The sequence below is a fragment of the Parabacteroides distasonis genome, from assembly GCF_004793765.1.
Lineage (GTDB): Bacteria > Bacteroidota > Bacteroidia > Bacteroidales > Tannerellaceae > Parabacteroides > Parabacteroides distasonis_A.
The window spans coordinates 1-57,671 of the sequence record NZ_SRYM01000018.1; the positions used below are offsets into that span (position 1 = coordinate 1).

Annotated in this window: 51 protein-coding genes, 2 tRNA genes and 1 pseudogene (1 of these 54 running past the window's edge); 31 read left to right on the forward strand and 23 right to left on the reverse strand. The window is 44.2% G+C overall.

Annotated features, from left to right (window positions below; translation table 11 throughout):
- On the forward strand, nucleotides 1–286 hold a 286-nt coding region (locus E5342_RS19980; RefSeq protein ID WP_135959177.1), incomplete at its 5' end, for a transposase.
- Nucleotides 287–374: 88 nt separating this feature from the next.
- Complete coding sequence (locus E5342_RS19985; RefSeq protein ID WP_282593906.1) at nucleotides 375–455, forward strand: hypothetical protein; 81 nt, start codon at nucleotides 375–377, stop codon at nucleotides 453–455.
- Nucleotides 456–887: 432 nt separating this feature from the next.
- Here the strand turns inward: E5342_RS19985 and cobC are convergent, their stop codons facing one another.
- From cobC to cbiB, 6 genes are read right to left on the reverse strand one after another with little or no spacing between them, the layout of a single operon-like run.
- Nucleotides 888–1,421 carry an alpha-ribazole phosphatase gene (gene cobC / locus E5342_RS08225; RefSeq protein ID WP_135959178.1) on the reverse strand — a complete coding sequence of 178 codons (534 nt, stop codon included), beginning with the start codon at nucleotides 1,419–1,421 and terminating at the stop codon, nucleotides 888–890.
- Nucleotides 1,422–1,423: 2 nt separating this feature from the next.
- On the reverse strand, nucleotides 1,424–2,173 hold the full coding sequence (locus E5342_RS08230) for an adenosylcobinamide-GDP ribazoletransferase (RefSeq protein ID WP_121736890.1): 750 nt from the start codon (nucleotides 2,171–2,173) through the stop codon (nucleotides 1,424–1,426).
- A gap of 1 nt (nucleotide 2,174) precedes the next feature.
- Nucleotides 2,175–3,215 (reverse strand): nicotinate-nucleotide--dimethylbenzimidazole phosphoribosyltransferase, encoded by a 1,041-nt coding sequence (cobT, locus tag E5342_RS08235; RefSeq protein ID WP_121736891.1) that lies wholly within the window; start codon nucleotides 3,213–3,215, stop codon nucleotides 2,175–2,177.
- A 30-nt stretch (nucleotides 3,216–3,245) separates the two neighbouring features.
- Nucleotides 3,246–3,761: a bifunctional adenosylcobinamide kinase/adenosylcobinamide-phosphate guanylyltransferase gene (locus E5342_RS08240; protein ID WP_135959179.1), complete on the reverse strand. Its 516-nt coding sequence runs from the start codon at nucleotides 3,759–3,761 to the stop codon at nucleotides 3,246–3,248.
- A complete protein-coding gene (locus E5342_RS08245; protein WP_135959180.1) occupies nucleotides 3,754–4,323 on the reverse strand; it encodes a S4 domain-containing protein in 570 nt (189 codons plus the stop codon). The genes E5342_RS08240 and E5342_RS08245 overlap by 8 nt, the downstream gene beginning before the upstream one ends.
- Nucleotides 4,324–4,333: 10 nt before the next feature.
- Nucleotides 4,334–5,293: an adenosylcobinamide-phosphate synthase CbiB gene (gene cbiB, locus E5342_RS08250; protein ID WP_135959181.1), complete on the reverse strand. Its 960-nt coding sequence runs from the start codon at nucleotides 5,291–5,293 to the stop codon at nucleotides 4,334–4,336.
- A 381-nt stretch (nucleotides 5,294–5,674) separates the two neighbouring features.
- On the opposite strand from cbiB, the gene E5342_RS20310 reads away from it, so the two are divergent.
- The 9 genes from E5342_RS20310 to E5342_RS08300 all read left to right on the forward strand — a co-directional run bounded on the left by E5342_RS20310 (nucleotide 5,675) and on the right by E5342_RS08300 (nucleotide 17,203).
- Nucleotides 5,675–6,511: an RNA polymerase sigma factor gene (locus tag E5342_RS20310; RefSeq protein WP_121736894.1), complete on the forward strand. Its 837-nt coding sequence runs from the start codon at nucleotides 5,675–5,677 to the stop codon at nucleotides 6,509–6,511.
- 101 nt (nucleotides 6,512–6,612) lie between these two features.
- Nucleotides 6,613–6,969 carry a 30S ribosomal protein S6 gene (gene rpsF, locus E5342_RS08265; RefSeq protein WP_005865478.1) on the forward strand — a complete coding sequence of 119 codons (357 nt, stop codon included), beginning with the start codon at nucleotides 6,613–6,615 and terminating at the stop codon, nucleotides 6,967–6,969.
- A gap of 2 nt (nucleotides 6,970–6,971) precedes the next feature.
- Nucleotides 6,972–7,241: a 30S ribosomal protein S18 gene (gene rpsR, locus E5342_RS08270; RefSeq protein ID WP_005637107.1), complete on the forward strand. Its 270-nt coding sequence runs from the start codon at nucleotides 6,972–6,974 to the stop codon at nucleotides 7,239–7,241.
- Nucleotides 7,242–7,262: 21 nt separating this feature from the next.
- On the forward strand, nucleotides 7,263–7,709 hold the full coding sequence (rplI, locus tag E5342_RS08275) for a 50S ribosomal protein L9 (RefSeq protein WP_121736895.1): 447 nt from the start codon (nucleotides 7,263–7,265) through the stop codon (nucleotides 7,707–7,709).
- A 135-nt stretch (nucleotides 7,710–7,844) separates the two neighbouring features.
- Nucleotides 7,845–9,008, forward strand: coding sequence for an N-acetylmuramoyl-L-alanine amidase family protein (locus tag E5342_RS08280; RefSeq protein ID WP_121736896.1), 1,164 nt, complete (start codon nucleotides 7,845–7,847; stop codon nucleotides 9,006–9,008).
- A gap of 37 nt (nucleotides 9,009–9,045) precedes the next feature.
- A complete protein-coding gene (locus tag E5342_RS08285) occupies nucleotides 9,046–9,930 on the forward strand; it encodes an MlaD family protein (protein ID WP_121736897.1) in 885 nt (294 codons plus the stop codon).
- A 365-nt stretch (nucleotides 9,931–10,295) separates the two neighbouring features.
- Entirely contained in the window at nucleotides 10,296–11,693 is a 1,398-nt protein-coding gene (gene dnaA, locus E5342_RS08290; RefSeq protein ID WP_121736898.1) for a chromosomal replication initiator protein DnaA, read from the forward strand.
- A 258-nt stretch (nucleotides 11,694–11,951) separates the two neighbouring features.
- Entirely contained in the window at nucleotides 11,952–14,492 is a 2,541-nt protein-coding gene (locus E5342_RS08295; protein WP_121736899.1) for an adenosylcobalamin-dependent ribonucleoside-diphosphate reductase, read from the forward strand.
- A 23-nt stretch (nucleotides 14,493–14,515) separates the two neighbouring features.
- Nucleotides 14,516–17,203 (forward strand): 4-alpha-glucanotransferase, encoded by a 2,688-nt coding sequence (locus E5342_RS08300; RefSeq protein WP_121736900.1) that lies wholly within the window; start codon nucleotides 14,516–14,518, stop codon nucleotides 17,201–17,203.
- Between the two features lie 74 nt (nucleotides 17,204–17,277).
- On the opposite strand, the gene E5342_RS08305 is transcribed toward E5342_RS08300, so the two are convergent.
- Nucleotides 17,278–17,649 carry a bactofilin family protein gene (locus tag E5342_RS08305; RefSeq protein ID WP_121736920.1) on the reverse strand — a complete coding sequence of 124 codons (372 nt, stop codon included), beginning with the start codon at nucleotides 17,647–17,649 and terminating at the stop codon, nucleotides 17,278–17,280.
- Between the two features lie 91 nt (nucleotides 17,650–17,740).
- Between E5342_RS08305 and folB the strand changes: the two genes are divergently transcribed.
- The 4 genes from folB (at nucleotide 17,741) to E5342_RS08325 (ending at nucleotide 21,601) form a co-directional block, all read left to right on the forward strand.
- Nucleotides 17,741–18,109: a dihydroneopterin aldolase gene (gene folB, locus E5342_RS08310; protein WP_121736901.1), complete on the forward strand. Its 369-nt coding sequence runs from the start codon at nucleotides 17,741–17,743 to the stop codon at nucleotides 18,107–18,109.
- 70 nt (nucleotides 18,110–18,179) lie between these two features.
- Nucleotides 18,180–19,616 (forward strand): monomeric [FeFe] hydrogenase, encoded by a 1,437-nt coding sequence (locus E5342_RS08315; RefSeq protein WP_121736902.1) that lies wholly within the window; start codon nucleotides 18,180–18,182, stop codon nucleotides 19,614–19,616.
- Between the two features lie 5 nt (nucleotides 19,617–19,621).
- Nucleotides 19,622–20,869, forward strand: a complete 1,248-nt coding sequence (locus tag E5342_RS08320; RefSeq protein WP_121736903.1) for a PNGase F N-terminal domain-containing protein — start codon at nucleotides 19,622–19,624, stop codon at nucleotides 20,867–20,869.
- A gap of 87 nt (nucleotides 20,870–20,956) precedes the next feature.
- Complete coding sequence (locus tag E5342_RS08325; RefSeq protein WP_135959182.1) at nucleotides 20,957–21,601, forward strand: MarC family protein; 645 nt, start codon at nucleotides 20,957–20,959, stop codon at nucleotides 21,599–21,601.
- A gap of 426 nt (nucleotides 21,602–22,027) precedes the next feature.
- On the opposite strand, the pseudogene E5342_RS08335 reads toward E5342_RS08325, so the two are convergent.
- Nucleotides 22,028–22,429, reverse strand: a pseudogene (locus E5342_RS08335) (glycoside hydrolase family 20 zincin-like fold domain-containing protein); the annotation flags it as partial.
- A 183-nt stretch (nucleotides 22,430–22,612) separates the two neighbouring features.
- Between E5342_RS08335 and E5342_RS08340 the strand changes: the two are divergent.
- On the forward strand, nucleotides 22,613–26,548 hold the full coding sequence (locus tag E5342_RS08340) for a hybrid sensor histidine kinase/response regulator transcription factor (protein ID WP_121736905.1): 3,936 nt from the start codon (nucleotides 22,613–22,615) through the stop codon (nucleotides 26,546–26,548).
- Between the two features lie 279 nt (nucleotides 26,549–26,827).
- On the opposite strand, the gene E5342_RS08345 is transcribed toward E5342_RS08340, so the two are convergent.
- The 3 genes from E5342_RS08345 to E5342_RS08355 form a co-directional block, all read right to left on the reverse strand.
- Nucleotides 26,828–27,772 (reverse strand): manganese catalase family protein, encoded by a 945-nt coding sequence (locus E5342_RS08345; RefSeq protein WP_008774480.1) that lies wholly within the window; start codon nucleotides 27,770–27,772, stop codon nucleotides 26,828–26,830.
- Between the two features lie 241 nt (nucleotides 27,773–28,013).
- Nucleotides 28,014–28,319 carry a YtxH domain-containing protein gene (locus tag E5342_RS08350; RefSeq protein WP_135959183.1) on the reverse strand — a complete coding sequence of 102 codons (306 nt, stop codon included), beginning with the start codon at nucleotides 28,317–28,319 and terminating at the stop codon, nucleotides 28,014–28,016.
- 32 nt (nucleotides 28,320–28,351) lie between these two features.
- Nucleotides 28,352–28,609: a GlsB/YeaQ/YmgE family stress response membrane protein gene (locus E5342_RS08355; RefSeq protein ID WP_135959184.1), complete on the reverse strand. Its 258-nt coding sequence runs from the start codon at nucleotides 28,607–28,609 to the stop codon at nucleotides 28,352–28,354.
- 559 nt (nucleotides 28,610–29,168) lie between these two features.
- Here E5342_RS08355 and E5342_RS19625 point away from each other — a divergent pair.
- Nucleotides 29,169–29,360: a hypothetical protein gene (locus tag E5342_RS19625; protein WP_034532384.1), complete on the forward strand. Its 192-nt coding sequence runs from the start codon at nucleotides 29,169–29,171 to the stop codon at nucleotides 29,358–29,360.
- A 71-nt stretch (nucleotides 29,361–29,431) separates the two neighbouring features.
- On the opposite strand, the gene E5342_RS08370 is transcribed toward E5342_RS19625, so the two are convergent.
- Both E5342_RS08370 and E5342_RS08375 read right to left on the reverse strand, forming a co-directional pair.
- The gene (locus E5342_RS08370) at nucleotides 29,432–30,643 is read right to left on the reverse strand and encodes an NAD(P)/FAD-dependent oxidoreductase (RefSeq protein WP_135959185.1); all 1,212 of its coding nucleotides are present in this window, start codon (nucleotides 30,641–30,643) and stop codon (nucleotides 29,432–29,434) included.
- A 17-nt stretch (nucleotides 30,644–30,660) separates the two neighbouring features.
- Complete coding sequence (locus E5342_RS08375; RefSeq protein ID WP_121736909.1) at nucleotides 30,661–30,972, reverse strand: hypothetical protein; 312 nt, start codon at nucleotides 30,970–30,972, stop codon at nucleotides 30,661–30,663.
- A 344-nt stretch (nucleotides 30,973–31,316) separates the two neighbouring features.
- Here E5342_RS08375 and E5342_RS08380 point away from each other — a divergent pair, with 344 nt between their 5' ends.
- Nucleotides 31,317–32,288, forward strand: a complete 972-nt coding sequence (locus E5342_RS08380; RefSeq protein ID WP_121736910.1) for a YihY/virulence factor BrkB family protein — start codon at nucleotides 31,317–31,319, stop codon at nucleotides 32,286–32,288.
- A 2-nt stretch (nucleotides 32,289–32,290) separates the two neighbouring features.
- Here E5342_RS08380 and E5342_RS08385 read toward each other — a convergent pair whose 3' ends face one another.
- The 3 genes from E5342_RS08385 to mtaB are packed head-to-tail and all read right to left on the reverse strand — an operon-like array spanning nucleotide 32,291 to nucleotide 35,546.
- Nucleotides 32,291–33,316, reverse strand: coding sequence for a glycosyltransferase family 2 protein (locus tag E5342_RS08385; RefSeq protein WP_135959186.1), 1,026 nt, complete (start codon nucleotides 33,314–33,316; stop codon nucleotides 32,291–32,293).
- A complete protein-coding gene (locus E5342_RS08390; protein WP_135959187.1) occupies nucleotides 33,313–34,203 on the reverse strand; it encodes a lysophospholipid acyltransferase family protein in 891 nt (296 codons plus the stop codon). Before E5342_RS08390 ends, E5342_RS08385 begins: the two co-directional genes overlap by 4 nt.
- A gap of 5 nt (nucleotides 34,204–34,208) precedes the next feature.
- Complete coding sequence (gene mtaB, locus E5342_RS08395; RefSeq protein ID WP_135959188.1) at nucleotides 34,209–35,546, reverse strand: tRNA (N(6)-L-threonylcarbamoyladenosine(37)-C(2))-methylthiotransferase MtaB; 1,338 nt, start codon at nucleotides 35,544–35,546, stop codon at nucleotides 34,209–34,211.
- A gap of 450 nt (nucleotides 35,547–35,996) precedes the next feature.
- Between mtaB and E5342_RS08400 the strand changes: the two genes are divergently transcribed.
- The 6 genes from E5342_RS08400 to E5342_RS08425 all read left to right on the forward strand — a co-directional run bounded on the left by E5342_RS08400 (nucleotide 35,997) and on the right by E5342_RS08425 (nucleotide 42,464).
- Nucleotides 35,997–38,618, forward strand: a complete 2,622-nt coding sequence (locus E5342_RS08400; protein ID WP_135959189.1) for a valine--tRNA ligase — start codon at nucleotides 35,997–35,999, stop codon at nucleotides 38,616–38,618.
- Between the two features lie 308 nt (nucleotides 38,619–38,926).
- Entirely contained in the window at nucleotides 38,927–39,871 is a 945-nt protein-coding gene (locus E5342_RS08405) for a sensor histidine kinase (protein ID WP_246867081.1), read from the forward strand.
- A gap of 32 nt (nucleotides 39,872–39,903) precedes the next feature.
- Complete coding sequence (locus E5342_RS08410; RefSeq protein WP_135959190.1) at nucleotides 39,904–40,755, forward strand: sugar phosphate isomerase/epimerase family protein; 852 nt, start codon at nucleotides 39,904–39,906, stop codon at nucleotides 40,753–40,755.
- 38 nt (nucleotides 40,756–40,793) lie between these two features.
- Entirely contained in the window at nucleotides 40,794–41,828 is a 1,035-nt protein-coding gene (locus E5342_RS08415) for a DUF6340 family protein (protein WP_135959191.1), read from the forward strand.
- Between the two features lie 62 nt (nucleotides 41,829–41,890).
- On the forward strand, nucleotides 41,891–42,352 hold the full coding sequence (locus tag E5342_RS08420) for a hypothetical protein (RefSeq protein ID WP_122143979.1): 462 nt from the start codon (nucleotides 41,891–41,893) through the stop codon (nucleotides 42,350–42,352).
- Nucleotides 42,353–42,391: 39 nt separating this feature from the next.
- Nucleotides 42,392–42,464, forward strand: a tRNA-Thr gene (locus E5342_RS08425).
- Between the two features lie 237 nt (nucleotides 42,465–42,701).
- On the opposite strand, the gene E5342_RS08430 is transcribed toward E5342_RS08425, so the two are convergent.
- Nucleotides 42,702–42,778: transfer RNA gene (locus E5342_RS08430), tRNA-Ala, on the reverse strand.
- An 86-nt stretch (nucleotides 42,779–42,864) separates the two neighbouring features.
- Here E5342_RS08430 and E5342_RS08435 point away from each other — a divergent pair.
- Nucleotides 42,865–43,179 (forward strand): DUF4286 family protein, encoded by a 315-nt coding sequence (locus tag E5342_RS08435; protein ID WP_005868538.1) that lies wholly within the window; start codon nucleotides 42,865–42,867, stop codon nucleotides 43,177–43,179.
- The gene (gene ruvC / locus E5342_RS08440) at nucleotides 43,176–43,733 is read left to right on the forward strand and encodes a crossover junction endodeoxyribonuclease RuvC (protein WP_005858764.1); all 558 of its coding nucleotides are present in this window, start codon (nucleotides 43,176–43,178) and stop codon (nucleotides 43,731–43,733) included. Before E5342_RS08435 ends, ruvC begins: the two co-directional genes overlap by 4 nt.
- 74 nt (nucleotides 43,734–43,807) lie before the next feature.
- On the opposite strand, the gene gdhA is transcribed toward ruvC, so the two are convergent.
- Nucleotides 43,808–45,142 carry an NADP-specific glutamate dehydrogenase gene (gene gdhA, locus E5342_RS08445; protein ID WP_009017035.1) on the reverse strand — a complete coding sequence of 445 codons (1,335 nt, stop codon included), beginning with the start codon at nucleotides 45,140–45,142 and terminating at the stop codon, nucleotides 43,808–43,810.
- 195 nt (nucleotides 45,143–45,337) lie between these two features.
- Between gdhA and E5342_RS08450 the strand changes: the two genes are divergently transcribed.
- A complete protein-coding gene (locus E5342_RS08450) occupies nucleotides 45,338–48,292 on the forward strand; it encodes a PEP/pyruvate-binding domain-containing protein (RefSeq protein ID WP_135959192.1) in 2,955 nt (984 codons plus the stop codon).
- Nucleotides 48,293–48,388: 96 nt separating this feature from the next.
- Here the strand turns inward: E5342_RS08450 and E5342_RS08455 are convergent, their stop codons facing one another.
- From E5342_RS08455 to E5342_RS08475, 5 genes are all read right to left on the reverse strand, one after another.
- On the reverse strand, nucleotides 48,389–49,123 hold the full coding sequence (locus tag E5342_RS08455; RefSeq protein WP_121737263.1) for a nucleotidyltransferase family protein: 735 nt from the start codon (nucleotides 49,121–49,123) through the stop codon (nucleotides 48,389–48,391).
- On the reverse strand, nucleotides 49,120–50,550 hold the full coding sequence (locus E5342_RS08460) for a RapZ C-terminal domain-containing protein (RefSeq protein ID WP_121737264.1): 1,431 nt from the start codon (nucleotides 50,548–50,550) through the stop codon (nucleotides 49,120–49,122). Before E5342_RS08460 ends, E5342_RS08455 begins: the two co-directional genes overlap by 4 nt.
- Before the next feature lie 197 nt (nucleotides 50,551–50,747).
- Complete coding sequence (locus E5342_RS08465; RefSeq protein WP_009017039.1) at nucleotides 50,748–52,082, reverse strand: NADP-specific glutamate dehydrogenase; 1,335 nt, start codon at nucleotides 52,080–52,082, stop codon at nucleotides 50,748–50,750.
- Between the two features lie 165 nt (nucleotides 52,083–52,247).
- Complete coding sequence (locus E5342_RS08470; RefSeq protein WP_005858749.1) at nucleotides 52,248–52,430, reverse strand: hypothetical protein; 183 nt, start codon at nucleotides 52,428–52,430, stop codon at nucleotides 52,248–52,250.
- 13 nt (nucleotides 52,431–52,443) lie between these two features.
- Entirely contained in the window at nucleotides 52,444–52,833 is a 390-nt protein-coding gene (locus E5342_RS08475) for a DUF2007 domain-containing protein (RefSeq protein WP_121737265.1), read from the reverse strand.
- A gap of 113 nt (nucleotides 52,834–52,946) precedes the next feature.
- On the opposite strand from E5342_RS08475, the gene E5342_RS08480 reads away from it, so the two are divergent.
- The 4 genes from E5342_RS08480 to E5342_RS08495 form a co-directional block, all read left to right on the forward strand.
- Nucleotides 52,947–53,852: a tyrosine-type recombinase/integrase gene (locus E5342_RS08480; RefSeq protein ID WP_135959193.1), complete on the forward strand. Its 906-nt coding sequence runs from the start codon at nucleotides 52,947–52,949 to the stop codon at nucleotides 53,850–53,852.
- Between the two features lie 451 nt (nucleotides 53,853–54,303).
- Nucleotides 54,304–55,359, forward strand: a complete 1,056-nt coding sequence (gene nusG, locus E5342_RS08485) for a transcription termination/antitermination protein NusG (protein ID WP_135959194.1) — start codon at nucleotides 54,304–54,306, stop codon at nucleotides 55,357–55,359.
- An 11-nt stretch (nucleotides 55,360–55,370) separates the two neighbouring features.
- Nucleotides 55,371–55,751: a hypothetical protein gene (locus E5342_RS08490; protein WP_121737258.1), complete on the forward strand. Its 381-nt coding sequence runs from the start codon at nucleotides 55,371–55,373 to the stop codon at nucleotides 55,749–55,751.
- 16 nt (nucleotides 55,752–55,767) lie between these two features.
- Nucleotides 55,768–57,671, forward strand: the 5' portion of a protein-coding gene (locus E5342_RS08495; protein ID WP_135959195.1) for a polysaccharide biosynthesis protein. It continues 10 nt past the right edge of the window; 1,904 of the gene's 1,914 nt are visible here — the first part of the coding sequence; its start codon is at nucleotides 55,768–55,770; its stop codon lies beyond the right edge, outside the window.

Consider the following 57,671-nt stretch of genomic DNA (forward strand, 5'->3'; position numbering starts at 1 on the left):
CGGAGAGCAAAACATAGAGTATGTCCCGTTTCGATATGCCAATGGTGATACCCGTGAGCAGCTGCTGGCAAGGGCTAGACATGTACTTGTCAAGCATTATAGCAAATGGACTGAATCCCAAAGAATACGTGCGGAAATCATATTCGCACATTATCCGGAACTGAAATCAGTTCACGACTTGGCTACAGAGTTGACCGATGTGTATAATAGGATGTGGCACGTGGAAAGCTTGCCTTGTGGTACAATAAAACATAAAAGCTTGGGTACGGATGTCTCAGAACCGTAACAAATACCATGCAGAACTATTATGAGGCAATACTAAATATTTTGTTAACAGGGAAACGAATGCATTTGCAGAATCATTCAATGCAAAAATTAAAGCGTTCAGAGCACAGTTTAGGGGAGTCGGAGATATACCATTCTTTATTTTTAGATTATGCAAACTAACAGTGTAGATTTAACATACCCATAGGGTTTTCGGACTGACCCTTTTTAGGTGTGCTTTGTTGTTCGGATGGATAAGAAGGTGTAAACGGATATGTCCCGGGCCGGCTGCGGTCGAATGGCTTCTATGAAGAAAGTGTAGTAAGGGATTATCCGGTAAGAGGACTTAAGATGCCGTTTCATGTAAAGCGTCGCCCTTGAATGGACTGATACCCAACGGACATGTGTCGGAATGCTGTTCGGTCTCTACTCGTATCTGAAAGAAGCCTACAGACTGTCACAGAATCTCAAAGCCAAACTTCACGGCGTAAGCGATACCAAATTCTTCATTTCCTGCCTCTGCAAAATTTATGCCTAAATACAGGTTTGTTATTATGTGTCGAGACGTGGCGTGTTGTATCTCTATAGTGGGGGGAAATATTTTTCTCGGAATGTGCTGGAAGTTAATCCAGCACTAATTTTACGATAGATCCGTAAGACGGTACGTTCTTAAAAGCATCTTGCAAAGGATATTCGCCCGCATAGACCTGGGCGCATGTTAATACGCCACCATGGGCGAACAAGCATATCTTCTGCAATCCGGTTTTACGAAGCTCGTCAAGGAAGTCGCTAACCCGGTTATATTGGTCTTGGAACGATTCTCCATTAGGAGTCGGGGTGTTTATCCAATCCTTGAACCACGCCTCGGAACGAGGATCGGAGGATAACTCATTCCACGATTTCATTTCCCACTCCCCGAAATTTACCTCCTTGATACGCTCTTCTCTCTCTGCCTCCGGAAAGCCGCAATAGTTAGCTAGGCGCACGCAGCGGGTAAGGGGGCTTGTCCAAACCTTATCGAACGTATGATCGCTCAAGCCTTTTTTTACTTCTTCTGCCTCTTCCTTGAAAGTCGGTTTCAATGGAACATCGGTCTGTCCGTAGGCGTAGCCGGCGGGAACATCGACAGAGGTATGTCTGATTAAATAAATCTCCATAATTATATTGTTTGATAGATGATCACGAAACCCATATAGAAACTTAACTCACAAAGAAGAAAAGTCGCTCCGCAGCAGTCTCCAGTATATCCTTGTATCTTTCTCTTCATGAAAGAGGTGAGGAAATACCAAGTGATAATCGGGAATACACCCGCTAGTAAGTAAATAGGTTGGGGAAGCCATAATAATGGTAACAAAGCACAAATGATGCTAAATACATATTCTTGAGAAGTCATTCGGCTATATACGGTCTTGCTCTTGGATTCCTCCTCTTTCCTTGCGTAGGACAGGCGATTGATGATCATGCTGGAGACACCTTTGCTAAAAGGATCTCCAGCTAGTATGGCACATCCCGCCAGCTCGATCGGGAGACTGCTTATTAGTAGGTAGAATAGCCCGAAGTAGAAAATCAGTCCGATTACCCCATAGCTACCTATATGCGAGTCTTTCATGATCGCTAGTATGCGTTCCCGGCTGGTGCCGCCACCGAAACCGTCGAAGAAATCCGCCAGCCCGTCCTCATGCAGACAGCCAGTTATCAGCAATCGGGTAATCATGGTGCATAAGATCGCCACGGATAGCGGAAGAATCAAGGAGCTAGTGTACAAGACCAATACCGACAAACCAGCCGTCAGCCAACCGACCAACGCCCAATGGCTCACGATATTCTTGAAACAGGCCGCCGGAACCTCCGCCAACCGCCAGAACGGTAACCGAGTAAAGAATATAAACGCAGCGAGTATCCGCAACATATCAGAAATATTTGGTGATTGCCGCTTGCTTGAAACTATGCATCTCGTTGATCATGCGAACGGCGGAGTCGAGTATCGGGTAAGCGCATACCGAGCCGGAGCCTTCTCCCAGCCGTAGCCCTAGATCGAGCAATGCTTTTGCCCCCAAGAAATCCAGTATCCGTTTATGCCCGGCCTCGTCGCCGCAATGCCCGAATACGCAATACGATTGCATTTCCGGATATAAACGGGAAGCCACCAATACGCAATTCGTCATGATAAAACCATCCACGAGGATAATCATCTTCAGTTCGGCGGCACGTAACATGCCTCCTACAGCCATAACCATCTCATACCCTCCGAAGTAGCGCATTACATCCAAGACGCTTCCATCCCCCTTGTAATTCTCCAACGAGCGTTTCAGTACGTTGTATTTATGCCGTACGCCTTCGCTGTCCAGTCCGCTACCGGCTCCCACACAGTCGATCAATGGGATTTGCGTGAGGCAAGTCATCCACATGCTGGAAGCCGCCGTATTCCCGATACCCATCTCTCCGAAACTGATCACGTTACAGCCTTCATTGTAACAATCCGTCACGATATCGGCTCCGTATTGAAGGGCTTTCTCCATCTCCTCCACGGTCATGGCCGCCTCGTGAAGGAAGTTACGGGTTCCTCCCTTGCGCACCTTGCGGTTGATGAGTTGGGGGATAACGGGGAAATCGAAATCCACGCCGCCATCCACGATCTTCAACTCAAAACCATGCTGGCGTGCAAGGTAACAAACTCCCGCTCCTCCGTTCAAGAAATTATGGATCACTTGGCGAGTTACCTCCTTGGGAGATTTGCTTACGCCCTCGTCGGCGATGCCGTGATCCGAGGCATAGATTACGTTCACGGGATGACGCAAGACTGGCGATAAGGTCTGCTGGATCAATCCCACTTGCAGGGCGAGCGCCTCGAGCGTTCCCAATGAGCCTTTCGGCTTTGTCAGATTATCGATCTTGTCTTGTAAAGCGGCCTCCAGCCCTTTGTCCGGGGCCTCGATGTGAAATTGTATCATGATAGTAGTATTTTATATAAGTCGTTGTTCTTATTCCTTGATCTTGACGGGGATTCCGCTGACCATCAAGACAACCTCGTCCGCCTTCGAGGAGATGTATTGGTTGAGCCAGCCTTGCATATCGGTAAATTTCCGTTGCACCTCGTCTATCGGCACACCTCCCATACCCAACTCATTTGTCACGAAGATCAGGCAGGCATCTTGCCGGGAGAGTTTATCGAACTCCGCTTTCAGGAGGGAGAGGGATAATTCCACGTCGCTTTGATTATCGAAGAAGAAGTTCGTCCCCCAAAGGGTTACACAATCGATCACCACGACACGACTGGTAAGATCGTGGCGGCTCAAGTATTTCTCTTCCTCTATATTGGTCCACTCGGGTCCACGGTCTCGCTGATGGCGTTCCACCCGCTTCCGGAACTCCTCGTCCCAGATGCGGGAGGTAGCTAGGTAAACCGGGTTGGGCGACAGCGATAAGGCGAGCCGCTGGGCGTATCCGCTCTTGCCGGACCGCTGTCCTCCGGTTACTAAGATCACTTTCTTACTCATAGCCTCCGTGATTCCTGTTTTTCCGGTGGGCGGCACGTTTCGCCTTGTTGATCGGGTTGTTCTTGCTCGTCTTCCGAAGGGTGGCCGATTTCGGGTTGGCGGCGATTCGTTGTGCCACCGCCGATTTTCTCAGAGCCTTTCCGAACTTAGGGCGCAAGGCATCCCGCAATAATTTCTCCTCATCGGTAAGTTTGGCGGTCTTGGGTTTCCAGCCTCCCTCTTTCTGCGCCTTACGGGCGGCTGCGTATTTATTGAATTTTCCGAACTTCTCCATTTTGGCACCTCCTCGGCCTCCCTTGTTTTCGGGTTTCGCTTTCCGGAGCGTGCCGAGTAACTCCTTCTCTTGCTGCTCTTCTTTTTTCGCCTCCTCTTGCAGGCGGATGTACTTCTCTACGTTCAAGCGCTCGCCATCCACCAATACGAGATCCTCCGCCGTGACCTTCTGGCCTACGTGCGGTTGCTTGCCGTTTACGGTTACCCGTTCCATCTCGATGAAATTGTCCGCTTCCCGGCGTGAGCAGACACCGGCTTCGCTTATCAGTTTGTTTAATCTAATTTCCATATTATTCATATTATATTATTACTAAAATAAGGGTGACGATCACACCCATCAACAATTCCGTATTGCTATTCACTTGAATGGCGATACGCATATCCTCGGTCGTGAACGGCCTTGCGTTCGTTCCGATATAAGGCTTCTCCACCGGTTTGCCGAAATAATCGTGCGTCCCTCCGAACTGGCAATCCAAGATGGCCGCCAAGGCCGCTTCCGGATAACCGGAATTGGGGCTTGCATGTTCAGGGCCGAAACGCCGTACGAAATCCCTTTTCCCCCAATTATTGGAGACCAACAACATCAAATAGGCCGTGAGGCGGGCCGGGATGTAATTGGCGATATCGTCGATTTGCGCCGCTATCCGTCCGAACTCAAGGTAACGATCATTCTTATAACCGATCATCGAGTCCAGCGTGTTCACCATCTTGTAAGCCATCATCCCCGGAAACCCCAGCAGGGCGAACCAAAACATCGGGGCGATTACGCCGTCGCTTAAGTTCTCGGACAAGGTCTCCAACGCCGCCGCCCGTATCTCTTGCGGAGACAGGTTCGAGGTATCCCTCCCCACGATCCGTGCCACTTGCCGCCGTCCTTCTTCCGTGCTACGGTCCACGGCCTCGAACACCGCCTTCACTTCCTTGATAAGCGTCTTTCCGGACAGGCAATAAAATACGCCGACAGCCGTCAGCAACCCACTGAACTGCGGATGTATGATCCAAGCCCACGACAATATCCACTCGCAGATTAAATACACGCCAAGGATAAGCACGACTGCCAGTATACCGCCTTTTAGGACCCGCTCGGAGCCTTTATTCAACGCTTTCTCTCCGGCGCTGATCGCTTTGCCAAACCATACGATCGGATGGGGCCAACCTTCCGGGTCTCCCAGCAACCGGTCGGATAACCAACCGCCCAAAAAGGGCACGATCTTGAGTAAATTGATAGAATGATGTAACCAATACATATTGAATGTCATTGAAGGAACAAACTTAGACAAAAAAAAGAACATAAGGAAGCGGTAAGCGATTCTTCATCACACATTAGGCGAAAGAAACCTACATTTAAAGGATTTCGAGCGTAGACTTTCATCTTCTATCAGCCGTTAAACGATCTTCCACCATCCGTTGCATGATCTTCTAACAGTTGGTGGATGATCATACAACGGATGGTAGAAGATGAATAGGTACGGAGAAAACGGCTAAAGGATGCCTTTAGAAACCTTAAATCTTTGGGAAGGGAGGGCTTGATATACGGGGGATTCCTTTTAATTTTGTATTTATTAACAAGAAATGCGCCCTTACGGCCGGTTATTATTACTTTATTTGCTCCCACCGTATCGTGAAAGGAGTTAATCGAGATGACAGATGAAAAATCCATTTTAGAACAATTTGCCGCTGGAAATCATACCGCTTTCCGGGAATTGTTCATGCGTTACCATCTGAAAGTCTATTATTTCGTGCTGGGACTCGTGAAGTCCGAGAGCGATGCCGAGGACTTGACCCAAGAGATTTTCCTAAAGCTTTGGACGCATCGGAGTCGTTTCACGGAAGTGAGGACGTTCGGTTCCTACCTCTATGTGCTATATAAAACGGATATAGACCGTGAGCAATGGAAGGAGGTGTCGGATAAAGAGCCGGAAATCTATGAGCGGATGAAGCGTTATTCGAATTGGTTTAAGGATGAGTTACTGGTGGATTTCCCGAAGAAGGATACCCGTCCGTTTATAATCGGTCATCCGCAGGAAACCTGTTCAAAGCTACCGGCCCGGGATGCGAGGATATCTGGCCCGATCGAACGCTCCAACCGTTATCCGAATTGTTCTTATTTTACGAATTGGAAAAGCCCGGAAGCAGAGATAAGCTGGAATGTGGAGGTTGAGGAATCCGGCTTGTTCGAGGCTTTTGTTTATTATACTTGTGATAGGCGAAATATAGGCTCTACTTTTGAGCTTCGTACGGACCGGGATGCTGAGAATCTTGTATTTACATTGGATCAAGTAAATGACCAACCCATGCTCGGTGCTGATTTGGATAGGGTTCTCCGGGAGGAGTCTTATGTGAAAGGATTTGCTCCTTGCTCTGTCGGTACGATTCCTCTATCGAAAGGTGCGGCCACTTTATCCTTGCAAGCGAAAACGATCCGGAATGAGGAGGCCATGAATTTTTGGATGTTGGTGCTAAAACGAGTGAAATGAGTCTGAGATTGAAAAAAGTTGTATAACTATTTGTCAGTTATCAAATAATCACTACCTTTGCACCGCAAAATTTTTTATTAATCAATATTAAACAGCGTTTTATGAACAATTACGAAACCGTTTTCATTTTGACTCCCGTTTTGTCTGACGCTCAGATGAAGGAAGCGGTAGAGAAATTCACGAACCTTCTGAAAGCTCAAGGAGCTGAGATCGTGAATGAAGAGAACTGGGGCTTGCGCAAGTTAGCTTATCCTATCGACAAGAAGACAACAGGCTTCTACCAGTTGGTTGAATTCAAGGCAGATCCTAGTGTTATCGCTACTTTGGAGTTGAACTTCCGTCGTGACGAGCGTGTGATCCGCTTCTTGACTTTCCGTCAAGACAAGTATGCCGCAGAATATGCAGCTAAGAGAAGAAATCTGAAATCATCTAAAGAAACAGTAAAGGAGAATAATTAATTATGGCAGCAACTCAATCAGAAATCAGATATTTAACTCCGCCTTCAGTAGACGTTAAGAAGAAAAAATATTGCCGTTTCAAAAAGAACGGTATCAAGTATATCGATTATAAGGATCCTGAATTCTTGAAGAAATTCTTGAACGAGCAAGGTAAGATCCTTCCGCGTCGTATCACTGGTACTTCATTGAAGTTCCAACGTCGTGTAGCTCAGGCTGTAAAGCGTGCTCGTCATTTGGCTTTGCTTCCTTACGTAACCGATTTGATGAAATAATAAATTAAGAGGAGACAGAATATGCAAGTTATTTTGAAAGAAGATGTAGTGAATTTAGGCTACAAAGACGATATCGTAACAGTAAAAGACGGTTACGGACGTAACTTTCTAATCCCCACGGGTAAGGCAGTAATCGCTTCAGAGTCTGCTAAGAAAGTATTGGCTGAGAACTTGAAGCAACGCGCCCACAAATTGGCTAAGATCAAGGACGACGCTCAGGCTTTGGCCGCTAAGTTAGAGGGTGTAGCTTTGACGATCGGCGCTAAGACTAGCTCTACAGGTACGATCTTCGGTTCTGTAACGAATATTCAAGTGGCTGAGGCTTTGGCTAAGGCTGGTTTTGAGAATATCGATCGTAAGATTATCTATATCAAGGAGTCTGTTAAGGAAGTAGGTAGCTATAAGGCTGTTTTGAAACTTCATAAAGAGGTTTCCGTTGAGGTTCCTTTCGAGGTTGTTTCTGAATAATAGGTACTTTAATATATCATAAAAGAGGGTAGTTTCGAAACTGCCCTCTTTTTTTGTTTTAATTATAAAAAAAGACATCTGTCAATCAGCAAAAAAACGCTACATTTGTCTCCAAATTTGCAATAATTTTAGAAAGTGAGCAAAAAGTCTTTTCTATATATTAACTTGCTATTTGCGTTGTTTTTTTTCTTGCCCGGACTTCAGGCGAGAGAGAAGACTTTTACGGTCGTGATTGATGCTGGGCATGGCGGGAAAGACCCGGGTGCTAGGGGAGCGAATATTAATGAGAAGGAGATAAATCTCGCTGTCGCTTTGAAACTGGGGCGATTGATAGAGAATAATGCGGAGGATGTACGTGTGATCTATACTCGTAAGACGGATTGTTTTATCGAGTTGGACGAACGTGCGAATATAGCGAATCGCAATAAGGCAGATCTTTTCGTGTCTATCCATACAAATGCCGTAAAGCGTGGAAGTACCGTGCAAGGTACGGAGACGTATACGCTGGGTTTGGCCCGTAGTGAAGAGAACTTAGAGGTAGCTATGAGCGAGAACTCTGCGATCTTGTTGGAGGATAATTATCAACAGCGGTATGAGGGATTTGACCCGAACTCTTCGGAGTCATATATCATTTTCGAGTTTATGCAGAATAAGCATATGGAGCAGAGTATTAGTTTGGCTTCCGAGATACAGAAATCATTTGGGGCTTGTAAACGGGTAGACCGTGGCGTAAGACAGGCTGGTTTTTTGGTGCTTCGCAAAACGGGCATGCCCAGTGTTCTGGTCGAGTTGGGGTATATATCGAATCGTCAAGAAGAGCAGTTCATGAGAACCGCCGCTGGACAAAATAAATTGGCAGAAGCGTTGTACGATGCTTTTTGTAAATATAAGAGGAATTACGATCGCCGTAAAGGAAATATTTCTGGAGTTGTCGCTGCTCCCGTAGCGAATGAGAAAACTCCGCCTCCGGGGAGCGAGGCTGATATCTTAAATAAAAAACAGCAAGTCATAAGACAGAAAACTTCAGTTTCTTCTACCACTTCCGTGAACAGGAACACGAAAGGAAAGGTTATATATAAGATACAATTCTTGACTTCCAATAAGAAGCTTCCTGCTAACTCCCGCTTATTTAAGGGGTACAAGAACGTGGATTTCTATGTGGAGAAGGGTATCTATAAATACACGTATGGCGAGACTACGGATTTTAACTCGATCCGGAAGATGCGCCGAACGATCGCAAAAGATTTTAAAGATGCTTTCATCATTGCTTTTAAGGATGGGAAGAAGGTGAAATATTAATGATTTAGGAATAAATTATACATTATAAATAAAAGAAATGAAAAGTGTATTCACTAAAGAGGCGAAGATCGGACTTGTGACGATCGTAAGTCTGGCGTTATTGTATTTAGGCATTAATTATCTGAAGGGTATTAATCTGTTTCAACCGGTGAACCATTACTACGTATCATTCAGCAACGTAAAGGGAGTGACGATTTCCAGCCCTGTATTTGTGGATGGTTTTAAGGTGGGATTGGTTCGTGATATTGTTTATGATTATGATACGACCGGTAAGATCATCGTTGAGGTTAGCTTGGAAGATAAGATGAGACTGAATAAGGGCAGTTATATAGCGGTTGTTAATACTTTCTTAAGCGGAGCTGAGTTGCATATCCACTTGAATACTTACGTAGACGACTTCTTGAAGCCAGGTTCTACGGTTGAGGGACGAATGGAAGAGGATATGATGCAATCCGTACAGGAGAAGATCTTGCCAAGCGTTGAGAACCTTTTGCCGAAGATCGACACGATTTTGGGTAGCTTGCAAACCTTGATCGCTCATCCGGCCTTGGCTCAATCCTTGAATCATATCGAAAAAACGACTAGTAACCTAGAGGTGTCTACCCGTCAGTTGAATCAGATGTTGAGTAAGGATGTACCGGGTATCGTGAATAACTTGAAGACGATGACGGATAATTTCTCGGAGGTGAGCGCCAACTTGAAAGAATTGGATTTGGCTACAACGGTCAATTCCATCAATGCGACTTTGGCGAACTTGAAGTTGACTACGGATAAATTGAACTCGACAGACAATAGTATCGGCTTGTTGTTAAACGATAAAGGATTGTATGATAATCTGAACAGCACGATGGACAATGCCTCCAAGCTATTGCTGGATTTGAGGGAGAATCCGAAGAGATACGTCCATTTCTCTGTTTTTTGATTATGTTAAAAAATCATAGCATAAAAGACATTATTTAGAATCGTTCTAATTAGATAAAAAGTAAGGGGACTTCTTTGATTATAAGCATAAGGTCTTTAGGTAAAGTAAGATAGATGCTTCCTGAGGCCTTATCCTGTCACCGGACGTCGGTGTTTACGCTTTTGTAGAGGTCTCTAAAATAAAGGGTTTTTGGACGTTGACTTCTCTAAGTGTCAGTAAATTAGATATGTAGTGGTAACTGTCTGAACCTAAAAGGGATATTGGAAATTCATATTTACCAAACAAAATAGCACTTTTTTTTTCGGAATTAATTTCTAAACTTTGTAGTCCGAATGTGAAAAGTATTAGTGGGAGAGAAAGAAAACATGCAGACTGATTATCAAACATTGTGGAATAAGTGCCTTACGGTTATAAAGGATATTGTGCCTAAGGCAGCTTTTGACACATGGTTCGTGCCTATCGTTCCGTTATCATACGAAGACAAGAAGTTTACCATACAGGTACCTAGTCAATTCTTCTATGAGTATTTGGAAGAGAAGTACGTTAATGTATTGAAAGTTACATTGTATCGCGTAATCGGTCAAGGAACCATTCTTAACTACCGTATTATGGTGGATAAGACAACCGGAGGTACGGTTGATTATCCGGCGGAGAATGCTTCTACCGCTGTAAAGAAGGTCACTCCCAAGGATGCAAACAAGGCTCCGAATCCTTTTATGACGACAGTTCCGCAGGATTTGGATCCTCAGTTGAATCCGAAGTATAATTTTGATAATTATTTCGAGGGTACAAGCAACAAGCTAGTTCGTACGGCGGGTGAGGCTGTTGCCCAGAATCCGGGAAAGACTACGTTTAACCCGTTGTTCATTTTTGGCCCGTCAGGAGTAGGTAAAACTCATTTATGCCATGCGATCGGAACTCGGATACGGGAGTTGCATCCAGAAAAGAAAGTGTTGTATGTATCTTCGCATTTGTTTCGGGTACAGTTTACGGACGCTATCCGTAAGAATACGACTAATGATTTCTTGAATTTCTATCAGAATATCGATGTGCTGCTGTTGGATGATATACAGGAGTTGATCGGTATGGATAAGACCCAGAATACATTCTTCCATATTTTCAACCACCTGCATCAGTTGGGTAAGCAGCTTATTTTGACTTCTGATAAGCCGCCTGTGGATTTGCAAGGGATGGAAGAGCGTTTGATCACCCGTTTAAAATGGGGATTGACGGCTGAGTTGAGCCGTCCGGATCTGGATCTACGTAAGAAGATACTGAAGAATAAGATCAACCATGACGGAATCATGATTCCGGATGAGGTCTTTAACTTTATTGCTAATAATGTGACGGAGAATGTTCGTGATTTGGAAGGTATTCTTGTCTCTTTGATGGCTAATGCTGTTATCAATAATCGTGAGATCGATCTGCCGCTGACGAAACGTGTGGTTAGCCAAGCAGTCCGATTAGAGAAGAAACAGATTTCCGTACAGATGATTCAGGAGATTGTTTGCAAGTATTTCAACTTGGAGCAATCGGTTATCCAGACTAATTCCCGTAAACGGGAAATCGTGCAAGCCCGTCAGATCACGATGTATTTGGCGAAGAAATATACGGACTCCTCTTTTTCCCATATTGGAAAGATTGTAGGAAAGAAAGACCATGCGACAGTCTTGCATGCTTGTAAGACGATTAAAGACCAAATTGAGACCAGTAAGTCTTTCCGTTCTTCCGTAGAGGAAATCGAGGTCTTGCTCAAGAACTAAATTAAGGATCCCTATATAGTAGGATAAGGACGTCTCTTTGAAGAGGCGTCCTTTTTTTGTTTTGGTAAATTTGCGCAAGTGTTAAGTTTTCTTTTTGGGAAACTATTTACTGTCTACTTTTGTTTAAGTAATTGAATATGTGAGACTGTAGGTTCTGTTTTGGGAAACTTTTTAATAAGAATTCTTTTTAACGCAGGGTAATTTGGATAACTGGTAAAGTATGCGTAAACTTGCAGTCGCAAAATAAATATAATAATTGTGGATCGTAAAACTTACACTTTTGACGAAGCGTTTAAGGCTTCATTGGATTACTTTACCGGTGATGAGCTCGCCGCTAAAGTATGGGTAAATAAATATGCCTTGAAGGATGCGTTTGGAAATATCTATGAGAAATCTCCGAATGATATGCATCATCGCTTGGCAAGTGAGATTACCCGTGTGGAAAAAAAGTATCCGAATCCGTTGTCGGAACAAGAACTTTTCGACCTGTTTGATCATTTCCGTTATATTGTTCCGCAAGGAAGTCCGATGACGGGAATTGGCAATGATTATCAAATTGCCTCACTCTCTAATTGTTTTGTTATTGGATTGGACGGACAAGCGGATTCATATGGTGCGATTATCCGTATTGACGAAGAACAGGTACAATTGATGAAGCGTCGTGGTGGTGTAGGTCATGATCTTTCCCATATCCGCCCGAAAGGTTCTCCGGTTAAGAATTCAGCGTTGACTTCTACCGGATTGGTTCCGTTTATGGAACGCTACTCGAATTCCACCCGTGAAGTAGCCCAAGATGGCCGTCGTGGAGCTTTGATGTTGAGCGTTTCTATTAAGCATCCAGACTCGGAGGCATTTATTGACGCTAAGATGACGGAGGGTAAGGTTACAGGTGCAAATGTGTCTGTGAAGATTGATGATGATTTCATGAATGCCGCAGTTAATGGTGGTACCTATAAGCAACAATATCCAATTGATTCGGATTCTCCCGTTTATGTAAAGGATATCGATGCTTCAGGCTTATGGAAAAAAATTATTCATAATGCTTGGAAATCCGCTGAACCAGGTGTGTTATTCTGGGACACGATCTTACGTGAGTCTGTACCAGACTGCTATGCGGATTTGGGATTCCGTACGGTTTCTACAAATCCTTGTGGTGAGATACCTCTTTGTCCGTATGATAGCTGCCGTTTGCTAGCGATCAATTTATATTCATATGTGGTAAATCCATTCACTCCGGATGCTTATTTCGATTATGATTTGTTTAAGAAGCATGTAGGTTTGGCCCAGCGGATTATGGATGATATCATTGATTTGGAATCGGAGAAGATCGAGATGATTTTGGGTAAGATCGACTCGGATCCGGAATCCATGGAGGTAAGACAAACAGAGCGTCATTTGTGGGAAAAGATCCAACGGAAGACTTTGCAAGGACGTCGTACAGGTGTGGGTATCACGGCGGAAGGTGATATGATTGCTGCTTTAGGCCTACGTTATGGAACAGAAGAAGCAACCGATTGCGCAGAACTTATACAGAAAACGTTAGCTTTGGCTGCTTATCGTTCATCCGTAATGTTGGCGAAAGAACGGGGCGCTTTTGAAATCTTTGATGCGAAACGTGAGGAAAAGAACCCATTCATCAACCGTTTGCGTGAGGCTGATCCTGCTTTATATGAGGATATGTTGAAATATGGCCGTCGTAATATCGCTTGCTTAACAATCGCTCCGACAGGAACGACTAGCTTGATGACACAGACCACTTCCGGTATAGAGCCGGTATTCTTGCCGGTATATAAGCGTCGTCGCAAAGTAAACCCGAATGATTCCGAAGCTCGTGTGGACTTCGTGGATGAGACTGGTGACGCTTTCGAGGAGTATATCGTATTCCATCATAAGTTCGTAACATGGATGCAAGCGAATGGTTATTCGACGAATAAGAAATATACACAAGAAGAAGTGGAGGAGCTAGTTGCTAAGTCTCCTTATTATAAAGCGACTTCTAATGATGTCGATTGGTTACAAAAAGTCCGTATGCAAGGACGCATCCAGAAATGGGTGGATCATTCTATCAGCGTAACGATCAATTTGCCGAATGATGTAAGTGAGGAATTGGTAGACTCTTTGTATGTTGAGGCATGGAGATGCGGATGTAAAGGATGTACGGTTTATCGGGATGGTTCTCGTTCCGGTGTCTTGATCGCTACGGATAAAAAGAAGAAAAAAGAGGATTGCAACTGCATGCAACCACCGGTTATCGTATCTACCCGTCCTCGTGAATTGGATGCGGATGTGGTAAAATTCCAGAATAACCGTGAGAAATGGATCGCTTTCGTAGGTTTGCTGAACGGACGTCCGTATGAGATCTTTACGGGCTTGGCTGATGACGAAGAGGGTATCATGTTACCCAAAAACGTATCTAAGGGGGCGATTATCAAGAGCTATGATGAGGATGGAAATAAGCATTACGACTTCCAATTCAAGAATAAACGCGGTTATAAGATGACAATCGAGGGCTTGGATGGTAAGTTTAATCCGGAATATTGGAACTACGCTAAATTGATCTCCGGTGTGCTCCGTTACGGAATGCCTATCGATCAGGTTATAAAACTTGTACAGGGTATGGAGTTGAATAGCGAGTCTATCAATACTTGGAAGAATGGGGTGGAACGGGCCTTGAAGAAATATTTACCGAACGGCATGGAAGCGAAAGGACAGAAATGCCCGAACTGTGGGTTGGAGACTTTGATTTATCAAGAAGGTTGCTTGATCTGTACGAATTGTGGAGCTTCTAAATGCGGTTAAATAATCAACTAAATCTATATATCATGAAAGTCACTTTTAATATAAACTTCCATACCGTTTGGGGACAGAAGTTATGTGTAGTGGGTTCCATACCGGAATTAGGTTCTTGGGAACCTGCTCTGGCTAAAGAGATGAATTACTCTGGGGATGGAAACTGGAAGCTAGAACTGCATCTTCCATCCAATATAAAAGATATAGAATATAGATATTTTTTAAGTGTTAATGATAAGCAGATTTTTGAGGAGTGGGAAAAGAATCACTGGATTGTATTGGATGGCCAATCTGATTCTTACATCCTTTATGATTATTGGCAAATCCGTCCGGATAATCTAGCCTTTTATTCTTCGGCTTTCACCAAAAGTTTATTCGCTCATCCCTGCAATACATATGAGAGGGTTGTTAGGAGTGGTAGAAAATTGGTGATAAAGATATCCGCTCCTCGGGTGGAAAAGAATCAGTGTGTAGCCATTACCGGAAATCAGGAATGCTTAGGTAATTGGCATCCGGATAAGGCTTTGTTGCTGAGTTGCGATACATTCCCGGAATGGCATATTGATTTGGATGCTGCGGAGATACGATATCCTTTAGAATATAAATTTTTGGTTTGGGATAATGATTCCCGCCAGCCTTTGTATTGGGAGAGTGATGAGAATCGTATTCTAAGTCTTGTTCCCCAAAAGCAGGGTGAGACCGTTGTAATATCTGGTCTTTACTTCCGAGATAGCTTACCGTTATGGCGTTGTGCAGGCTCGGTTATCCCCGTTTTTTCCTTGCGTTCGGAAAAAAGTTTTGGAGTAGGAGATTTGGGAGATTTGCGAATGTTGGTGGATTGGGCAAGAAAGACGCACCAACGTATCATTCAAGTATTACCTATGAATGATACGACGATGACCCATACTTGGGTGGATTCCTATCCGTATAGCGCTATTTCTATTTATGCCCTTCATCCGATGTATGTGGATTTATCTGCTTTGGGAGCCTTGCGAGATCCAGAAAGAGTCGCTTTTTATGCTGGGAAGCAAGAAAAATTAAACGCAAAAGATACGGTCGATTACGAAGAAGTATTGAAATATAAATTGGGTTATTGTCAAGAATATTTTGCGCAAGAAGGCAAGGCTCTATTAGATATGCCGGAGTTTAAAGAGTTTTTGGCGCAAAATGAGTCATGGTTGATGCCTTACGCTGCTTATTGCTTCTTGAGGGAAAGCTATGGGACATCTGATTTCTCTCAATGGCAAGATAATTCTATTTACAATAAGACACGTGTCTGGGCTCTATGCCAGAAAGAGAGTGACGCATGGCCGGAGATCTCGTTCACTTATTTCTTGCAATATGTATTGCACAACCAATTCAAGTCGGTATCGGATTATGCCCGTAAAAATGGAGTTGTATTGAAAGGTGATTTACCAATTGGCGTGAGTCGCACTAGCGTTGAGGCTTGGACGGAGCCAAAATATTTTAATATGAATGGACAAGCTGGCGCTCCACCAGATGATTTCTCCATGAACGGTCAAAACTGGCTGTTTCCTACTTATAATTGGAATGCGATGGAGGCAGATAATTTCTCTTGGTGGAAAAAGCGCTTTGCTAAGTTAGGTGATTATTTTGATTGTTTCCGTATAGATCATATTTTGGGATTTTTCCGGATTTGGGAGGTTCCTTGTGAATATGTGCAAGGGCTTTGCGGCCATTTCAATCCAGCGTTGCCATTCTCGAAAGAAGAGATTGAGCAGTATGGATTGAATTTTAACGAGTCTCGTTTTACGACTCCACATATCAATCGACAATTCTTATCGGAATTGTTTGAAGAAAATGCAGAAGAGGTTATAGGAGCTTATTTGGTACAATTTTCCTCCCAGCATTATGTATTAAAATCGTTCTGTGATACGCAAAGGAAGATTGAGGTGTTGTTTGCGGATAAAGTGGATCCTGTTTCCCTGCGGATCAAGAACGGCCTGTTTACAATTGCGAATGAAGTATTATTCCTTCGTGATCCAAGAGAGACCGATAAGTTTCATCCTCGGATCTCGGCGAATCGATCCTATATCTATCAGGAATTGAGTGGGGCAGACCGTTATGCGTTCGATCAGTTATACTGGCATTTCTTCTATCATCGTCATAATGATTTCTGGAAGGCGCAAGCGTTTAAACGTTTGACACCATTGGTTGCATCTACGGAAATGTTGGTTTGTGGAGAGGACTTAGGTATGATCCCTGCCTCTGTTCCCGAGGTTATGAATAAGTTGCAAATACTAAGTCTTGAGATTGAGCGTATGCCGAAGAGTCCTCAACGGGAATTTTCCGATATGTTTAATTTGCCTTATCATTCCGTTTGTACAACTTCCACGCATGATATGACTCCTCTTCGCAATTGGTGGAAAGAAGATCCGGAGAAGACACGACGTTATTACAACCAAGTATTGCTGCGGATCGGTGAGGCTCCGGATGAATGCACGACTGATATCGCAACCCAGATTATATCTAATCATTTGAAGACTCGTTCCATGTTGACGATTATCCCGTTGCAGGATTGGTTCGCCATGGATGATTCTATCAAGCGAAAGGATATAGAACCCGAGCGTATTAATGTTCCCGCAAATTCAAAGCATTATTGGCGCTACCGGATGCATGTTACGTTGGAACAGCTTTTACAAGCTGATAACCTGAATAATAAGATCGTCTCGTTGATAAAAGAGGCCGGAAGAAAATAAAAAATTGAGGGCCGTATCGAAAAGTGCGGCCCTTTTTAAAATAGTAAGTGGAAAAATACTGATTTAATTTGAGTTTATTTGTCCGTTTTCTTTTTCTCGGAACACATCGTGCAGGCTCCGTTAAACCGTGCGTTTGGTTCGATTTCTAAGGATTGGGTATATATATCTCCCTTAATGATTGCCGTTGATTTTAGGACAAGTTTCGCGCTTACTTTTATGGAACCATCTACCTCACCGAGAATCTCGGCATTTTCGGAGACGATATTACCTATTACGCTACCTTTGGGACCGATAACGATCTTGCTGTTGCAACTGATGTCTCCTTCTACTTTTCCATCCAAGCGAAAGTCTGTTTCTGTTATAATATTACCCTTTATGGTTGTCCCAGCCGCTAAAGCATTATGCAAGCCACCAGCGGAGTTTTCATCTTTTTGTTTTATTCCCATCATAATGTGTTGTTACTTGGTTGGCAAATATAAGATTATTTTTTTGCAGGAAGGTTTACTTTCTATATATTTACAGATAAATTAAAAGATTATGACAACAAAGATTGAATTACGGAGGATGACGTTCTATGCCTATCATGGCGTGGTACCCCAAGAAACCCAGGTAGGGAATACTTTTATCGTGGATTTGATATTGACAGCTCCGTTGGAGGATGCGGTATGGAGTGACGATTTGAACGATACGATCAATTATGCCACAGTATATGAGACCGTGAAAGCGGAAATGGCTATCCCCTCGAAACTTCTCGAGCATGTGGCGGGACGTATCTTGAAGACTTTGAAAGAGAGATTCCCGCAGATCACGGAGGTGGAACTTGTCTTGTCTAAATTGAATCCTCCGTTTGGCGGAGATATTCATAGTGCTTCGATAATTCTTAAAGAAAGCTTTCTTTCTGTTTAGAAACTTTTATTTATCTTCGCGTTTGTAAAGAAATAATGCGATATACTAAAAGCACAAATACGATAACATTATGGCATTTACCAACAACGTAATGATTGTTCGTCACGGATTGCTGGCGAAATTAGTAAAGCTTTGGAAAGAAAACCGTCTTTTGGAAGAAATTGATCGTTTGCCGATCGAGTTGAGTCCCCGAAAATCGAAAGTGAGGGGTCGTTGCTGTGTACATAAGGAGCGTGCCGTTTGGAAATACAAGACCTTGCCTTTGCTTGGTTTTGATATGCAGGACGAGGAAGATGAGTTGACACCGCTTTCAGAGTATGCGAAGCGTGCCTTGTTCCGCTCGGAGAATAAGAAGGAAAATATCATGTGCGTAGTGGATGAGGCGTGTTCCTCTTGTGTCTCCGTAAATTATGAGATCACGAATCTTTGCCGGGGTTGTGTGGCTCGTAGTTGTTATATGAACTGTCCGAAGGACGCTATCCGATTCAAGAAAAACGGTCAGGCTGAGATTGATCATGACACTTGTATCAGCTGTGGTAAATGCCACCAAAGCTGTCCGTACCATGCCATCGTTTATATCCCGATTCCTTGCGAGGAAGTTTGCCCGGTTAAGGCGATCAGCAAGGACGAATATGGGGTGGAGCATATCGACGAATCTAAATGTATATATTGCGGTAAATGTGTGAATGCTTGTCCGTTCGGTGCTATCTTCGAGATCTCGCAAGTATTCGATATCTTGCAACGTTTGCGGAATAAGGAACAGATGGTAGCGATTGTCGCTCCGTCTATCTTAGCTCAGTTTAGCGCTCCGAAGGAAAAAGTGTATGGTGCTATCAAGTCCTTGGGATTCGAGGAAGTGGTCGAGGTGGCGCAAGGTGCTATGGAAACCACCCATCATGAGGCGGAAGAATTGATCGAGAAATTGAAAGAAGGACAACCGTTCATGACCACTAGCTGCTGTCCGTCTTACGTGCAATTGGCTGAGAAACATATCCCGGATTTAAAGAAATACATTTCTTCTACCGGATCTCCGATGTATTATACGGCTCGTATTGTGAAGGAAAAATATCCGGATGCGAAGATCGTGTTTGTTGGCCCGTGCGTGGCAAAACGAAAAGAGGTGAAACTAGATCCGTGCGTGGATTTTACACTTACGTTTGAGGAAGTAGGTTCCGTATTGGAGGGATTGAGTATCAATATCGAGGAGGTCCAGCCTTTCTCCGTATTATTTAACGCTGTTCGTGAGGCGCATGGCTTCGCCCAAAGTGGTGGTGTGATCAACGCAGTTAAGGTTTATTTGAAGGACGAGAACGTGAATGCCGTGCAGGTAGCCAACTTGACAAAGAAAAATGTGGCATTATTACGTGCTTACGCAAAAACCGGAAAGGCCCCTGCGCAGTTTATAGAAGTGATGGCTTGCGAGGGCGGGTGTGTGACCGGTCCTTGTATGCATGCCGATAAGGCTGCCGGCCAAAAGCAGTTTATTAAGGAACTTACTAAATTCTAGACGAAATGATTAAAAAAATGGCTTTATTTGTCTCTTTGATGGGAGTTTTTCTCTGTACCGCTTCTTGTGGGCATAAAGAATTACCGTCGATGGGAGATTATTCTGTACAAGTATTTAATGATGCTCGTGTACGTTTCGCTCCGAAGGTATATCCCGCCGTTTTTAACGCTCCGGGATCGGATAGTATCTATCATTTGGTGAATGGTCGTATTATCTTGAGAAAGGTAACATTGCCGGAATATAAGCGAAACGTTTCCGTTAAACTTCGGGTTACAGTAGCTTCAAATGGAGATCGCTGGGATAAATCCGGCTCTTGTTTTGTATTGCCAAATGCCTCGGGTATTAATTTGTTGAATATCGCTAAAGGCGAGAAGGAATTCCCAGCGGTGGATAGCGTGAAACTAGAGAAGATGATCGGTATCATCCCCGGGACGGATTATCAACCTACCGTGGAGCTGATGCGTTTCATGACTCCGTTTGGAGTAGGACATTACAGTAGTCCTGAGGATAGTTTGACGAAACACCGTAAGCCCGTGTATATCGACCATTGGGAAGATAGCGTAAGCTGGGAGCAAGATATAACCGATTTGTATCCTCTTTTGGAAGGTGGTGCTTATGTTGGAATTTTTATCGATACATGGACACCGGAAGGATATGTCGCAAGCATGACAATTGATGTGGATGAGTCTGATCTGACTTGCGATGCTTTGCCGAAGAAACATGTAGAGCCGTTGATGAATACGGTTTATTATATCGGGCAGGAATATCCGGATATATTCGCCCGGAAGGATGTGTCATTGGATTTTGATATTCCTCAAAGCGCACGTGATGTCCGTCTGAAATATATCGTTACGGGACATGGTGGGCATTCCGGTGGTGATGAGTTTGTGGAAAAACAGAATATTGTTTCCATTGATGGAGTTCCAGTCTTGGATTTTGTTCCTTGGCGTACGGACTGCGCATCTTTCCGCCGTTTTAATCCGGCTACTGGGGTTTGGTTGAGAAAGCGTTTGGCTTCCTATATCACCGAGAAGGGATATTCGGAGAAGGAAGTAGAGGAGCCCTTGGCGTCTTCGGATCTTTCCCGCTCTAATTGGTGTCCCGGATCGGATGTGATACCGGAAGAGGTGATACTGAAAGATATCCAACCCGGCCATCATACGCTGACGGTGAGTATTCCGGAAGCGGCAGAGGTGGATGGGAATAAATTGAATCATTGGTTAGTCTCAGTCTATTTGGTCTGGGATGAGTAAATAATGTGATAATATGTTAATGTGCCAATCATTCTCTCATCAACTAATTGGTGTATTGGTACATTAGCCGATTAAAAAATTATTGATATGGAAGACTTGTTACCTTTCGCCCTATTATGTTTCACTTCGTTTTTTACGTTGACCAATCCACTCGGTACGATGCCGGTCTTCTTGACTATGACCAATGGCATGAATGACCATGAGCGGAAAGCGATTGTCCGAAGGGCCACGATTGTGTCGTTCATCACCTTGATGGTTTTTACTTTTTCCGGTCAGTTCTTGTTTAAGTTCTTTGGTATCTCGTCGAACGGCTTTCGCATAGCCGGTGGTTTTATTATCTTTAAGATCGGATTTGATATGCTTCAGGCACGTTACTCCAATGCGAAGTTGAAAGAGGAAGAGGTGAAAACTTATGCGGATGATATATCCATTACTCCTTTGGCTATCCCGATGTTGTGTGGCCCGGGAGCGATCGCCAACGCTATCATGCTTATGGATGATGCTTCGACACTCACCTTAAAGGGTACGTTGGTCGGAATAATTGCATTGGTCTATTTTATCACGTTCTTGATCTTGCAAGCTTCTACCCGACTGGTACGTATATTGGGAGAGACTGGAAATAACGTAATGATGCGTTTGATGGGATTGATACTGATGGTGATCGCTGTGGAATGTTTCGTAAGCGGATTGAAGCCCATCTTGATCGATATTTTGCGTGAGGCCATGGACTAACAAATTACCAGACCAGCTTTTTTCTGCGATGGGCGCTAAATATTGGAATAACCTTTTTTTATCCTCATCGCAATTGGAGATATTTGATTTCCAGATAAGTTGCTCTGCTTGGAACGGGAGATATGATATGATATCATGGGGATGTACCGTTCCGCTTGAGATCGTGATTTTCTTGGATTTAGCATACATGTTCATGTCCTTCATTTTTTGTTGTTCTTCAGATGTCGTATCATGAAGTTCTTCTGTGAAATGAAGTCTGTTTATTTTTAACATGGCTAGGTGATCGATCAATTCTTTAAGATTATCCTTCGGGATGAGAGTGAATGGTGTGTGTATTGCCACGGTCCGATTGTTGTATCGAGGGCCATCTAGTATGGTCATTCCCGGTACATTCCATTGAATATTCTCTACCTGAGTTTCGCTGTTTATTGCTGGAGGAAGCAGAAAACGTAAAGTTTGCATTGCGTAAAAGAAACCTTTTTGTCCGGATGCTTTTATTAGAATACAAGAGGGGGCTATATTCAGTTTATAATGTTCGGTCGCTAGTTCTCTGTCTGTGCGGAATATGATATTGGCTCGTTTGTCTTGTATTTTTATTTCCGGGGTGAATCCGGCGGAAAGCGTAAACAGATCGGTCAACTCCCGAGCGATCATAGCCTGTTTTTCATTTTCTACACTGATGAGGGTTGCCTTATTGAAGGTGAAATCACCTTTGTCTGATACACTTTGCAAGGGGAAAGGAATGATCTCCGGTTTTTCGTCCGGAAGGAAACATTTTACAAGTATCATAACCAAAATAATAGAATATATACCCGTTGTCCGTAACATAAGAATAACTTTTAATAATATGCTTTCTTTGTTTGATTTTTATTTGCTGCAAATCTATGTTTTAAGGATGTCTCCTTATGTTCAAAATCGTCCTTGAAAATTCAAAAATCGTTTTTCTTACTCTGCACGCCTTATATTTCGGACGATTTTGTATTTTTGCCGGACAATGGGTGATATACAACTATGCGAGTATTTTGGAAGTTTTTGCAAATATATATATTGCTGTTTTTTGTGTTTTTGACAGAGTCTCTTTGTGCTGTACCTAAGTATTATTTTAAACAAATCTCTTTGGAAAACGGATTATCGCAGTCTTCCGTGAAATGTGTACTGGTAGATGAAATAGGTGTTATGTGGATTGGTACCCGGTTTGGGTTGAATCGTTTCGATAGGGAAAAAATAACCGTTTATCAGGAGGAGAGAGAGAATCCGAATTCTCTTCCTTATAATGATATTGTTTTTTTAGAGGAAGATGCGGAGGGGAATATTTGGGTAGGAACTAGTCGCGGATTGGCATATTTCGATCGTGGTACTCGAAAATTTGTACGTCAGGAAATAGACGGTCAGCCTTTGGTCGCTGCTTGTAGTCTCCTCATGCCGGAAGGAATTTATTTTTTAGGGAGGCAAGGTGTTTTTCGTTATTCCTATGCGGAAAAGAAAATGATCCGATGTAAGTTCAAGGAAAGTCCGTTTGAATTTTCGCCTAATTATGTTTATTTGTATGACGAAAAAGAGAGGAAGGTCATACTGTCTTTTCAGGAAAAAGGGCTTTGGTGGTATTCGCTAGACACCGGAGATATGGAACGTGTGTCGTTTATCCCAAAAGGGAATATCCCCTCCATGTATATAGATTCATTCAAGAGAATATGGGTGGCTATCTATAATAAAGGTGTTTTTTGTTATGATCGAGAGGGGAGATTGCAGGAACATTTGGAAACCCCGGAGAGGTTGACTCATAATGTCGTACAAGATATGTGCGAGAAAGATGGCGAACTTTGGCTGGCAACGGACGGAGGTGGTATCAATATATATAATTACGAAAATAAGACCGTAAGAGCGATTATGCATCTTCCGGGCGATCGCCATTCGTTGCCAGTAAATTCTTTCGCTTGTCTGTATATCGATGATGAGGATAATGTTTGGGCGGGCAGTATTAGGGGAGGATTGATCGGTATCAAACCTGTTTTTATGACAACTTATCGGGATGCTCCTCCCGGAGCTTCTTACGGTTTGAGTTTTCAGTCGGTCACTTCCATGTATGAAGATCGTGATGGGAAAATCTGGATAGGAACGGATGGGGGAGGTCTTGATTTGTTTGATCCGCAAAAAGAGACTTTCCGGAAATATCCTCAGACAGCGGGGATGAAGGTGGTGTCTATCATGCCGTATAGCGATTCGGAATTGTTGTTATCTTTGTTTGGTGCAGGGCTTTATCATTTTAATAAAAATACTGGAGAATGCCGAGAGTTTTTGTTAAATTGGGGGCATGTGCGAAAGGATTTATTCTTGCGAGGTAATTCGATTCGTTTATTTCCTTTAGACGAGGATCGTTTTTGTCTTTTATCCGATAATCATTTGTCTGTGTATAATCAGCGGAAACAACAATTTGAGTCTTTACCGGAAGATCTGTTACCGCAAAGTTTGCTTGCGCCCCGTTTCATACAAGGCGATTCTTGTTACATAAGTTCTTCTGCGGCTTTGTATGTGTTGGATATCCCGCATAAGCAACTACGTCCGTTATTTGTGAGGAATGAGGATGTTGGTACGATACTTGCGGTAAAACAAGATAAAGATAACCGTTTTTGGTTGGGGACATCTTCCGGACTATATGTTTATGACCGTCTCTCGGAAAGATTGGACACGGTTGATTTGGATCGTTTTATTGGGGTAACGTCTCTTGCGTTTGATCGTTCTGATCGTCTTTGGATAAGTACTCATGAAGGGTTGTATGCGTATGTGCCGGATGAAAAACGCATAATCGTTTTCGGGGAATCTGACGGTGTCTTTACACGTGAGTTTCTTCCGGAACCTGCTTTTGAGGCTTCTTCTGGTAATATTTATATTTCTGGAGTGGAAGGGCTGGTTAGGATACGGCCTGATTATGACTTTTATGAGGAAGAGGATTTTTCTGTCAGCTTGATTAATTTGGCTTTAGATGGTTTACCGATCCATCCCGATGGTATATCTGGAGAACAGGCTATTTCCATTCCGTGGGATTATGTTTCCTTTGGGTTAAGCGTTATCGTGAAAGAGAAGGATTTGATGCGGAAGAAATTATTCCGTTTTTCCATCAAGGGAGACCGTGAGGAGTTGTTGGAGACTTCAAGCCATGCGTTTACATTTCCGGCGCTTTCTCCGGGCAACTATGAATTATGGGTTTCCTATAGCAAGAAGAATGGAGACTGGAGTGTTCCTTTGAGATTATTGACAGTAGATGTGGAGCCTCCTTTGTGGAGACGTGCTTGGTTTCTGATTGCGATGGGGGTGATTGTGTTTGCGGCAATTGGAGGGACGATCTGGTCTGTCATGCGACGCAAAGAACGGAAACTTGCTTGGGCCATGAAAGAACATGAACGAAAGTTTTATGAGGAAAAAGTTCGTTTCATGGTGAACATCAGCCATGAATTACGTACGCCGCTTACTTTGATCTACGCTCCGCTCAAACGTTTACTGAAATCCGGAAAGGTGACGGATAAAGATGTATTCCGGCAATTGGATGGTTTGTTGTTGCAAACTTGCCGGATGCGGGAGATCGTTGATATGGTGCTCGATGCTCAGAAGTCTGATACGAATGGCGATATTATGGATATTCGTTTTTACGATCTTAACGATTGGATACGATCGATAACGGATGATTTTATCATGGAATTCGAAGCCCGTAGGATTTCTGTGCGGTTCAAGTTAGATGCTTCACTAGAGAAGGTACCCTTTGATGCTTCCAAATGCCGTGTCGTTTTATCTAATTTATTGATAAATGCGATGAAATTCAGCGATCCGGATACCTCATTGGTCATTGGTACGGAGCGTATGGATAAGCATGTGCGGGTTTTCCTTGCGGACCAAGGGATCGGATTGAAACATGTGGATATAAACCGCCTTTTTACCTGTTTTTACCAAGGTGAACACGATCGTAAAGGAAGTGGGATCGGGTTGGCTTATGCCCGGAAACTTATAGAGTTGCATGGCGGAAGTATAGGAGCTTGCAATAATGAGGATGGAGGTGCCACTTTCTATTTCGACCTTCCTTTCACGCAAGCGCTTGTTTCTGCGGAACCGAATAGGGTTATTGATTTAAGAGTGAAGGGTGCTGACATGCCGGAAACAGATGTATACGGAGTACAGGTAGATGCGGAGCTTGCTAAGTATACATTGTTGGTGGTTGAAGATGAGATAGAGCTACGTAACTACTTGTTCGGTGTCTTGCAAGCAGAGTTTAAGGAGGTTTTTGTAGCCGGGGACGGGGAAGAGGCTTGGGAAATTCTGGGGCAATGTCAGCCGGATATTGTAATCAGTGATGTCATGATGCCTCGGACTGATGGTTTTGAGCTGTGTTATCGAATCAAGAACGACGTAGCGGTTAGCCATATTCCTGTGGTTCTATTGACCGCTAGAGCGGATCAAGCAAGTTCGGTAGAGGGGTATAAATCAGGGGCGGATATCTATTTGTCGAAGCCGTTTGATATAGATTCCTTGTTGGTGATTCTGCGGAATATATTGAGACAGCGAGACCTACTTCGTGCGCATTATCGTGAGTCTGGTTGCCTATTCTCTCCAAAAGAGGATGCGACAAGCAATGCAGATGAACAATTCATGTGTAAATTGAATGCGTTGCTTCGGGAGAACTTGAGCAATCCGGATTTGAATGTGTCTTTTATCGCCTCTGCGATGGCGATGAGTAGAACGACGCTGTATAGCAAGTTCAGTCATTTGTCGGATGTCTCGGTTGGTGATTATGTGATTCGGTTTCGTATGGTCGAGGCTTCTCGGTTGCTTTCATCTCATAAGGATATGAATATCCAGGAAGTCGCGGACCGTGTCGGTTTTTCTAGTGCTCGTTATTTTAGCACGGCTTTTAAACAAAGCTATGGGGTTACTCCAACCGAATATCGTCGACATAATTAGTGTTGGTTATTTATTCAGTCTGTAGGGCGAATATTACGCTTTATAAACAAAAATTTCCCGGCGGGGAATTATTTTTCGCCGGGAAAGGATTAATTACTTACAAGTGCGATATTCGGTTATTTTTTAGCCGATTTCTTATCAGAAGTTGAGCACTTGGATTCTTTGACTTTGGTTTCTTTTTTTGAACCCTTCGCTTCTACTTGTTTTTTTTCATTTTTCTTGTTCATGATGCTTTAATTTTTAAGAGAGTAAATATATTGGGTAGTAGTTTCTAGCCTACTACTTTTCTTTATTTTGATAATCACACCAGCTCATGATGCTCTTAGGAACGGACGAAAGAATTTCCTCACTACGTTCCTTGGCCAGTTTCTTATCCATTTCCTTCACCTCTTTCTCGGTGCGATGTGTACCTTTCGGCTTGCGGTCGACAAGGCCATTTGTACTTCGCACTTCTTCTAAAGGATCAGTTATATATTGCCATTCTTCTTTTAAGCGTGTACTTTTTCCTTCATTCCAAGGTCCGCGTGCGTCATCCTTTTTAGACATATTGAAATACAGGTTACTGTATTTGGGGGAGGTTTGAAATGATCCGGGAGGAAAGTTAGGCTGGATTGTCTCTAATGCCGCCTCGAATTGTTGGAAATGAGTAACCTCGCGTGTCATAAGAAAAATGAGAGTCTCCTTCACGTAAGGGTCATCCGTTAACGGAATAAGATTTTCATATCCGATTTTAGCCCGGCATTCTCCCGCCATGTTGGAACGTAGATCTACTGTGAGATCTGCGTTTGCAGACACGTATGTTGCGCACCATGGATTACCGTTACTGTCTGTTAGCGTAGGACTTCCGGGAGATGTAACCAAGAATTGTGGGTTGGTGAAGGCCTGATGGATGAAATCCTCTTTGGCTGCTTTACCGTTCATCATGGTATTGATCTCCATATTTTCCACGACATCTTTCATTTTTCCGTTCACCGGTCCGAGGAGCATTTGGATAGTGGCTCCAACAATTTCAAGATGTCCCAGTTCTTCTGTTGCGATATCCATCAACATATCATATTTGTCGGGATAAGGATTATGGCAACTAAAAGCCTGGACAAAATATTGCAAGGCTGATTTTAACTCCCCGTTAGCACCTCCGAAAGCCTCGAGGAGTACACGTGCGAAACGTGGGTCTGGAGCAGATACACGAGTATTGTACTGCAAATCTTTTACATGATAAAACATAACTCAAAAATTTAAATTATACATATAAATATTTGAAGATGCGCATCTGGTAAAAAAACAATGATAGGTCTATTTTAGTTGGCATATTCTTTTGTATATAGGATTGTTTAACGAAATAAGTGGGGAGATATAAACGTGTATTAATGGACTTTTTTTTGATTAAGGTAGATTTTTTATTTTGTGATAAATAAAAAGAGGACGATAGAATATAATATCTTACGTCCTCTTTTTGTTTGGATGATTAATCGATCATTTTTTTTATATTATTTGCGTAGCTGTGTACTTTGTTTTTGATATCATCAGTTTTTTCTGCGATATTAAAAGCTTCGTCGGCAACCTTATCTGCTACTTTTGTGCCAGTATTTGCCATTTTATTTTTGGCTGAATCTATCATGTTCTCCGCTTTGTCTCCGATTTGATGAAAGACTTGATTTGTCTTTTCTTTCAATGCCTTTCCCTTAGAAGAGCGAGAGAAACGATAAGCCACCACGCCTATGATCGATCCTAATCCTAGACCTAACCAAAATTTAGAACAATTAGTTTCCATAAATTCAAGAAGTTTAGAAGATGAATAATTAATTATATTTCTGTTTTATGTGGAGTTCTAAATAAAGAAACGATCCACAATAATAGAATAGCTCCGACAACGGATGTAATTAAGCTACCTAGAATCCCTGCGGTGGCAATACCTAATAGACCGAATACCAAACCACCTAAGACTCCGCCAACAATGCCAATCAATAAATTGATAAGGATACCGAACCCCCCTCCTTTCATGATCTTGCTAGCAATAAAACCAGCTAAGATTCCAATGATAATATACCAAATGAAATGCATGTTAATAATTTTTTTATGTGTTAATGTTCAAAAGTTATAATGTAAATATAAGTCTTGATATCAAAACTGAATTATATTTTAACAACAGCATTAGTATGAAAATAGTTCGTTGTATAAAAGTGAATTAACAATTGTTTTGATGTATATATGTAACTGTATTTGTTTTTTTGATATAAGAAAGTATTTTATATATTTATGGAACTATTTTCTTTTCGATATTGTTTTCTTGAAAAAATATCTTGTAAACAAATATCTTTAAGAGCTATGAAATGGGAAGAAACTTTGAGATACAAATTGGAGAATCCTGTCCAAGCAGATAATGAATGTCTTTACCAGATATGTAGGGATGCTTATGAGGAGGGATGTGTACACGAGAAATCTTTGGCAATGGAGGCATATAGGCTTAGATGTTGTCATTTGTTTGGAGATAAATGTATGATGATATCGAATACAATTCCTCGTCATATTAAAATATGTGATGGCACCTGTGGCTATATGCGTAAATATGAATTTGAGTTGTATAAACTAGAGGACTGTGTTAAGAAAATGCAGAGTTGATATGGAGGTAGTTGCGATATGGTTTATCGGGTTGGTCCTAGCTTTAAAAGCTGCTCTTAAAATTTGGAACCTTCATGCTCCAATGCGAAGAAGGCTTATAGCCGTTATTTTGATAGTCATTACTAGTTGGATAGGATTGTTCTTTTATGATTTTTATGGTAGAACCAAATTTCCGGTATGGTTAAATCAATAATAAAGGAGCTTGAATTCTTCCTAATATTATTTCAGGAGGAACAGGAATCGTCCTTATTCCTCCTGAAATTTTTAAACTATTCGTTGGAAACCAAATATGTCACTACGTTCGTCTTCTATACCTTGTAGGGTATTACGTATGATTTGTGCGCCAATCATACTGAACGTGATTCCGTTTCCTCCGTATCCCAGATCAAAAAATATGTGTTGCATCCCGGGCCATGTCCCGATGAACGGAAGTCCGTCTTTCGTAGTACTAAAAGTTCCACACCAAGCCATTTCTGTTTCGAAAGGTACTGTAGGCAATAAATTATGGAATTTCTTCTCAAGTATCTCTGTTTTTTTCCGAAGAAGTTCATCTCTAGCTTCCGGATCGCAGAATTCTTCGTCTTCTCCTCCTATAATAATACGATTATCACAGGTTCTCACATATATGTAAGGCTCTCCTGTTTCCCAAATAAGACAACGTTTTGTCCACAGATCTTTATGGTCCACAGGATGTGAGATAAGTGCATAAGTGGAGGTCAGTTTCATTACTTTTTTAGGCAGGAACTGTCCGGCTTCAAATCCGGCGGCGATAATCACATATTTACATTGGATAACCAAGCCTTCCCTTGTTTCTAATCGGCAACCCTGGGATGTTTCTTCACAGGAGATAATCTCTGTATGGGTAAATATTCGTAAATCATCTTTTTGCAGGTGAAACCGAAAGAGCTTTGTCGCCGCTTTGTAAGCATCAATTTGTGCGGATTGATGATTAAGTAACGCTCCAGCATAGGTTTCTAGCTTGTACCGTTTATGTAGCTCTTCCTTGTTTAATAGTTCTGTGGGAAGTCCATGCCGTTTACGTATTTCATATTCATGTTCGATAAGTTTTACTCCTTTCTCATCACTCGCATAAAAGATACTAGGCATCCATTCAAAATCGGCGTCGATTCCAGTCTCTTTCAAAACATTTTCAATGTCTGAAATAGATTGCAAACAGGAGCGATAAGCGATTACTGCGTTTTGTTCGCCTATTTGTTTAGCCATTCGGCAAAGCGGAACGTCTATCTCGTATTGTAAAAGTGCCGTACTGGCAGCCGAGCTGCCCGTGGCGATACTCCGCTTATCCACCACACAGCATTTCAATCCTGTCCGGCATAATTCATGTGCTACGAGGGCGCCTGTAATGCCGGAACCAATAATTATTATATCCGTATCCAGATTCTCTTTCAAAGGATTATAATAATCGAATAGGGGATTTTTGATAATCCAGTAGGGCAATCCTGAATGTAAGTCCATTGTTATACGTTTTAATTTTATATTCTTTCTACTTTATGTTTTACCTTCTCTACTTTTCTTTGACTTTCTTTTCTTGTATCATCCCAGGCATCGTGTAATTTATCAGCCTCATCCTCCACTTTTTCTATGGCGTTGTCTAAAGCTTTATTAATGTCAACCTTATCCTGTTTTTTATTGCCGCATGATAAGGAGATAAGACCTAACATACAGATTGGAATCATTAAAAATGTAAGTTTTGATTTCCCCTTTGTTTTACGTGACAAGAGATACAAAACGATTCCGACTATTGTTATCACACCTTGTAATAATTTATTATTTTCCAGTTTCATAGCTTCCAATTTTATGAATGATAAATTTTAAATTTCTCACTATACCACCTTCAAGATTATGTGGTAGCTTCTTGACTTTTTTGCTTTTTGTTTCCATACCGTTTTAATTTTAATAAGTGAATTGTCCGTAAAGGACGAATGTTTTTATATCTTAGGATTTTAACGATTAAAAAACAGAGTAAGAACCTTTTTTTGTTGTTCTCGTTAAGAAAATAGAATATTATTTTAAGGATTTATTATATCGATTTTTAAAAATGTAAAAAAAATAAAAATGAGATATCCTTTATGGGGTATATAGTTGTTTGTTCTTTAAACGCTTATATATGGATAATAATCGGGATCATATGGAAAATCTAAAAAGACACCTGTCTGTTGACAAATTAGATGGCTTTGGAAGTAAGAAGAAACTGACCATGTCTCTGCTTTTTAAAATATTAAAGGATATGGTTCAAGGATTTATTGACGATAGTGTACCAAGACTAAGCGCATCATTGGCTTATGCCACATTATTTTCTATCATACCTCTTCTTTCTCTTTTGATTACGATTGGTGTGTTTCTGAAGATGGATATGGCTGGACAATTATATGCTCAGTTGGAACCTATATTGGGAACAAGCGTAGTGAATGCATTAAACTCTGTCATAGAGAATGCCGCAAATAGTAATTCATCCACATTTGCGACAATTGTTAGTTTGGCGGTTTCAGTTTTTGGTGCGACTACTATTTTTGCGGAAATGCAAAGCTCGCTCAATACAATATGGGGAATTAAAGCAATCCCGAAGAAAAGTTGGTTGAAATATTTAAAAAATAGATTACTTTCATTCTCTATAATTCTTGTGTTTGCTTTTATACTTTTGGTGACATTTATGATTTCCAATGTCATTGAAAATTTAAGTGTCCGGTTTATGACTAATTATCCTGATGTCGCTGAATCGCTAGTAAAAGTGACGGGAATCTTTTTAAATGTAATTGTTACTACAACTATCTTTGCACTCATATTTAAAATATTGCCAGATGCGAAAATAAAAATTAAGGATATTTTCACGGGGGCTATCGTAACAACTATTTTATTACTGGTAGGGCAATGGGGAATATCCCTTTACATTAATATAGCGAATGTCGGAACCGTTTATGGAACGGCGGCATTTCTTGCGGTATTAATTACTTGGATTTATTATTCGGCCATTATCATTTACACGGGGGCTGAATTTACCAAGGCATGGGCTAATGATATGGGAGGCAAAATCTTTCCGGATGAATATGCTGTGGCTACTAAGATTGTGGAAATACACAAGGATGGGCCGATAAATGAGTGACATTATCTTTTATTTATTAATTGGTCAAATGTTTTTTCTCCTTTTAGGTAAAACGCTAGGATAAGGCTTCCCCGCGAAAGTTCTGGGATGGAGGGAAGAACGGTTTTCTCCAAGTTTATTTTACGCTTAGACGCATATTCCGGTTTGAGTTGGTGATAGGCTTTCCTTGCCTCATAAACGGCTTTGGCGTTTGCGAAATGTCCTTCCAGCAGGAACTTCGCGGCGGCGATATAATCCAGCCAAAAGCGGACACGCATCACATGCCTTAAATCGTCTTCCCGTGAATTCTTATAAAGCATCAATAAGCTGTTCCGGAAATTCAAGAATGTCTTACGGGGACTTTCCGCATTTAATGTGGCTCCACCTACGTGGTAGACGATGGATTGAGGGACACATACCAACCGATATCCCCGGGAACGTAAGCGCCAACACATATCGACTTCCTCTTGATGGGCAAAGAACCCTGCATCCAATCCTCCTGCTTCCTTGTAAATAGCGGTACGAATGAACAGACAGGCTCCTGTGGCCCATAAGATATCGGTAGTCGTGTCGTATTGCCCCTCGTCCTTTTCCACGATATGCAAGATTCTTCCCCGGCAAAAGGGATAGCCGTATTTATCAATGTATCCTCCGGCCGCTCCTGCGTACTCAAAGTATTCTTTATTGCGTTGGGCTCGTATTTTGGGTTGGACGCAGGCGATGGTGTGATCTGAATCGAGTGCGGCTATCGGGGCATCCAACCAATTGGGAGTTACTTCTACGTCGCTGTTTAATAAAACGCAATATTCATGATCAATCCTGCTAAGTGCCTGATTATATCCCTCGGCAAAACCGTAATTTTGGTCGAAGCGGATAATGCCGACCGTAGGGAATTTAGCCTTCAACATCTCGATCGAGTCATCGGTGGAACCGTTATCGGCTACGATAACCTCTGCCCATTCCGGAGAATTGGCTACGACGGAAGGTAGGAATTCCTCCATTAACTTTCTTCCATTCCAGTTTAAGATGACAATCGCTACTTTTTTCATCCTTGTTGCTCGTGTTTATGTTTCCAACGTTTATGGGTCCATAGCCAGTAGGCCGGATCACGCAAGATCATTTTCTCTAAGAGTCGTGCGTATCGCTCGGTGATGTAATTCTCAGGTGTCTCTTTCGGTATCTCTGTAATGAGTTTCATATCCACGGTGTAGTAGCCTCTTTTTACCTTTTGGGTATCGAGGAAGATAACCGGTAGGTTCAATTTACGTGCGATACGTTCCGGACCGGTTAGTATGGCCGTATCTTGATGAAGGAACTCTGTCCAATAATGCAGGTTGGCCTTACTGGGTGTCTGGTCCGCCAAGAAGATGACGACAGAGCGGGTCTTGTCTTGTTTTAGCTTGATGATATTCCGTATCGTATCGTTTTTCTTGATGCCGAAAGAACCGAATCGCGTCCTGAGATTAGCGAATAGCCTATCAAAAGCCTTGTTATTTAACGGACGATATATCTGATAGATACGTGAGTCCTCGAAACGGGTGGTCGACCCGGAGAACCATTCCCAATTGCCATAATGTCCCATCGTAAGAATGAAGCAAGTATGGCCTTTTTCCATAAGCTGATCAACTAATTCCGGATTCCTTAAATAAGCGCGCCGCTGTATCTCATCTAGGGATATATGGGCTAATTTGATCGTTTCCACGATATAATCGGCGAAATGATGGTAAAAACGACGTTCCAACCGGCGCAATTCTTCTTTGGACTTATCCGGGAAGGAGGCGGTTATATTACGGCGGACTACTTTCACCCGATATCCGGCTATTTTATAGATAAGTGCATATAAAATATTTGATAGTACGTATAAAGCCCGCATGGGAAGTAAGGCGTGTACTTTTACCCAGCTATAAAGAATGGTGTATTGTATTTTGTCCCACATGATCGTTAGCTATTGATAGTTGGCAGTTGGCCATTGACAGTGAGGGCGGTGCGATCCTCATTCCAGTCCCCTAATGTGACTTGACGGGTTTCGTTTACCAAGGAAGCGTCATAAGGGATTTCCACCTTTATATAGTTTTCGGTAAAGCCGTGCATCTTGCCGTCTTTTTGGGTATGCTCGAATAAGACGTTCGCTTTCTGTCCGATGTGGGCCTCATAAAAGGCATGTAGTTTCCGATCCGAGATATCCAAGAGCTGTTGGCTGCGTACGTGTTTGGTCTTTGGGTCTACTACATAATCGATCTTCAGCGCTTGGGTACCCGGGCGTTCGGAATAACTGAATACGTGCAGTTGGCTTAAATCCAAACTATCGATGAATTGGCGGGCCTCCTCGAAGTACTCGTCGGTCTCGCCGCGGGTTCCTACGATTACGTCTACGCCGATAAAGGCATGTGGCATTATTTCCTTGATCTTTTCGATCTTATGACGGAAAAGAGCGGTGTCGTAACGGCGTCGCATGAGTTTCAATACGGCATCGCTACCGCTTTGCAAGGGTATATGGAAATGAGGGGCGAAACGTTTGCTACGGGCTACGAAATCTATCGCCTCGTCGGTAATCAGGTTGGGTTCGATAGAGGAGATCCGGTAGCGAATGATACCTTCTACCTCGTCGAGGGCACGGATTAAGCCGATAAAGGTCTCATGGGTGCTTTTACCGAAATCCCCGATATTTACTCCCGTCAATACGATCTCCTTTCCTCCTTTACGGGCTACTTCCCAGGCTTGCTCTACCATACTGGCGATCGTCCCGTTCCGGCTTCTTCCACGGGCGAAAGGTATGGTGCAATAGGAGCAATAATAGTCGCATCCGTCTTGTACTTTCAGGAAATGACGGGTACGGTCGTCCGCCGAGCAGGATGGAGAGAAGGAACGTATGTCTTTGCTTGGTGAGGCGATAACCGCTCCACCGTTTTCTTTCTTCTCCAGATTCTCCAGATATTGAAGGATCTCTAGTTTCTGTTCGGCGCCAAGAACCAGATCAACGCCTTCTATATGGGAGACTTCCTCCGGCTTCAACTGCGCATAGCAACCGGTCACCACGATAAAGGCTCCGGGGTGTTGTTTTCCGATCCGACGAATCGCCTGCCTACATTTCTTGTCGGCAAGTTCCGTGACGGAGCAGGTATTCACCACGCATATATCCGCTTTCTCGCCGGGACGTACTTTGCGGACACCTTGCTCGGCTAATAGCTTCCCGATGGTAGAGGTCTCTGCGAAATTAAGTTTGCAACCCAACGTATAATAAGCGGCCTTTTTATTGTTAAATACGGTCTGATCTATCATTTTTGATTTTGTTAGGTCGCAAAGGTACTAATTAAGCCCGGATTAGTAAAGAGTTCGGATTGAGATGGACTTAAAAACCTTTACTATTGGCAGAGAAAACGCGTGAATGCCAATTAAAATATATTCATAGCTTAAATAGTTGTTTAAGCTCTTTTTGAAAGTATATCTGATTTACCTTATGTATAATGTGTTTTAATTCATGCGTTTTCTCTGAACTATTGGATATATTCTATAAACCACGTCGTGGTCTGTGCGATTCACGTCGTGATCTGTATAATCCACGTCGTGGTTTGTAAAGATCACGACGTGGTTTATAGAATAGTGGTTTGTCCGAGAGAGAATGCCTATTGTCTCGGCCGACTATATTTCCCGATGCTCAGCGTTTTTTGTCTATATTTTTTGTACTTTTGCGGATCGAGAAATGTGTAAAGACTAATTAGTTATAAAAATATGGAAATCGCTAGTAAGTACAATCCCGCTGAAGTAGAGGGGAAGTGGTATCAGTATTGGTTGGATAACGGCTTCTTTAAGTCAAAGCCAGACGGCCGTGAGCCGTATACGATCGTAATCCCGCCCCCTAACGTCACCGGCGTATTGCACATGGGGCATATGCTTAACAATACGATCCAAGATATCTTGGTTCGCCGTGCCCGTATGATGGGTAAGAACGCTTGTTGGGTACCGGGTACGGATCATGCTTCGATCGCTACGGAGGCGAAGGTGGTGAATCGTTTGGCCGGGCAAGGAATCAAGAAAACCGATCTGACTCGCGACGAGTTCTTGCGGCACGCTTGGGAATGGAAAGAAGAGCATGGCGGTATCATCTTGAAGCAGCTTCGTAAATTGGGTGCTTCCTGCGATTGGGATCGTACGGCGTTCACGATGGACGAGAAACGTTCGGAAAGCGTCATCAAGGTTTTTGTCGATCTGTATAAGAAGGGCTTGATCTACCGGGGCGTGCGTATGGTGAATTGGGACCCTAAGGCGTTGACGGCCCTGTCCGACGAGGAGGTTATCTATAAGGAAGAGCATAGCAAGCTGTACTATCTTCGTTATAAGATCGTAGGTGAGGCGGGATATGCCATTGTCGCTACTACCCGTCCGGAGACGATTATGGGAGATACGGCGATGTGTATCAACCCGAACGACCCGAAGAACCAACATCTGAGAGGAAAGAAAGTGATCGTTCCGCTGGTAGGCCGTGAGATTCCGGTGATCGAGGATGATTACGTGGATATAGAGTTTGGTACGGGCTGTTTGAAAGTGACCCCGGCACACGATGTAAACGACTATATGTTGGGCGAGAAATATAATTTGCCTTCTATTGATATATTCAACGATAACGGTACGCTTAGCGAGGCCGCCGGCCTGTACGTGGGCATGGATCGTTTCGATGTCCGCAAGCAGATCGAGGAAGACTTGCGTAACGCCGGTCTTTTGGAGAAGGTAGAGGCTTACGAGAACAAGGTGGGTTTCTCGGAGCGTACGAACGTGCCTATCGAACCGAAATTGTCTATGCAATGGTTCTTGAAGATGGAGCATCTCGCTCAGATTGCCTTGGAGCCGGTCATGAAGGACGATATCAAGTTCTATCCGCCGAAGTTCAAGAATACCTACCGTCATTGGATGGAGAATATCAAGGACTGGTGTATCAGCCGTCAGCTTTGGTGGGGACACCGTATCCCGGCTTACTTCTTGCCGGAAGGTGGTTACGTGGTAGCCGAGACGGAAGAGAAAGCTTTGGAACTGGCGAAAGAGAAATGTGGTAACCCGAATCTGACCGTGTCTGATTTGCGTCAGGACGAGGACGTATTGGATACTTGGTTCTCTTCTTGGTTGTGGCCGATTTCCTTGTTCGACGGTATCAATAACCCGGATAACGAGGAAATCAATTATTACTATCCGACCAGTGATTTGGTAACCGGACCGGATATCATCTTTTTCTGGGTAGCTCGTATGATTATGGCCGGCTATGAGTACAGAGGGAAAATGCCGTTCAAGAGCGTCTACTTTACGGGTATCGTTCGCGATAAGCTGGGACGTAAAATGTCCAAATCTTTAGGAAACTCTCCCGATCCGTTGCAATTGATCGAGCAATACGGTGCGGACGGCGTACGTATGGGCTTGATGCTTGCGGCTCCTGCCGGAAATGATATTCCTTTCGATGATGCTTTGTGTGAGCAAGGACGTAACTTCAATAATAAGATATGGAACGCTTTCCGCTTGGTGAAGGGCTGGACGGTAGACGATACGATCGCCCAGCCGGAGGCTTCCGCTATCGCCGTGAAATGGTTCAAGACGCAGTTGGATAAGACGATCGCCGAGGTGGATGACTCTTTCAGTAAATATCGTCTGAGCGAGGCGATGATGGCTGTTTATAAATTGTTCTGGGATGAGTTCTCCTCGTGGTATCTGGAGATGGTAAAACCGGGGTATCAGCAGCCGATCGACAAGGCTACTTATGAGGCTACGTTAGGTTTCTTCGATGCCTTGCTTCGTTTGCTTCATCCTTTCATGCCGTTTATTACCGAGGAATTATGGCAAGCCCTTGAGCCTCGAGAGGAAGGTGAGAGCTTGATGGTTGCCCAAATGCCGGAAGTAGCGGTTGTAGATAGCGCGTATTTGGATGCTTTCGAGATCGTGAAAGAGATCGTTGGCGGTATCCGTACCATTCGTTTGCAAAAGAATATACCGAATAAGGATGCGTTGGAATTACAGATCGTGGGTGAGTACAATGAGGCGTTCAACGCTGTGATCGCTAAGATGTGTAATCTCTCTTCCATCTCCAAGGTAGAGGAGAAAGTTGCCGGTGCCGTATCGTTCTTGGTTCGTACGACTGAATATGCCGTACCTTTAGGTAATCTGATCAATGTGGAGGAAGAGTTGGCTAAGCTTCAAGAGGAATTGAAATACCAAAAAGGTTTCTTGACTTCTGTCATGAAGAAATTAGGCAATGAGAATTTCGTAAGCAAAGCCCCGGCGAAAGTAATCGAGATGGAGAAGAAAAAGCAAGCCGATGCCGAATCGAAGATTAAGTCTATCGAGGAAAGTATCGCCGCCTTGACAAAATAAAGAGAACAGCTGTTTCTTTGAAATAAGAGCCTGTATCAATCTTTCTTAGGTTGATATAGGCTTTTTTGTTGTATAAGTTGAAAATGTGGTATTAAAATTGTCTATATTGATATCTTGGTATTTAAATTTTTATTAACTTGCCGGGCATTGAATAATGGATAGTCGTGCTAACTTTTCAAGGTATATATCAAGAGATTGCTGCGTTATTACTATCTGCAAGATCCGGATAGCTTACGTATATATTTGAAAATAGCGGAACCTCTTTTCATCGCGACAAACCGGATCGAGGAATTATATAGGGCGAAGGGATGGAAGCGGCTAGGGCTTACAGAGATTCTAAAGAAGTGCACGATTCGATTATGCGGGTAAAATATTACGAGGATTTAGCGAAGCTGAAAAACCAACGAGAGGTGGAAAAACTAGAGGTGCAAAGTAAGAAACTGGAGCTAGAGGCGGAAAAGTCGCATGTCCGTATCTTGATGCTTGGAGGGGGATTTGTCTTGGTGTTGTTACTATGTGCGGGCTTGGGTGTAATCGCTTATACCCGTCATCGTGCGGGGGTACGATTAAAGATCGCCAAGGAAAAAGCGGAAGAGGCGGATCACCTGAAATCTGCGTTCTTGGCAAACATGAATCATGAGATCAGGACTCCTTTAAACGCCATCGTGGGATTCTCGCAGGTAATCGCCGATGAGGAAGATGCGGAAACTCGTCATGAGCTCTCCAATATTATACAAAGTAATAATGAATTGTTGCAACGCTTGATAGAAGACGTATTGGATATATCGAAAATCGAGTCGAATACGTTGGCTTTCGTTTTGGCGAATCATGAAATGGAGGCTTTAATGAAAGATATCTATAGTATCATTTTATTACGCATGTCTGAAAATGTAGAACTTCGATTGGATGATTGCCAACCTTTTACGCTTTATACCGATCGGAGCAGATTAACGCAAGTCCTCACTAATTTATTGACGAATGCTATCAAGCACACGAAAAAAGGTTATATTTGCTTCGGGTATGATGTGACGGAGCAGGAAATCCGCTTTTATGTGACGGATACAGGCGAGGGAATCCCGGACGACCAATTGGAACGGGTTTTCGATCGTTTTGTCAAGTTGACGGAATGGACTAATGGAGTCGGGTTGGGATTGGCTATCTCCAAGGCTTTGGTCACAAAGCTCGGCGGTCGTATAGAAGTGACCTCCAAGCAAGGGGTGGGTTCTACCTTTAGCGTTATTTTCCCAAGATAAACAGTATACATTAATATATATTATAATAGACCATGAAACACTCAAGACGTACATTTTTTAAACAAGGATTGGCGGGTGCCTTTTTATTAGGAACCTCCACGATCGTTCGGGCCGCTTTGCCGGACCCTGTAAAACCGAAGGCTCCGAAGGCCGCAAACCCATTCCACCTGGGAATGGCGGGATATACTTTCGTTAATTTTGATTTAGATACGACGTTGAAGACGTTGGAACGATTAGATATCCATTATCTTTGTATCAAGGATTTCCATTTGCCGTTGAATAGTACGGATGAGCAGATCAAGGCTTTTCATGATAAATGCGCTGCCCATAAAGTGACGGGATATGCCGTAGGCCCTATTTATATGAAGAGCGAGGAAGAGATTGACCGTGCGTTTGATTATGCGAAGCGGGTAGGAGTGAAGTTGATCGTCGGTGTCCCGAATTACGAGCTTTTACCCTATGTGGATAAAAAAGTGAAGGAGTATGATTTTCATTACGCCATCCACTTGCACGGTCCTGATATTAAGACGTATCCCGATGCTACGGACGTTTGGGAGCATACGAAGGATTTAGATCCCCGTATCGGTATGTGTCTGGATGTCGGACATGACTTGCGAAACGGCTGTGATCCTGTGGCCGACTTGAAGAAATACCATACCCGGGTGTTTGATATGCATATCAAGGACGTGACGGATTCTTCGAAGGCGGGAGTCGGGATCGAGATCGGTCGTGGAAAGATCGACTTCCCTGCGCTGATCCGTATGATGCGGGAAGTTAATTACACGGGAATGTGTAGCTTGGAATACGAGAAAGACATGAAAGACCCATTCTTGGGGATCGCGGAGTCTATCGGCTATTTCAAGGCTGTGAGTGATTTGACATAATGTGGGGGCGTAAATCGCCCCCTTTTAAATAGATGAAGATGAGAAGCATTCTTTTTATAGGCATAGCGAGTTTGTTGTCCGCTTGTAGCACGATTAATTATGTAGGTATCGAGACGTATAATCCTGCGGAGGTGACGTTTCCTGAGAATGTCGCCAAGGTACTTATCGTAAACAATGCCGTTCCCCAACCGGAGGATGCGGGTTACGAATACACCTTGCAGGGAGAAAAGCAGGATACTTGCAAAGCGAAAGCGGATAGTGCGCTGTTTGACGCTTGCCGTACTTTAGGGGAGGCTATCGTGGAGGCTTCTTATTTTAACGACGTATTGCTTTACCATGATGCGGTTCGAAAAGATAATCAGGCGTTTTTGGATACGAAACTTACCCAAGGGCAAGTAGCGTCGCTATGCGATGAGACCGGTGCCGATGCGGTTATCTCCATCGACCGCTTGCTGTTCGATATGAAGAAAAGCGTAGGTACCTTGGGCGAAGGGTATGTAATGGGAATGATCGACGTGCAGATGGCTGGCGTGATACGCAGTTACGTTCCTGATCGTGAGGCTCCACTGGCGACGGTACATATGAAAGATAGTATTTATTGGGCGGAAAGTGCGGATTATATGCCGATCTTGGATAAGGTATTGCCCTCTCCGGAGAATGCTTTGCGTGGGGCCGGTAAATATTTCGGGGCGAAGGTCTACGCTAATTTTGTTCCTCATTGGGAGAAGGAGACTCGTTGGTACTTTACCGGAATGGGTTCACGTTGGAAAGAGGCTTCCGTTTATGCGGCTAATGAGAAATGGGATATGGCGGAAGATCGTTGGTCCGGGCTTTACCGGGGTACGGAAAACTGGAAAAGCCGGGCGAAGGCGGCCTCTAATCTGGCCCTATGCCATGAGATGAGAGGAGATTTAAAAGAAGCCTATGAGTGGGCTCATAAATCATACGATTTATTCAAGCGTAATAGTGGTGATAATGATAAGAGTACCAAATTATTGGAACTCTATGTGCAGGCGTTGGCCGAACGAATTCGTTCCGATAAGAAACTAAATGTGCAATTTGGTGAGGATTAACGGCGTTATTCGGTGAATTATTATTACTTTTGAGGCATATTCGAATAAAGGAGAATTAATATATGAACGCAAATATAGCAAAGGTTCAATCCCTCATCGAGAACGCTTTTACGTCGGCTATCGAGAAGCTGGCCAAGGATGAGTCCGGTAATTTTATAAGCGACTTATATGTGCAGGCCGATGCGGAAAGCGGGGAACTGCAAATTTATGATGATGAGGAGCATTTGATCGAAAAGATCGTTATCTTCGATTGGGTGAACTCGAACGAGGAGGAGAACGCATTCAATAAGCGGGTTGCCGCTTCGGTGAAGGCGGTCCTTACGATCTTATCCACCAAGAATATTTTTGACGCTCCCCGGTTCATGAAACCTCTTTCTGTTAGCTTGACTGATGAGGATTTTGTTGTAATAGAGGAACTTCTCTTCATCGACGATGATATGCTTCGTCTGGACGATCCTCTATTAAAAGATTTAGATGCGGATTTAGATGATTTTTTAGCGAATCTTCTTGCAGATGTCAAATAAACCCTGTATCTTTGCGCCCGAAATAAAGAAACAAATGTTGCCGAAATAGCTCAGCTGGTAGAGCAACGCATTCGTAATGCGTAGGTCGCCGGTTCAAGTCCGGCTTTCGGCTCACAAAGTTAAGCAGTTATCTTTTTAGGTAACTGCTTTTTTGTTTGATAAAGTTGCGGTTTTAGTGAAGTTGGGGAGGTAAGGTTAAACTGGGTGTTAAACCGGAAATGCAATGAACGCAACAGCGTTATTATTTGCGTCAAATTTGCGTCACCAAATGCAACAAAACGCCAAAACAAAACGATTTTTTATCAATAAAAAAAGCGGCTACTTGTTTTGTAACCGCTTGATTTATTATTGGTGGAGCATATCGGACTCGAACCGATCACCTACAGACTGCCAGTCTGTCGCTCTAGCCAGATGAGCTAATGCCCCGTCTTGTTAATTCATGTGCAAATATAAGGCTTTTCTTGATATATGCGCTATCTTTGTATAAGAAATTTCAAGAGAAAGGAAAGAAGATGATAGTTTATAATACGACTTTTCATATCCATAAGGATATCGTGGATGAGTGTCTGGAATATTTGAAGAATAGTTATATACCGAAAGCCTCCGAGAGCGGTATCCTTTATAGTCCTTATTTGAGACGGATCTTGGATTCGCGGAATGAGGAAGGTGAAAGTTTCTCCGTACAGTTCCATACGAGGGATATCGATTCGTTGAATGAGTGGGTGCGTAAGGAAGGCGGAGCCTTGCAGCAAGATTTGATAGGACGTTATAAAGAGAAAATCGCAGGATTCTCTACCCTGTTGGAAGATATAGAATTGCCTAAATGATCAAGGACCGTATTATATTAGGCATAGACCCCGGTACGATCGTGATGGGATACGGTATCTTGAAGATCGAGGGGAATAAGCCGAAGCTGGAAGCTATGGGAATCCTGCAATTGAATAAATATGAGGATCATTACCTCCGTCTGCGTAAGATATTCGAACGGGTCTTGGCCTTGATCGATCAATACCATCCGGATGAGTTGGCTATCGAGGCGCCTTTCTTCGGGAAGAACGTACAGAGTATGTTGAAACTCGGAAGGGCACAAGGAGTAGCGATGGCGGCGGCTTTAGAGCGGGATATCCCGATCTTCGAGTACGCCCCTCTAAAAATCAAGCTCTCGATCACGGGGAATGGAAATGCGGCGAAAGAACAAGTGGCCGGCATGCTACAACGCTATCTGAAGATACCGGATGAGTCTATGCTTCCGCAATTGGACGCTACGGATGGGTTGGCGGCGGCTGTTTGTCATTATTTCCAAACCAATAATCCGATCTCGGAAAAGAAGTATACGGGATGGAAGGATTTTATCGCTAAGAACCCTGGGAAAGTGAGATGAATTGAAAATTGAGAATTATCGTTTATCAAATCAGCAATCGTAATTCTCAATTTTCAATTTTCAGTTTTCAATTATTACACGATACCTTGCGCCATCATAGCTTTCGCTACTTTCATGAAGCCTGCGATATTCGCGCCTTTTACATAATTGATATATTCGCCATCTTTACCGTGAGCTACGCATTGTTCGTGGATTGCGCTCATGATCTGATGTAATTTAGCGTCTACCTCGGCGGCGGTCCATGAGATATGCATAGCGTTCTGAGTCATCTCTAATCCGGAAGTAGCTACACCTCCGGCGTTGACAGCCTTACCCGGAGCGAATAATTGCTTATGCTCGATGAACAAGTCTACAGCCTCAGCCGTACAACCCATGTTAGAAACCTCAGCTACGCACAAAGTCTTGTTCTCGATCAACTTACGAGCGTCAGCCTCGTTCAGCTCATTCTGGGTAGCGCATGGCAACGCTATATCTACTTTTTGTTCCCAAGGTTTCTTGCCGGGATAGAAGGTAGAGCCCGGGAACTCGTCTGCGTAAGGAGCTACGATATCATTTCCGGAATTACGCAATTCCAACATATAGTCGATCTTCTCGCCGGAGATACCCGCCGGATCATAGATATATCCGTCAGGACCGGAGATAGTAACCACTTTAGCGCCCAACTCGGTTGCCTTTGTAGCGGCACCCCAAGCCACGTTGCCGAAACCGGAGATGGCGACCGTCTTACCCTTAATATCGATTCCGTGAGTCTCCAGCATTTGATGTACGAAGTAAAGAGCGCCGAAGCCGGTAGCTTCCGGACGAAGGATAGAACCTCCGAACTCCATGCCCTTACCCGTGAACGTACCTGTGTTCTCGCGAGCCAATTTCTTGTACATACCGTACATATAACCAACCTCACGGCCACCTACGCCTATATCGCCAGCCGGAACATCCCTGTCCGGACCAAGATTACGCCATAATTCAAGAATAAACGCTTGGCAGAAACGCATGATCTCGGCGTCGCTCTTTCCTCTCGGAGCGAAATCGGAACCACCTTTGCCACCACCCATCGGAAGGGTTGTCAAAGCGTTTTTAAATGTTTGCTCGAATCCTAAGAATTTCAAGATAGACAAGTTAACGGACGGGTGGAAACGGATGCCTCCCTTGTACGGGCCGATTGCGTTGTTGAACTGAACACGGTATCCCAAGTTAACTTGTATCTCACCTTTATCATCTACCCAAGGCACACGGAAAGTGAAAATACGTTCCGGCTCAACTAGGCGTTCAATGATTTTCGCTTTCTCAAATTCCGGATGTTGGTTGTACACTTCCTCAATTGATAAAAGCACTTCTTTTACTGCTTGCAAATACTCCTTTTCTCCCGGATGTTTTGCCTCTAGCGCTGATAAAATAACTTCAGTCTTCATAGCATTTATATTCTTTAAAAGGATAACATTCTGTTGGCAAATGTAGGTAATTCTTTGGAATGACCAAGAGTTTCGCTTACTTTTTATCAGTGAAAACCTAAAAATCTTCAGTTAGAGTCAGAATGCGTACTTTCATGTTTCAAGAGTTATTATTTTTCCTTACATTTGACTCGAATAATTCTATCAGAATCTATTATGAGCGGTATACCGAACTTAAAAGACTTGGTGTTCAGAGACACCCCGTTTGCCAATCTAATGAATAAGCGTATATATAATGTATTGCTTATCGCTACGAAATATGATTCCTTCATGCTGGAAGATGACGGGCGTGTAGATGAGCAGATATTTAACGAATATACTTCCTTAAGCCTCCGTTACCCACCCCGGTTTACGCAGGTGACTACCGAGGAGGAGGCTTTGAATGAGTTGAAGAACCGGAACTTCGAATTGATCATTTGCATGCCGAATATGGATAACCGGGATATATTCGCGGCGGCGAGCGAGATAAAGGTGCATTATCCGAATATCCCGATCGTCGTATTGACTCCTTTCTCGAAAGAGGTGTCTAAGCGGATCGCCAACGAGGATCTGAGCGCTATCGATTATGTGTTCAGCTGGTTGGGTAACTCGGAGTTGTTATTGGCGATTATCAAGTTGATCGAGGATAAGATGAACGCTCCGGACGATACGGCCAGCGTGGGCGTACAGATCATCTTGTTGGTGGAGGATTCCATTCGTTTTTATTCGTCCGCTTTGCCTCATTTATATAAGTTTGTGCTGGAGCAGAGCCAGATGTTCGCTAAGGAGGCGTTGAACGATCACCAGCGTACGTTGCGTATGCGTGGCCGTCCGAAGATCAAATTGGCCCGGAATTACGAGGAGGCGGTACGTATCTTTGATCAGTATCGGGATAATATGTTGGGTATTATCTCGGATATGAGTTTTATGCACAATGGCGTGAAAGATCCGTATGCCGGTTATAAGTTCGGACAGTATGTACGGAAAACGGGTTTGATCATTCCTTTCGTGCTGGAATCTTCGGAGGCTAGCAACCATGTGTACGCGAAGGAACTGAACGCCTCGTTTATCGATAAGAATTCCAAGAGTTATCCGCAGGATTTGAAAAAGAAGATCATGCAGCGTTTCGGCTTCGGCGATTTCGTGATCCTGAATCCGCATACGAAAGAGGAGATCATGCGCATCAAGGATTTGAAAGACCTTCAAAAGAAAGTCTTCCAGATTCCCGACGATTCGTTGGTTTACCATCTCTCCCGGAATCATTTCTCCCGTTTCTTTTATTCCCGTGCCATGTTTCCACCCGCCGAGGTTTTGAAGCATGTGGACGTGAGTGACTATAAGGATATGGATGAGGCCCGGAAATTGATTTTCGACTTGATCGTGCAATATCGCCGGATGAAGAACACGGGTGTCGTGGCGGTTTATCAGAAGGATCGTTTTGATGAGTATAGTAATTTTGCCCGTATCGGTGACGGTTCGCTGGGAGGTAAGGGTAGAGGTCTTGCCTTTATCGGTGCGATGGTGAAGCGATACCCTAAGCTGGAGAGTGATAATTTTGCCGTGAATATCCCGAAGACGGTCGTGATCTGTACCGATATCTTCGACGAGTTCATGGAGACGAACGAGTTGTATCCGGTAGCGCTGGGCGATGCGGACGACGAGACGATCCTCCGGTATTTCTTGCGGGCCAGCTTGCCCTCCCGTTTAATCGAGGACTTGATGGCTTTCTTCGATGTGGTGAAAAGCCCGATCGCCGTGCGTTCCTCCAGCCTGCTGGAAGATTCGCATTATCAACCTTTCGCCGGGATCTATTCTACGTATATGGTACCTAAGATCGAGGAGAAATACGATATGCTCCGTACGGTGAGCGACGCTATCAAGGCGGTGTATGCCTCTGTCTTTTATAAGGATAGTAAGGCGTATATGACGGCTACTTCGAACTTGATCGATCAGGAGAAGATGGCTATCGTCTTGCAAGAAGTGGTAGGCTCCCGTTATAATGATCATTTCTATCCGACGATGTCGGGCGTGGCCCGTTCCTTGAATTTCTATCCGATCGGTAACGAGAAGGCGGAGGATGGGATTGCGAATATCGCCTTGGGATTGGGTAAATATATTGTCGATGGCGGGCAAACCTTACGTTTCTCTCCCCGACATCCCCATAGCATCTTGCAGATGAGTACGATGGATTTCGCTCTTAGGGAAACGCAGACTCGTTTCTATGCCTTGGATTTGAAGAATATGGCGGAAACCTTCTCGGTAGATGATGCCTTTAACTTGGTGAAGCTGGGCTTGAAGGACGCTGACGCTGAAGGTTCCCTGAAATATATTGTCTCTACATACGATCCGTACGATCAGATTATCCGTGACGGTTATTACCCGGGCGGTCGTAAGATCCTTTCTTTCGTGAATATCCTACAGCATGACGTATTCCCGCTGGCGGATACGTTGGATCAGATCTTACGGATCGGGCAGCAGGAAATGGGTCGTCCGGTAGAGATTGAGTTCGCTGTCAACATGGACCCGTCGGATCATACGAGAGCGACTTTCTATCTGTTGCAAATCCGTCCGATCGTAGATAATAAAGAGATTATGGACGAGGATCTGAGCTTGGTGAAGAACGAGGAAACCATCCTTTCTTCTACCAGTGTTTTGGGACATGGTATCGTAAACGATGTACAGGATATTATATATGTAAAGACGGGCGCTTTTAATTCATCCAATAATCAGTTGATCGCTTATGAGATCGAGAAGATGAACCGTTCGTTTACCGATCAGGAGAAAGGATACGTATTAGTCGGCCCCGGCCGATGGGGGAGTAGCGACTCTTGGTTGGGTATTCCGGTGAAATGGCCGCATATCAGTAACGCACGGGTGATCGTGGAGTGCGGATTGGAGAACTATCGGGTAGACCCGAGTCAAGGTACCCATTTCTTCCAGAACCTGACTTCGTTCGGAGTGGGCTATTTTACGGTTAATCCATTTAAGGGAGATGGTTGGTTCGATGAGGCGTTCTTGAATGCGCAACCTGCCGTAGAGGAGACGGAATATCTTCGTCATGTACATTTTGATGCTCCGATTACGATTAAGATGGATGGGAAGAAAAGTCTTGGCGTGGTGCTGAAATCTTGAGAAAATAACAATAGGCATTGTAAGGTGCTAACGATCGCAGTTGTTAGCCCTTTATAATGCCCATCGTTAGAGGCTTATAATGCCTATTGTACTGTTTTATAATGTTCGTAGCCATTCCTCGGCGGCGGCCAAGGTTTCCGGCTTGCCGATATCCAATAGTTTTAGGTTATCCGCCATATAAGCCCTGATATCGGTTTTGGCGCAAATAGCCAGATAGAAGTTAATAATAGAGAACTTTCCGGTCCATTCCTCCATCAGTTCCAATATCTTGGGCGAGAGTACGTGGATTCCCCCAAAGGCGTACTCGTTATGTTGATCCGGGTCAAAATAGGGATAGTAAGATTTTACCTCACCGGTCTCATGGTTTTGCCAACCGCACAGTCTATTCTCCTTATTAAATAATAGATAACGTGAGGTGTTACGCTGGCTGACGAGTAAGGTAGCCAACGGATTTGTTTGTACATGGGTATCGTATAGTTTCTTGAGATCCACGTTCGATAAAATATCGACATTATGTATCAAGAAAGGTTCGTTCCCACATAAAAGAGAAGTGGCCTTTTTGATACCTCCTCCCGTATCCAGCAGATAGTCACTTTCGTCCGAGATTTCGATCCGGAGACCAAAGTTGTTGTTCGCTTTCAGAAAATCCAAGATCTGGTTGCCTAAATGGTGGATATTGATCACGATCTGATCGAAACCGGAGGATTTCAGTTTCTGTATGACGTGTTCTAGCATCGGTTTGCCCCCGATAGGTATAAGCGCTTTTGGCGTGTGATCGGTTAACGGCTTCAGTCTGGAACCAGTACCGGCCGCAAAAATCATAGCTTTCATAATGTAGGGTTAAAGAGTTGTTCTATATTTTGTTCTCTATGTACTAAATGTACTTTTACTCCGAACTTGGTGTTAAGATGTTCCGCCAGATGTTGTGCGGAGTAGACCGAACGGTGCTGTCCTCCCGTACATCCGAAACAAATCATCAAATTGGTGAATCCACGATCCATATATCGTTTTACCGACGCATCTACGATATGATAGACATGCTCTAGGAAGCTTGTGATCTCCCTGTCATCTTCCAAGAACTGGATGACCGGTTTATCCAAACCGGTGAAATGATTGTAACGCTCGTATTTACCGGGATTGTTTATCGCACGGCAATCGAATATGAATCCACCTCCGTTCCCGCTAGGGTCGTTCGGGATTCCTTTTTTATAGGCGAAGCTCATGACCTTTACTTCCAGCATATGTTTCTGGATATCATCCGTGAATTGTTTCAACCCGGTAAGCTCACGAAGGACGGAGCATAAATAGGGATATTCCGGATAGTCATTCTTCAATAACTGCCGCAGGTTCTCGATTGCGAACGGGACGCTTTGGATGAAATGAGGCTTTTTCTCGAAATATCCCCGGAAACCATAAGCCCCCAATACCTGCAAGGTCCTGAACAGGACGAAATGGCGTAGCTGGCTATGGAAATAAGTCTTGTCTACCGGGATATATTTACGTAGGGCCGTGATATAATCCGATAGTAATTCATTCCTCAGAGCCTCCGGATATTTCGCTTTCGCTTGCCAAAGGAAGGAAGCCACGTCATAATAGACCGGGCCTTTTCGTCCACCTTGAAAATCAATAAACCAAGGCTCTCCGTCCTTTACCATAACATTGCGTGACTGGAAATCACGGTACAGGAATGTGGCGGAAGAGCTGCGTAACAATACGTCGCTCATCTTCAAGAAATCATCTTCTAGACGATTTTCCTGAAACTCCATCCCGGTAGCCTTTAAGAAACAGTACTTGAAATAATTCAAATCCCAAAGGATAGACCGTTGGTTGAACTCGGCTTGCGGATGGCAATACGAGAAATCGAAGCCGTCGGACCCCAAAAACTGGATGTCGGGGAGCTTGGTGATCGTCTTGTGTAATAAACGGCGTTCCTCCTCGTCGAATACGCTGCTTCTACGGCCTTTCTCGATGGCGTTGAAAAGAAGCGTATCTCCTAAATCCTCTTGGATATAAAATGAATGGTCGTCCGAGCTGGCATATACTTGCGGTACGGGTAAGCCCTTCCTCCGGAAATGTTTTGCCATATAGATAAAAGCCTCGTTCTCCTCAATAGAAGTGCCACTAACTCCAATCAACGTCTCAGGACCTTTTATCCTGAAATACCGGCGGTTAGAGCCGGATGACGGTAACTCCGTTATTTCCTCTGCCGGTGATCCTGTATATGATTGGTATAGCTTCCTAAGTTCTTCTGTTATCATACTTATCGATTTACGGCACTAAGATACCGCTTTTTAATTGAAAATTAAGAATTGAAAATTGAAAATTAAAGGGATATTGGACTTGTCTAAACAAAGAAAGGAGTAGAACTCATTACGAGCCTACCCCTTTACTTATATGATCATCAATAAATAATCGCTATCTGCGACACTCTCAATAATTCCCAATATTCAATTATTTAAAGGATGCCCTGTGCCATCATAGCCTTCGCTACCTTCATGAAACCGGCTACGTTTGCGCCTTTCACATAGTTTACGTAACCATCCTCTTGCTTTCCGTATTTTACGCATTGCTCGTGGATGTTTTCCATGATGCTTTGAAGTTTCTGGTCTACTTCCTCGCTGCTCCAGCTTAACTTCTGTGCGTTCTGAGTCATCTCAAGACCGGAAACGGATACACCACCAGCGTTAGCGGCCTTACCCGGAGCGTAAAGGATCTTGGCCTCCAGGAATGCGTCGATAGCTTCCGGCGTAGAAGGCATGTTAGCACCCTCGGATACAGCGAAGCAACCGTTAGCCAATAAAGTCTTGGCATCGTCGCCGTTCAACTCATTCTGGGTTGCGCTCGGCATAGCGATGTCGCATTTCTCTCCCCAAGGACGAGCGCCTTGTACATATTTGCATCCGTATTGCTCCGCGTATTCACGGATACGGCCACGATACAAGTTCTTCAACTCCATGATATAATCCAGTTTCTCACGGTCGATACCATCCGGATCATAGATATAACCGTCGGAATCAGACATCGTGACAACTTTCGCTCCAAGACTGATTAATTTCTCTACCGTATATTGAGCCACGTTTCCGGAACCTGATACACAAACTACCTTGTCCTTGATATCAATGTTGCGGGTTTTCAGCATCTGCAACAAGAAATATACGTTTCCGTAACCGGTAGCTTCCGGACGGATCAAGGAACCACCGAACTCAATACCCTTACCCGTGAATGTACCTGTATTCTCACGAGCTAATTTCTTATACATTCCATACATATAAGCCACTTCACGTCCGCCTACACCGATATCGCCGGCAGGAACATCCGTGTCCGGACCGATATGGCGCCATAACTCAAGGATGAAGGCTTGGCAGAAACGCATGATCTCTGCGTTTGATTTCCCTCTCGGGCTGAAGTCGGAACCTCCTTTACCACCACCCATCGGCAATGTAGTCAGTGAATTTTTAAACGTTTGCTCAAAGGCCAAGAATTTAAGGATCGACTGGTTTACGGAAGCGTGGAAACGGATACCGCCTTTGTACGGGCCGATAGCGTTGTTGTGCTGGATACGGTAACCCATGTTCGTCTGGATTTGTCCCTTGTCGTCCATCCAAGTTACACGGAAAGAGAAAATGCGATCGGGGATACAAAGGCGCTCGATCAAGTTGCTTTTCTCAAATTCCGGATGCTCGTTGTAAGCTTCCTCGATAGTTCCTAAAACCTCTGATACTGCTTGATGATATTCCGGTTCGTTCGGAAATCTTCTTTTCAAGTTGTCTAAAACTTCACTTGCCTTCATGACTGAATTTTATATTTAGAATGTTATAACATTTTGTTATCCGTATGCCGTTTGTTTAACGACGTGGCAAAGGTAAGCTAAATTTTGATAATGGCAAATAATTGAAAGATAAAATGCGTAAAAAATATCATTTAGATATATTGCGTTTGAAAAAGCGACGAAATGTTATTCGTCTCTATGTTTGAAATTCTTGTAGATCGGAACGAACACAATGATAGCGGAGGCTACAAGGGCAAATATGACGTCGAAATTGATCGTTTCGCTGTATACAAGCAGCATGTAGCATAAGACACCCCATAGTAAGGTGATACATACGGCTTGACTATTTGTTATCTTTCTGCGTGCCATTGATTACATTTGTTTAGTTTGAGGAGATAAGCGATCCGAAGTAAATCACCAAAGCCAAAAAGACAGCTATGATGACGAATAGGATCATGATTTGTTTCTCTAAGGGATATTTTCGTAGAAAAGGGATATGACGTGCGAATCCGGCAACTTGTTCTACCGGTTCCGCTTGCTCGTCTTCCCGGGGCAGGTCGTAACCGCCTTCCTCCATGATCTTCATGGCCCGGGTAACGTCGCCTTCCAGAATCTCCACCCGTGCGCCGCCTACGTCTACGTAACCGGCCATGATCTGGCTGCTTAACTCGTTACGGAGATAACATTCTATCCCTTCCGATCTCAACAGGGCCATCAGTGGTTGGGCTTCCGCCGGATAGGTGAACCGGGCTATTTCTACGATCTTGTCCATGATATTTGTTTTTCTGCAAATGTAAGTAGACAATCACGAATTAACCGTGTTTTTTGTTGTAATTTACTTTTTTTATACGTGAATATTATGAAACAGTATGATTTACGGAGAGTATGCGGATGTATATAGCCCGATTGAGAGAGCAAGGACGTTATTCGTCCGCCAAGAGTTATCAAGATGCATTGAATTCATTCCTGCGTTTTTGTGGGCAGGAGATGATTCTTTATACCCATATTGACCGGGAAATGCTTTTGAGGTATCAAGACTATTTGCGGGACCGGGAGTGCTCGTGGAATACGATATCTACTTATATGCGTAGGATTTGCCGTGTGTATGGATTAGCGATGGAGAATGGGGAGGCTCCTTTTTCCCGTTATTTGTTCAAGGGGATTTTCATGGGAGTGAAGAGCAAACAGAAGAAGGCGTTGCCTGCGGAATCCTTGCGTTTGTTGATGACAGCTCCGCTGGCTGCTCCGGAGTTGCGCAAAACACAGCGGGCATTGTGTTTGATGTTCTTGTTTTGTGGTATGGCGTTTGTCGATTTTGCTCATTTGAAAAAGAGTGATATCCAGAATGGTGTCTTGAGGTATAACCGCCAGAAGACGGGGACGCCGATGTTGGTCGAGATACAGCCTGTAGCCAAAGAGTTGTTGGCTGCGCTGATGACCGACACGTTTCGGGATTCTCCTTATCTATTCACTTTCTTGAGTGGGACGAAAACGGGTGAAGAGGCCTTCCGGGAATATACCTCTGCCTTGGCTGATTTTAACAGGTCTCTGAAGGAACTGGCAAATACCTGTGGTGTGACGGGAATGGTTACCTCGTATTCGATCCGTCATTCTTTCGCTACGACCTTGAAGGAACAGGGCGTACCGATTGAGATGATCAGCGAATTGCTAGGACACCAATCGATCAAGACCACGCAAATCTATTTAAAGAGTTTCTCTTTGGATAAGATGTCTGCGGTGAACAAGGCTTGCTTCGAAAGTATATATAATAAGGTATCAAAGGTGGGGTAGGCGATCGGCTACTTGGGAAGTAGCGTAAAAGAATGGGTAATAATCATTACCCATTTGAAGGGATGAGATGGGGTATGCCCCGTCTCTATACTTAATGTTTGTAGATTTGGGGGAGTGACGTGATGATGCTGGAAATATGAGGTCGTTTCGTCTCTATTGTCGTGTTCATACACATACGAATAGAAACGAAAAATCAAGGAAAAATAAATTCAGAAAACAAACAAAGCCTACACAAAGCCTGAAAATTGTTTGTTATTCGGTGTTTTTTACTAAATTTGCGGCGTGGAAGATTACGCTACTTCCCAAGTAGCCGATCTTTCCCGTCCCGATAGAAGAGATATTGATATGGTTTCTATTGCTTTTAAATTTTCGGGAATAGAAAAGGGTATTTGATTTAAGTATTGATTATCAGTGTATTAATAGAATACGCTGATATGGCATTGAAGTATCTATGGGTCATGATCTTCCCCCTTTACCATTGCGTGATGTCCACACCGTAAGATGGTATGTGTTATCTCTTCCTGCTTGTCATAAAGGCCCTGTCAAGGGTTTGGAGAAGGAGTTGGATCGCAGGGTGCGTTGGGGTGAGCCTACGTTCGATTTTTTCGCCCCCTCTTTCGTGGAGATGCACCGCCGTGAGGGGCGTTTGGTGGAGACTCACCGTCCGTTACTCTATAATTACGTGTTTATCCGCTCCTCTGTGTATGAGATCTTCCGTTTGAAACGGGATTTCCCCTTGTATAATTTCCTGCCTAGCGTGGATGGCCGTGGCTCATATCCTTTTGTCTCCGATCGTGAGATGGAAAACTTGCGTTGGGTGGCCCGTTCTTACTCGGATGAACTTCCTGTATATGTGCCGGAAGCGGGTTATTTGCGTAAAGGTGACCGGATACGCATCACGGATGGCCGTTTCAAGGGTGTTGAGGCAAGCGTGGTGATACAGCCCGGTGTCGGCGAACGGGAGGTGATGGTATGCGTGGACAACTGGATGTGGGTTCCCCTGTTGCGTGTTCAGCCGGGTGAATATGAGGTGATCGGTTTGGCCGAGGAGGGCAAGCATGTATATACTCGTTTGGACAATTCCCGGATACAAAATGGTCTCCATGAGGCGTTGGGCCGTCATTGGGGAGATTGTGGTGTTACGGCTGCCGATCGTGAGCTGGCGACCGAGACCTTGCGTGCCTATGGGGAGTTACAGCTGGATTCGGCCGTGATGCGTTGCAAGCTCTATTCCCTCTTGTTGCCCGCCTATACGATACTAGGGGACGAGGAGCGGCAAAAGTCGTTGATCGGAACGATCGTCTCGTTCCTACCCTTGATCCGTGCGGAGCAGTCGTTGGCATTATTACTACTTACGCTTTATGGCTGTACGGATAGCAGTATCTATTATTATCGTGCGCACGAGTTGATCGATCCGTGGAGTCGGGAATCCTCCCCGAAGAAGAGTAAATTATCCTTGATCCGTCGGTTAGCCGACTACGACCGCTGGCTGAAACATAATTCATAATTCAAAAAGAAATGTCTTCCCTTCCCGCTGGTGTTCGCTTGGTCGCATTGCTAAACGAACACCTGAATGAGATCATGGATCGTGAGCGCACGAACCGTACCTCGATCCATTTATATTGTACGGGTCCTTATTGGGTGGCTTTCGAGCGTTCTGCCTATCAGTTGTGTCTCACTTTTCCGGATAGCGAGATCACGCCGCTGCGCCTGTTCGCTTACCCGTTCCCGATCGTGATGGTGTCCGTGACGGATCGCTCGTTGCGTTCGTACGCCCGTAAACATATTTTGAGGCGGGACGAGACAGATTACGTGGTGCTGACCGTCCCCGAATCCTCCTCGACCGACTACCGAAGATGGCATGCCGGTGAGGTGGAGGGCTTGCCCCAGCTGACATGAACCAAAAATTTTATTCATGATGAACCTTTTTTCTAAACTCTCAACGTGGTATTTCTCAAGGAAAGCGTTGCCGTATTGGAGCATTATCCTGTTGGATTGCTTGGTGATCCTGTTTTCAGGTTTGCTGGTATATGCGTTGAATAATGGTATCTTCGCCACGATGGGTATCTTCTGGCACCTGTCGCTCACGTGGGGTGTTTGTTTGGTGCCTTATCTGTTGGGCTTCAGGTTGTTCCGTACGTATTCGGGCATCATTCGCTACTCTTCCTTCGTGGATTTGCAGCGGGTGGGCTTCGCCGTGCTGTTCGGTGCGGTTTGCGTAGTGGCCTTCCAAGAGCTTACGGACTTCTCGCCTTACTTGGTGTATATCCGTAAACGGGATCTTGTGTTATCCTCCCTGCTGGCGATGAGCTTGATGTGGGCGCTGCGTGTGTTCGTGAAATACTTCTACGTGACGACCTTCCGTCAGTCGAAGGCTAAGCGCGCCTTTATCTTTGGCGTGAAGCAAGGCGGTATCAGTCTGGCGAAGAGTATCCAGAATCAGGATCCTGCGCAATATGTGCTGGCAGGCTTTGTCTCGGAGGCCGGGAACATGCAGAATCGTATATTGATGGGAGTGCGTGTATACCCTTTTGATGAGGAGTTGATCGATACCATGTGCCGGGAGCGGGCGACGATCCTTTTCGTCTCTCCTTTGAAGAGCGACTCCATCCGGGAACAGCCGGATATGGTGGCTCGTCTGGTGGAGGCGGGGATTAAGATCTACGTGACGCCGGCGGCGCAAGAATGGGACGGAAAGAGCGATTTGACGCATACGCAACTCCGGATGGTGGAGATCGAGGATCTGCTTCCCCGGGAAAAGATAGAGATAGACATGGAGGCGGTGGGTCGCTTGCTTCGTGGTCAACGCATCCTGATAACGGGAGCCGCCGGCAGCATTGGTGGCGAGATGGTGCGCCAGATCGCCTCGTTCGCTCCGGATCGTTTGATCTTGGTAGATCAGGCGGAGACTCCCTTGCACGACATCCGCTTGATGATGGCGAGGGATTGGCGGGATATCAACGCCTATACCTTGGTGGCGGACATCGCTAACAAGTCTCGCATGGAGGAGATCTTCTCGGAGCATCGTCCCGCCTATGTATTCCATGCGGCGGCTTATAAACACGTTCCGATGATGGAGGATAATCCTTGCGAGAGCGTGGGTAACAACGTGGACGGTACCCGTGTGATCGCCGACTTGGCCGTGAAGTATGGCACGAGGAAATTCGTGATGATCTCCACGGATAAGGCGGTGAATCCTACGAACGTGATGGGTTGCTCGAAACGTATCTGCGAGATTTACGTGCAGAGCCTCGACAAGGCGATCAAGGAGGGGTATGTGGAAGGTGTGACGCAGTTCGTTACGACCCGCTTCGGCAACGTACTGGGTTCTAACGGCTCAGTGATTCCGTTATTCCGTGAACAGATTGCCAAGGGCGGTCCCGTGACAGTGACGCATCCGGATATCATCCGTTTCTTCATGTTGATCCCGGAGGCTTGCCGGTTGGTATTGGAGGCAGGTACGATGGGTAACGGTGGGGAGATCTTCGTCTTCGACATGGGCAAGCCCGTGCGTATCATCGACTTGGCGAAACGTATGATCCAGCTCTCGGGTGCCAAGAACGTAGAGATCCATTTCACCGGTCTTCGTGCTGGTGAGAAACTGTACGAGGAAGTACTGAACGACGAGGAGATCACCTTACCAACTTTCCATCCGAAGATCAAGATCGCCAAGGTACGGGAGTACGATTATGATACGGTTTGCCAAGATATAGATGAACTCGTTGGGTTAGGCCGCTCGAAGGACGATATGGCCATCGTGGGCAAGATGAAGGCGATCGTCCCCGAGTTTAAGAGCCGGCACTCCAAGTATGAGGTACT

Coding starts and splice junctions, on each gene's coding strand:
- cobC (WP_135959178.1), bottom strand. CDS start 1,421: ATGGAGATTTATTTAATCAGACATACCTCTGTCGATGTTCCCGCCGGC.
- E5342_RS08230 (WP_121736890.1), bottom strand. CDS start 2,173: ATGTTGCGGATACTCGCTGCGTTTATATTCTTTACTCGGTTACCGTTC.
- cobT (WP_121736891.1), bottom strand. CDS start 3,215: ATGATACAATTTCACATCGAGGCCCCGGACAAAGGGCTGGAGGCCGCT.
- E5342_RS08240 (WP_135959179.1), bottom strand. CDS start 3,761: ATGAGTAAGAAAGTGATCTTAGTAACCGGAGGACAGCGGTCCGGCAAG.
- E5342_RS08245 (WP_135959180.1), bottom strand. CDS start 4,323: ATGGAAATTAGATTAAACAAACTGATAAGCGAAGCCGGTGTCTGCTCA.
- cbiB (WP_135959181.1), bottom strand. CDS start 5,293: ATGACATTCAATATGTATTGGTTACATCATTCTATCAATTTACTCAAG.
- E5342_RS20310 (WP_121736894.1), top strand. CDS start 5,675: ATGACAGATGAAAAATCCATTTTAGAACAATTTGCCGCTGGAAATCAT.
- rpsF (WP_005865478.1), top strand. CDS start 6,613: ATGAACAATTACGAAACCGTTTTCATTTTGACTCCCGTTTTGTCTGAC.
- rpsR (WP_005637107.1), top strand. CDS start 6,972: ATGGCAGCAACTCAATCAGAAATCAGATATTTAACTCCGCCTTCAGTA.
- rplI (WP_121736895.1), top strand. CDS start 7,263: ATGCAAGTTATTTTGAAAGAAGATGTAGTGAATTTAGGCTACAAAGAC.
- E5342_RS08285 (WP_121736897.1), top strand. CDS start 9,046: ATGAAAAGTGTATTCACTAAAGAGGCGAAGATCGGACTTGTGACGATC.
- dnaA (WP_121736898.1), top strand. CDS start 10,296: ATGCAGACTGATTATCAAACATTGTGGAATAAGTGCCTTACGGTTATA.
- E5342_RS08300 (WP_121736900.1), top strand. CDS start 14,516: ATGAAAGTCACTTTTAATATAAACTTCCATACCGTTTGGGGACAGAAG.
- E5342_RS08305 (WP_121736920.1), bottom strand. CDS start 17,649: ATGGGAATAAAACAAAAAGATGAAAACTCCGCTGGTGGCTTGCATAAT.
- folB (WP_121736901.1), top strand. CDS start 17,741: ATGACAACAAAGATTGAATTACGGAGGATGACGTTCTATGCCTATCAT.
- E5342_RS08315 (WP_121736902.1), top strand. CDS start 18,180: ATGGCATTTACCAACAACGTAATGATTGTTCGTCACGGATTGCTGGCG.
- E5342_RS08320 (WP_121736903.1), top strand. CDS start 19,622: ATGATTAAAAAAATGGCTTTATTTGTCTCTTTGATGGGAGTTTTTCTC.
- E5342_RS08325 (WP_135959182.1), top strand. CDS start 20,957: ATGGAAGACTTGTTACCTTTCGCCCTATTATGTTTCACTTCGTTTTTT.
- E5342_RS08340 (WP_121736905.1), top strand. CDS start 22,613: ATGCGAGTATTTTGGAAGTTTTTGCAAATATATATATTGCTGTTTTTT.
- E5342_RS08345 (WP_008774480.1), bottom strand. CDS start 27,772: ATGTTTTATCATGTAAAAGATTTGCAGTACAATACTCGTGTATCTGCT.
- E5342_RS08350 (WP_135959183.1), bottom strand. CDS start 28,319: ATGGAAACTAATTGTTCTAAATTTTGGTTAGGTCTAGGATTAGGATCG.
- E5342_RS08355 (WP_135959184.1), bottom strand. CDS start 28,609: ATGCATTTCATTTGGTATATTATCATTGGAATCTTAGCTGGTTTTATT.
- E5342_RS19625 (WP_034532384.1), top strand. CDS start 29,169: ATGGAGGTAGTTGCGATATGGTTTATCGGGTTGGTCCTAGCTTTAAAA.
- E5342_RS08370 (WP_135959185.1), bottom strand. CDS start 30,643: ATGGACTTACATTCAGGATTGCCCTACTGGATTATCAAAAATCCCCTA.
- E5342_RS08375 (WP_121736909.1), bottom strand. CDS start 30,972: ATGAAACTGGAAAATAATAAATTATTACAAGGTGTGATAACAATAGTC.
- E5342_RS08380 (WP_121736910.1), top strand. CDS start 31,317: ATGGAAAATCTAAAAAGACACCTGTCTGTTGACAAATTAGATGGCTTT.
- E5342_RS08385 (WP_135959186.1), bottom strand. CDS start 33,316: ATGAAAAAAGTAGCGATTGTCATCTTAAACTGGAATGGAAGAAAGTTA.
- E5342_RS08390 (WP_135959187.1), bottom strand. CDS start 34,203: ATGTGGGACAAAATACAATACACCATTCTTTATAGCTGGGTAAAAGTA.
- mtaB (WP_135959188.1), bottom strand. CDS start 35,546: ATGATAGATCAGACCGTATTTAACAATAAAAAGGCCGCTTATTATACG.
- E5342_RS08400 (WP_135959189.1), top strand. CDS start 35,997: ATGGAAATCGCTAGTAAGTACAATCCCGCTGAAGTAGAGGGGAAGTGG.
- E5342_RS08405 (WP_246867081.1), top strand. CDS start 38,927: ATGGAAGCGGCTAGGGCTTACAGAGATTCTAAAGAAGTGCACGATTCG.
- E5342_RS08410 (WP_135959190.1), top strand. CDS start 39,904: ATGAAACACTCAAGACGTACATTTTTTAAACAAGGATTGGCGGGTGCC.
- E5342_RS08415 (WP_135959191.1), top strand. CDS start 40,794: ATGAGAAGCATTCTTTTTATAGGCATAGCGAGTTTGTTGTCCGCTTGT.
- E5342_RS08420 (WP_122143979.1), top strand. CDS start 41,891: ATGAACGCAAATATAGCAAAGGTTCAATCCCTCATCGAGAACGCTTTT.
- E5342_RS08435 (WP_005868538.1), top strand. CDS start 42,865: ATGATAGTTTATAATACGACTTTTCATATCCATAAGGATATCGTGGAT.
- ruvC (WP_005858764.1), top strand. CDS start 43,176: ATGATCAAGGACCGTATTATATTAGGCATAGACCCCGGTACGATCGTG.
- gdhA (WP_009017035.1), bottom strand. CDS start 45,142: ATGAAGACTGAAGTTATTTTATCAGCGCTAGAGGCAAAACATCCGGGA.
- E5342_RS08450 (WP_135959192.1), top strand. CDS start 45,338: ATGAGCGGTATACCGAACTTAAAAGACTTGGTGTTCAGAGACACCCCG.
- E5342_RS08455 (WP_121737263.1), bottom strand. CDS start 49,123: ATGAAAGCTATGATTTTTGCGGCCGGTACTGGTTCCAGACTGAAGCCG.
- E5342_RS08460 (WP_121737264.1), bottom strand. CDS start 50,550: ATGATAACAGAAGAACTTAGGAAGCTATACCAATCATATACAGGATCA.
- E5342_RS08465 (WP_009017039.1), bottom strand. CDS start 52,082: ATGAAGGCAAGTGAAGTTTTAGACAACTTGAAAAGAAGATTTCCGAAC.
- E5342_RS08470 (WP_005858749.1), bottom strand. CDS start 52,430: ATGGCACGCAGAAAGATAACAAATAGTCAAGCCGTATGTATCACCTTA.
- E5342_RS08475 (WP_121737265.1), bottom strand. CDS start 52,833: ATGGACAAGATCGTAGAAATAGCCCGGTTCACCTATCCGGCGGAAGCC.
- E5342_RS08480 (WP_135959193.1), top strand. CDS start 52,947: ATGCGGATGTATATAGCCCGATTGAGAGAGCAAGGACGTTATTCGTCC.
- nusG (WP_135959194.1), top strand. CDS start 54,304: ATGGGTCATGATCTTCCCCCTTTACCATTGCGTGATGTCCACACCGTA.
- E5342_RS08490 (WP_121737258.1), top strand. CDS start 55,371: ATGTCTTCCCTTCCCGCTGGTGTTCGCTTGGTCGCATTGCTAAACGAA.